Origin of the sequence: Klebsiella ornithinolytica, assembly GCF_030505655.1 — a bacterium.
Lineage (GTDB): Bacteria > Pseudomonadota > Gammaproteobacteria > Enterobacterales > Enterobacteriaceae > Klebsiella > Klebsiella ornithinolytica.
Map to the genome: position 1 here is coordinate 3244356 of NZ_CP130153.1, position 56920 is coordinate 3301275.

At 56.9% G+C, this 56920-nt stretch carries 53 protein-coding genes and 1 riboswitch (2 of these 54 only partly in view); of the genes, 30 read left to right on the plus strand and 23 right to left on the minus strand.

Going from position 1 to position 56920, the window contains the following annotated elements:
* The 5 genes from Q1L34_RS15515 to yciA form a co-directional block, all read left to right on the plus strand.
* Nucleotides 1-322, plus strand: the end of a protein-coding gene (locus Q1L34_RS15515) for a YciC family protein (RefSeq protein WP_004860970.1). 422 nt of this gene lie to the left of the window's left edge; the window shows 322 of its 744 coding nt (coding positions 423-744); its start codon lies beyond the left edge, outside the window; the stop codon is at nt 320-322.
* Nucleotides 323-374: 52 nt separating this feature from the next.
* A complete protein-coding gene (locus Q1L34_RS15520) occupies nt 375-914 on the plus strand; it encodes a septation protein A (protein ID WP_004860967.1) in 540 nt (179 codons plus the stop codon).
* A 184-nt stretch (nt 915-1098) separates the two neighbouring features.
* Nucleotides 1099-1160, plus strand: a riboswitch (Fluoride riboswitch).
* A gap of 79 nt (nt 1161-1239) precedes the next feature.
* Nucleotides 1240-2562, plus strand: coding sequence for a voltage-gated chloride channel family protein (locus Q1L34_RS15525; protein WP_327204143.1), 1323 nt, complete (start codon nt 1240-1242; stop codon nt 2560-2562).
* 214 nt (nt 2563-2776) lie between these two features.
* Nucleotides 2777-4960, plus strand: coding sequence for a TonB-dependent siderophore receptor (locus Q1L34_RS15530; RefSeq protein ID WP_004860958.1), 2184 nt, complete (start codon nt 2777-2779; stop codon nt 4958-4960).
* 99 nt (nt 4961-5059) lie between these two features.
* Nucleotides 5060-5458 carry an acyl-CoA thioester hydrolase YciA gene (gene yciA, locus Q1L34_RS15535; protein WP_004860955.1) on the plus strand — a complete coding sequence of 133 codons (399 nt, stop codon included), beginning with the start codon at nt 5060-5062 and terminating at the stop codon, nt 5456-5458.
* Nucleotides 5459-5486: 28 nt separating this feature from the next.
* On the opposite strand, the gene Q1L34_RS15540 is transcribed toward yciA, so the two are convergent.
* Entirely contained in the window at nt 5487-6023 is a 537-nt protein-coding gene (locus Q1L34_RS15540) for a YniB family protein (protein ID WP_004860952.1), read from the minus strand.
* 133 nt (nt 6024-6156) lie between these two features.
* Between Q1L34_RS15540 and hxpB the strand changes: the two genes are divergently transcribed.
* The 4 genes from hxpB (at nt 6157) to Q1L34_RS15560 (ending at nt 9937) form a co-directional block, all read left to right on the plus strand.
* The gene (hxpB, locus tag Q1L34_RS15545) at nt 6157-6843 is read left to right on the plus strand and encodes a hexitol phosphatase HxpB (protein WP_004860949.1); all 687 of its coding nucleotides are present in this window, start codon (nt 6157-6159) and stop codon (nt 6841-6843) included.
* 127 nt (nt 6844-6970) lie between these two features.
* Nucleotides 6971-7732 (plus strand): 2-dehydro-3-deoxy-D-gluconate 5-dehydrogenase KduD, encoded by a 762-nt coding sequence (kduD, locus tag Q1L34_RS15550; RefSeq protein ID WP_044350896.1) that lies wholly within the window; start codon nt 6971-6973, stop codon nt 7730-7732.
* Between the two features lie 91 nt (nt 7733-7823).
* Nucleotides 7824-8414 (plus strand): metal-dependent hydrolase, encoded by a 591-nt coding sequence (locus Q1L34_RS15555; protein WP_004860944.1) that lies wholly within the window; start codon nt 7824-7826, stop codon nt 8412-8414.
* Nucleotides 8415-8545: 131 nt separating this feature from the next.
* The gene (locus Q1L34_RS15560; protein WP_004860941.1) at nt 8546-9937 is read left to right on the plus strand and encodes an L-cystine transporter; all 1392 of its coding nucleotides are present in this window, start codon (nt 8546-8548) and stop codon (nt 9935-9937) included.
* 63 nt (nt 9938-10000) lie between these two features.
* Here the strand turns inward: Q1L34_RS15560 and cedA are convergent, their stop codons facing one another.
* Nucleotides 10001-10240: a cell division activator CedA gene (gene cedA / locus Q1L34_RS15565; RefSeq protein WP_004860939.1), complete on the minus strand. Its 240-nt coding sequence runs from the start codon at nt 10238-10240 to the stop codon at nt 10001-10003.
* 206 nt (nt 10241-10446) lie between these two features.
* Between cedA and katE the strand changes: the two genes are divergently transcribed.
* The gene (gene katE / locus Q1L34_RS15570; RefSeq protein ID WP_048024432.1) at nt 10447-12702 is read left to right on the plus strand and encodes a catalase HPII; all 2256 of its coding nucleotides are present in this window, start codon (nt 10447-10449) and stop codon (nt 12700-12702) included.
* An 88-nt stretch (nt 12703-12790) separates the two neighbouring features.
* Here the strand turns inward: katE and chbG are convergent, their stop codons facing one another.
* The 7 genes from chbG to osmE all read right to left on the minus strand — a co-directional run bounded on the left by chbG (nt 12791) and on the right by osmE (nt 18730).
* The gene (chbG, locus tag Q1L34_RS15575; protein ID WP_004860933.1) at nt 12791-13549 is read right to left on the minus strand and encodes a chitin disaccharide deacetylase; all 759 of its coding nucleotides are present in this window, start codon (nt 13547-13549) and stop codon (nt 12791-12793) included.
* Between the two features lie 11 nt (nt 13550-13560).
* Complete coding sequence (locus Q1L34_RS15580; protein ID WP_004860928.1) at nt 13561-14907, minus strand: 6-phospho-beta-glucosidase; 1347 nt, start codon at nt 14905-14907, stop codon at nt 13561-13563.
* 102 nt (nt 14908-15009) lie between these two features.
* Nucleotides 15010-15834, minus strand: a complete 825-nt coding sequence (chbR, locus tag Q1L34_RS15585; RefSeq protein ID WP_004860924.1) for a transcriptional regulator ChbR — start codon at nt 15832-15834, stop codon at nt 15010-15012.
* Between the two features lie 27 nt (nt 15835-15861).
* A complete protein-coding gene (gene chbA / locus Q1L34_RS15590) occupies nt 15862-16209 on the minus strand; it encodes a PTS N,N'-diacetylchitobiose transporter subunit IIA (protein ID WP_004860922.1) in 348 nt (115 codons plus the stop codon).
* Nucleotides 16210-16261: 52 nt separating this feature from the next.
* Entirely contained in the window at nt 16262-17620 is a 1359-nt protein-coding gene (gene chbC / locus Q1L34_RS15595) for a PTS N,N'-diacetylchitobiose transporter subunit IIC (RefSeq protein ID WP_004860919.1), read from the minus strand.
* Between the two features lie 169 nt (nt 17621-17789).
* On the minus strand, nt 17790-18110 hold the full coding sequence (chbB, locus tag Q1L34_RS15600) for a PTS N,N'-diacetylchitobiose transporter subunit IIB (RefSeq protein WP_004860916.1): 321 nt from the start codon (nt 18108-18110) through the stop codon (nt 17790-17792).
* Nucleotides 18111-18391: 281 nt separating this feature from the next.
* Nucleotides 18392-18730, minus strand: a complete 339-nt coding sequence (osmE, locus tag Q1L34_RS15605; RefSeq protein ID WP_004860914.1) for an osmotically-inducible lipoprotein OsmE — start codon at nt 18728-18730, stop codon at nt 18392-18394.
* 229 nt (nt 18731-18959) lie between these two features.
* Between osmE and nadE the strand changes: the two genes are divergently transcribed.
* Both nadE and cho read left to right on the plus strand, forming a co-directional pair.
* Nucleotides 18960-19787, plus strand: a complete 828-nt coding sequence (gene nadE / locus Q1L34_RS15610) for an NAD(+) synthase (RefSeq protein WP_004860911.1) — start codon at nt 18960-18962, stop codon at nt 19785-19787.
* 112 nt (nt 19788-19899) lie between these two features.
* Entirely contained in the window at nt 19900-20769 is an 870-nt protein-coding gene (cho, locus tag Q1L34_RS15615) for an excinuclease Cho (protein WP_004860907.1), read from the plus strand.
* Nucleotides 20770-20849: 80 nt separating this feature from the next.
* Here the strand turns inward: cho and spy are convergent, their stop codons facing one another.
* The 6 genes from spy to astC all read right to left on the minus strand — a co-directional run bounded on the left by spy (nt 20850) and on the right by astC (nt 27746).
* Nucleotides 20850-21332, minus strand: a complete 483-nt coding sequence (spy, locus tag Q1L34_RS15620; RefSeq protein ID WP_004860902.1) for an ATP-independent periplasmic protein-refolding chaperone Spy — start codon at nt 21330-21332, stop codon at nt 20850-20852.
* A gap of 361 nt (nt 21333-21693) precedes the next feature.
* On the minus strand, nt 21694-22662 hold the full coding sequence (gene astE, locus Q1L34_RS15625) for a succinylglutamate desuccinylase (protein ID WP_064359528.1): 969 nt from the start codon (nt 22660-22662) through the stop codon (nt 21694-21696).
* 26 nt (nt 22663-22688) lie between these two features.
* The gene (gene astB / locus Q1L34_RS15630; RefSeq protein ID WP_088911614.1) at nt 22689-24023 is read right to left on the minus strand and encodes an N-succinylarginine dihydrolase; all 1335 of its coding nucleotides are present in this window, start codon (nt 24021-24023) and stop codon (nt 22689-22691) included.
* On the minus strand, nt 24020-25498 hold the full coding sequence (gene astD, locus Q1L34_RS15635; RefSeq protein ID WP_327204144.1) for a succinylglutamate-semialdehyde dehydrogenase: 1479 nt from the start codon (nt 25496-25498) through the stop codon (nt 24020-24022). Before astD ends, astB begins: the two co-directional genes overlap by 4 nt.
* A complete protein-coding gene (gene astA, locus Q1L34_RS15640) occupies nt 25495-26529 on the minus strand; it encodes an arginine N-succinyltransferase (protein ID WP_064359531.1) in 1035 nt (344 codons plus the stop codon). Before astA ends, astD begins: the two co-directional genes overlap by 4 nt.
* Nucleotides 26526-27746, minus strand: coding sequence for a succinylornithine/acetylornithine transaminase (astC, locus tag Q1L34_RS15645; protein WP_004860887.1), 1221 nt, complete (start codon nt 27744-27746; stop codon nt 26526-26528). The genes astA and astC overlap by 4 nt, the downstream gene beginning before the upstream one ends.
* A 446-nt stretch (nt 27747-28192) precedes the next feature.
* Here astC and xthA point away from each other — a divergent pair, with 446 nt between their 5' ends.
* The 8 genes from xthA to Q1L34_RS15685 all read left to right on the plus strand — a co-directional run bounded on the left by xthA (nt 28193) and on the right by Q1L34_RS15685 (nt 35881).
* Nucleotides 28193-28999: an exodeoxyribonuclease III gene (gene xthA, locus Q1L34_RS15650; RefSeq protein WP_015584590.1), complete on the plus strand. Its 807-nt coding sequence runs from the start codon at nt 28193-28195 to the stop codon at nt 28997-28999.
* Nucleotides 29000-29249: 250 nt separating this feature from the next.
* On the plus strand, nt 29250-29888 hold the full coding sequence (locus Q1L34_RS15655) for a TVP38/TMEM64 family protein (protein ID WP_088884035.1): 639 nt from the start codon (nt 29250-29252) through the stop codon (nt 29886-29888).
* Nucleotides 29875-30582: a TVP38/TMEM64 family protein gene (locus Q1L34_RS15660; RefSeq protein WP_327204145.1), complete on the plus strand. Its 708-nt coding sequence runs from the start codon at nt 29875-29877 to the stop codon at nt 30580-30582. The genes Q1L34_RS15655 and Q1L34_RS15660 overlap by 14 nt, the downstream gene beginning before the upstream one ends.
* Nucleotides 30582-31148: a carboxymuconolactone decarboxylase family protein gene (locus Q1L34_RS15665; protein WP_004860876.1), complete on the plus strand. Its 567-nt coding sequence runs from the start codon at nt 30582-30584 to the stop codon at nt 31146-31148. Before Q1L34_RS15660 ends, Q1L34_RS15665 begins: the two co-directional genes overlap by 1 nt.
* 10 nt (nt 31149-31158) lie before the next feature.
* Nucleotides 31159-32328, plus strand: a complete 1170-nt coding sequence (locus Q1L34_RS15670; RefSeq protein WP_088884036.1) for an ABC transporter substrate-binding protein — start codon at nt 31159-31161, stop codon at nt 32326-32328.
* On the plus strand, nt 32301-33854 hold the full coding sequence (locus Q1L34_RS15675) for an ABC transporter permease subunit (RefSeq protein ID WP_327204146.1): 1554 nt from the start codon (nt 32301-32303) through the stop codon (nt 33852-33854). The genes Q1L34_RS15670 and Q1L34_RS15675 overlap by 28 nt, the downstream gene beginning before the upstream one ends.
* On the plus strand, nt 33854-34486 hold the full coding sequence (locus tag Q1L34_RS15680) for an ATP-binding cassette domain-containing protein (RefSeq protein WP_004860866.1): 633 nt from the start codon (nt 33854-33856) through the stop codon (nt 34484-34486). Before Q1L34_RS15675 ends, Q1L34_RS15680 begins: the two co-directional genes overlap by 1 nt.
* An 87-nt stretch (nt 34487-34573) precedes the next feature.
* On the plus strand, nt 34574-35881 hold the full coding sequence (locus Q1L34_RS15685; RefSeq protein ID WP_032717261.1) for a sulfurtransferase: 1308 nt from the start codon (nt 34574-34576) through the stop codon (nt 35879-35881).
* 5 nt (nt 35882-35886) lie between these two features.
* On the opposite strand, the gene Q1L34_RS15690 is transcribed toward Q1L34_RS15685, so the two are convergent.
* Nucleotides 35887-36510, minus strand: a complete 624-nt coding sequence (locus tag Q1L34_RS15690) for a CDP-alcohol phosphatidyltransferase family protein (protein ID WP_015584597.1) — start codon at nt 36508-36510, stop codon at nt 35887-35889.
* A gap of 86 nt (nt 36511-36596) precedes the next feature.
* On the opposite strand from Q1L34_RS15690, the gene Q1L34_RS15695 reads away from it, so the two are divergent.
* Complete coding sequence (locus Q1L34_RS15695; RefSeq protein ID WP_004860854.1) at nt 36597-37007, plus strand: pyrimidine (deoxy)nucleoside triphosphate diphosphatase; 411 nt, start codon at nt 36597-36599, stop codon at nt 37005-37007.
* A 269-nt stretch (nt 37008-37276) separates the two neighbouring features.
* Nucleotides 37277-38620, plus strand: coding sequence for an NADP-specific glutamate dehydrogenase (gdhA, locus tag Q1L34_RS15700; protein WP_004860851.1), 1344 nt, complete (start codon nt 37277-37279; stop codon nt 38618-38620).
* 1037 nt (nt 38621-39657) lie between these two features.
* On the opposite strand, the gene Q1L34_RS15705 is transcribed toward gdhA, so the two are convergent.
* The 3 genes from Q1L34_RS15705 to Q1L34_RS15715 form a co-directional block, all read right to left on the minus strand.
* Nucleotides 39658-41610, minus strand: a complete 1953-nt coding sequence (locus Q1L34_RS15705) for a DNA topoisomerase III (RefSeq protein WP_004860845.1) — start codon at nt 41608-41610, stop codon at nt 39658-39660.
* 4 nt (nt 41611-41614) lie between these two features.
* On the minus strand, nt 41615-42658 hold the full coding sequence (gene selD / locus Q1L34_RS15710) for a selenide, water dikinase SelD (protein ID WP_004860839.1): 1044 nt from the start codon (nt 42656-42658) through the stop codon (nt 41615-41617).
* 301 nt (nt 42659-42959) lie between these two features.
* On the minus strand, nt 42960-43709 hold the full coding sequence (locus Q1L34_RS15715) for a GntR family transcriptional regulator (protein WP_004860836.1): 750 nt from the start codon (nt 43707-43709) through the stop codon (nt 42960-42962).
* Nucleotides 43710-44047: 338 nt separating this feature from the next.
* On the opposite strand from Q1L34_RS15715, the gene Q1L34_RS15720 reads away from it, so the two are divergent.
* The gene (locus Q1L34_RS15720; protein ID WP_004860832.1) at nt 44048-44977 is read left to right on the plus strand and encodes a DUF7916 family protein; all 930 of its coding nucleotides are present in this window, start codon (nt 44048-44050) and stop codon (nt 44975-44977) included.
* A gap of 343 nt (nt 44978-45320) precedes the next feature.
* Entirely contained in the window at nt 45321-46067 is a 747-nt protein-coding gene (phoC, locus tag Q1L34_RS15725) for an acid phosphatase PhoC (RefSeq protein WP_004860829.1), read from the plus strand.
* Between the two features lie 55 nt (nt 46068-46122).
* On the opposite strand, the gene Q1L34_RS15730 is transcribed toward phoC, so the two are convergent.
* Nucleotides 46123-46674 (minus strand): NAD(P)H nitroreductase, encoded by a 552-nt coding sequence (locus Q1L34_RS15730; protein ID WP_004860825.1) that lies wholly within the window; start codon nt 46672-46674, stop codon nt 46123-46125.
* 165 nt (nt 46675-46839) lie between these two features.
* On the opposite strand from Q1L34_RS15730, the gene sppA reads away from it, so the two are divergent.
* The 4 genes from sppA to chiD all read left to right on the plus strand — a co-directional run bounded on the left by sppA (nt 46840) and on the right by chiD (nt 52212).
* Nucleotides 46840-48693 carry a signal peptide peptidase SppA gene (sppA, locus tag Q1L34_RS15735; protein WP_004860822.1) on the plus strand — a complete coding sequence of 618 codons (1854 nt, stop codon included), beginning with the start codon at nt 46840-46842 and terminating at the stop codon, nt 48691-48693.
* Nucleotides 48694-49096: 403 nt separating this feature from the next.
* Entirely contained in the window at nt 49097-50113 is a 1017-nt protein-coding gene (gene ansA, locus Q1L34_RS15740; RefSeq protein WP_032724346.1) for an asparaginase, read from the plus strand.
* A 9-nt stretch (nt 50114-50122) separates the two neighbouring features.
* Nucleotides 50123-50764 (plus strand): bifunctional nicotinamidase/pyrazinamidase, encoded by a 642-nt coding sequence (gene pncA, locus Q1L34_RS15745; RefSeq protein ID WP_004860817.1) that lies wholly within the window; start codon nt 50123-50125, stop codon nt 50762-50764.
* Between the two features lie 194 nt (nt 50765-50958).
* Nucleotides 50959-52212: a chitinase ChiD gene (gene chiD, locus Q1L34_RS15750; protein ID WP_032717256.1), complete on the plus strand. Its 1254-nt coding sequence runs from the start codon at nt 50959-50961 to the stop codon at nt 52210-52212.
* A gap of 264 nt (nt 52213-52476) precedes the next feature.
* Here the strand turns inward: chiD and Q1L34_RS15755 are convergent, their stop codons facing one another.
* Nucleotides 52477-52755 (minus strand): YeaC family protein, encoded by a 279-nt coding sequence (locus tag Q1L34_RS15755; protein WP_004860812.1) that lies wholly within the window; start codon nt 52753-52755, stop codon nt 52477-52479.
* A gap of 44 nt (nt 52756-52799) precedes the next feature.
* On the minus strand, nt 52800-53213 hold the full coding sequence (gene msrB / locus Q1L34_RS15760) for a peptide-methionine (R)-S-oxide reductase MsrB (protein ID WP_004860809.1): 414 nt from the start codon (nt 53211-53213) through the stop codon (nt 52800-52802).
* Nucleotides 53214-53552: 339 nt separating this feature from the next.
* On the opposite strand from msrB, the gene gapA reads away from it, so the two are divergent.
* Together gapA and Q1L34_RS15770 are read left to right on the plus strand one after the other, a co-directional pair.
* Nucleotides 53553-54548 (plus strand): glyceraldehyde-3-phosphate dehydrogenase, encoded by a 996-nt coding sequence (gene gapA, locus Q1L34_RS15765; protein ID WP_004860805.1) that lies wholly within the window; start codon nt 53553-53555, stop codon nt 54546-54548.
* Nucleotides 54549-54635: 87 nt separating this feature from the next.
* Entirely contained in the window at nt 54636-55523 is an 888-nt protein-coding gene (locus Q1L34_RS15770) for a D-hexose-6-phosphate mutarotase (protein WP_004860802.1), read from the plus strand.
* Nucleotides 55524-55610: 87 nt separating this feature from the next.
* Here Q1L34_RS15770 and Q1L34_RS15775 read toward each other — a convergent pair whose 3' ends face one another.
* Nucleotides 55611-56920, minus strand: the 3' portion of a protein-coding gene (locus Q1L34_RS15775) for a DASS family sodium-coupled anion symporter (RefSeq protein ID WP_032717255.1). The gene runs 148 nt beyond the window's last position; 1310 of the gene's 1458 nt are visible here — the last part of the coding sequence; its start codon lies off the right edge, out of view; the stop codon is at nt 55611-55613.

Sequence of the window (56920 nt, forward strand, 5' to 3'; positions counted from 1 at the left end):
GATGGGGATGATGCTGGTGCTGGTACCGGGCGTGCTGCTCGCTATCGTACTGGCTTTTGCCCCTGTCATGCTGGTGCAGGATAAGCTGGGAATTTTTAACGCCATGCGCAGCAGTATGCGTCTGGTGTGGGCCAATATGCGTCTGGTCGCCCCGGCGGTGATTGGCTGGCTGCTGGCGAAAACACTCCTGCTGCTGTTTGCATCCAGCTTTGCGGTACTGACGCCGAACGTCGGCGCGGTGGTAATCAATACGATCAGCAATCTGATATCTGCGCTGTTGCTGATCTATTTGTTCCGCCTGTATATGCTTATCCGCAACTAAATTAACCTGGGCCGGGACTCTTCCGGCCCTATCTGAACGACGGGTCCGATGTATGAAGCAGTTTCTGGATTTTTTACCGCTGGTAGTCTTCTTCGCCTTCTACAAGCTTTACGATATCTACGCCGCAACCACCGCGCTGATTATCGCCACCGCTATCGTGCTGATCTATACCTGGGTACGCTATCGTAAAGTCGAAAAGATGGCGCTGATTACCTTTGTGCTGGTTGCCGTATTTGGCGGCCTGACCATTTTCTTCCATAACGATGAGTTTATAAAATGGAAGGTCACGGTCATCTACGCTCTGTTTGCCGGCGCTTTGCTGTTCAGCCAATGGGTGATGAAAAAACCATTGATTCAACGCATGCTCGGGAAAGAGCTGACCCTGCCACAGCAGGTCTGGTCGCGTCTGAATCTCGCCTGGGCGCTGTTTTTTATTCTCTGCGGTCTGGCCAATATCTACATCGCCTTCTGGTTGCCGCAGAATATCTGGGTCAACTTCAAGGTCTTCGGCCTGACGGCGCTGACGCTGGTCTTCACGCTGTTGAGCGGCGTATACATCTATCGCCATATGCCGCAGGACGATAACCACTAATTAAGAAGCGGGGGTAGCGCTTCTGCCCCCGCCCTTCTTTGCGCGGCATGTTCCCCTCTCATCGTCTTGTTCTCGTTTTCAGCATGGGCAACCATCTCTCTTAAGCATCGCCTGACTTGCCGTTTCCCTGTCCCGACTTTTGTGCAGAAAACGCTTCAGCTGACGCGTTTCACCTTGTAAAATGAGCCTCACAGGGGATGGCATTCCCCCTTGAACCGCCATGTGGCTAATGATGCCTGCTTTTTATTCCCGGACCGGGAATGAGCAGGCATATCTATCATGCAGGCAACGCGTCCGGGATGGTCAACCCTCTAAGGATTCGTTCATGCGATCGCTTCATACTTCACCTCTCACCACGCTCTTGTTCCTCGGACAGTGGCTTTTTATCGCCTTTATCGTTGCCGTTCTTGCGGGGAGCGCATCCGCCGCCTTCCTCTTTTCCCTTGAGTGGGCAACGGCCAGCCGCGAAAGCCATCGCTGGATGATTTGGCTGTTACCCGTTGCCGGCTTCAGCGTCGGATGGGTTTATCTCCGCTATGGTAGCCGCGTCGAGGCCGGTAATAATCTCATTCTGGAAGAGATCCATCACCCCGCTCAGGTCATTCCTCTGCGGATGGCGCCGCTGGTCTTTATCAGCACGGTCATCTCTCATCTCTTTGGCGCATCGGTTGGCCGGGAAGGTACCGCAGTACAAATGGGGGCCTCGATAGCCGATCAATTCACCGCGCTTCTGCGCCTTAACAATAACGGCCGGCGTATCGTGTTGATGACCGGGATCAGCGCGGGCTTCTCCTCGGTGTTCGGTATACCGCTCGCCGCGGCATTATTCGCGCTGGAGGTGCTGGCGATCGGTCGGATGGACTACCGGGCGATCCTGCCCTGCCTGTTTGCCGCGATCGTCGCAGACCAGGTGGGATTGATGTGGGGCGTACAGCATACCCACTATCTGGTCACCTCCATTCCTGCGCTTTCAGCCTGGACACTGCTTGCCGTGATCCTTGCCGGATGCTGCTTTGGCCTGGCCGCCCGCCTCTTCGCCGATACAACGCATCTGCTGAGTAGCCTGATGAAAAAACAGCTACCCTACGCGCCTCTCAGACCGTTTATTGGCGGACTGGTGATTGCGACGGCCGTCTCTCTCCTGCATGGCGAACGCTATATCGGGCTGGGGATCCCGGAGATCAGCGATGCGTTTTTGCATCCGCTGGCAGCGTGGGATTTTTGTGGCAAGCTGATCTTTACCGTTATCTCGCTGGGAAGCGGTTTTAAAGGCGGGGAAGTGACGCCGCTGTTCTACATCGGCGCGACGCTCGGCAATACGTTAGCACCGCTGATGCACCTGCCTGTCGGGTTCCTCGCAGGTCTCGGCTTCGTGGCCCTGTTTGCCGGCGCGGCCAATACGCCCGTCGCTTCTACGCTGATGGCCATTGAACTGTTTGGCGCAGAGATCGGCGTGTATGCCGCGCTGGCCTGCGTGGTGGCCTACCTGGTCTCTGGCTATACGGGGATCTACCGGGCGCAGCGGATTGCCGGCCCAAAACACCGTGTCGTACCGACCGGTATCCGTCTGGCGGAGCTTCCGGCCTGGCATCAGCGGCAAACGCCCGCCGCGTCTGAGACGAAAGAAGACAAACATCCTTCCCGGTAAGCCGCCCGCTCTGCGCCGCATTCCCGCGGCGCGGACCCCCATCCCCTGCTGCCGCCGTCAACCCCGCCTGTTTATTCACCTTTCTGCTATAACCCGGCAAAGTTGCGCCAATTGTGAGGATTTAATGAAGATTCATTTGCATGCATTGAAATGATAATAATTATCATTGATATTCGCAGTCTCAATTTTTAACGCTTTGATATGGATATTTACAATGAGACCGCAAAACTATTATGCCATTACGCCACTCGCGCTGGTATTTGCTGGCTTTCTGACGCCCGACGCCTTTGCTGAGGAAGCGGAACGCGATACCGAAACAATGGTGGTACACAGCACGGCTGAGGAAGCACTCAAGCAGCAGCCGGGGGTATCTGTTATTACCGCTGAAGATATTGCCCGCGATCCACCGGTTAACGATCTGTCGGAAATCATTCGTAAAATGCCCGGCGTCAATTTAACCGGCAACAGCGCCAGCGGCAGCCGGGGTAACAACCGGCAGATCGATATTCGCGGAATGGGGCCGGAGAACACCCTTATCCTGATCGATGGCGTTCCGGTGACATCCCGTAACTCGGTACGCTACAGCTGGCGCGGCGAACGTGATACCCGCGGGGATAGCAACTGGGTGCCACCGGAGATGGTCGAACGCATTGAAGTTCTGCGCGGCCCGGCAGCAGCCCGCTACGGATCCGGTGCCGCCGGCGGCGTGGTCAATATCATTACTAAACGCCCCACTAACGACTGGCATGGCTCGCTATCGTTTTATACCAACCAGCCGGAAAACAACAAAGAGGGGGCGACGAATCGCGCCAACTTTAGCCTCAACGGACCGTTGGCCGGCGATGCGCTGACCATGCGTCTGTACGGTAACATCAATAAAACCGATGCTGACGCCTGGGACATTAACCATGCCCAAAATGGTTCGTACGCCGCCGGTCGCGAAGGGGTGCGCAACAAGGACATCAACGCCCTGCTGTCATGGAAACTGACGCCACAGCAGATTGTCGATTTTAACTACGCCTATAGCCGCCAGGGCAATATTTACGCCGGCGATACCCAATACAGCAACGGTAACCTCAGCCCCGATGGCCTGGTCAGCGAGCTGTATGGCCACGAAACCAACCGTCTGTATCGCCAGTCCTGGGGGCTGACCTATAACGGAATCTGGGACTGGGGCCAGTCCAAAGCCGGAGTCTATTACGAGAAAACCAATAACACGCGTCTGCAGGAAGGTTCTACCGGCCGCGTGGAGGGGATGATCAACAGCAATGAGTACGCCACCAGCCGCCTCGAATCCTGGCGTTCAACCGGCGAGCTGAATCTCCCCTTCCACTGGCTGGCCGACCAGACCCTGACCCTCGGGATGGAGTGGAACCGCGATGAACTCAACGACCCGGCCTCCATGCAGGCAACCAACGTTACTGGCGAGACCATCCCTGGCACCTCTGGCGAGGCCTCCCAGCGCAGCACCACCAACAGCGCTACCCTCACGGGTCTCTACCTGGAAGATAATATTGAGGCAACGCCGGGCACCAATATCATCCCCGGACTGCGTTTCGACTACCACAATGAATTTGGCAGTAACTGGAGCCCAAGCCTGAACCTGGCGCAGGAGCTTGGTGAGATGTTCAAAGTCAAAGCCGGCATTGCGCGTGTCTTCAAGGCGCCAAACCTGTACCAGTCCAGCGAAGGCTATCTGCTGTCGACCCGCGGCAACGGCTGCCCGAACACCATCAGCAACGGCAGCTGCTACCTGCTCGGTAACCCGGACCTCGATCCGGAAATCAGCATCAATAAAGAGCTCGGCCTTGAATTTAACCTCAACGGCTATAACGCAGGCGTAACGTGGTTCCGTAACGATTATAAAAACAAAATCGTCTCCGGTACCGATGTGCTGGGCTATACCTCGAGCGGCAACAATATCCTGCAATGGCAAAACGGCGGCAAAGCGATCGTCGAAGGGCTGGAAGGTACCCTACTCATCCCGATTGTGGCCGATACGCTGGACTGGCGAACCAATGCGACCTATATGATCAAATCGGAGAACAAAGATACCGGTAATCCGCTGTCGGTGATCCCGAAATATACGATTAACACCATGCTGGACTGGCAGGTCAACAGCAAGCTTTCGGCGAACGTCAACTGGACGATGTACGGCCGGCAGAAACCGCGTCAGTATGCGGAGATCCGCAACGAGACCGGCACGCTCGCCACGAATGAAATCGGTGCCTATTCCGTTGTCGGTATCGGTGCGAACTACCAGCTGCTGAAAGATCTTCGCCTGAATGCCGGCATCAGCAACCTGTTCGATAAGCAAATTTATCGCGAAAACGCGGGCGCTTCGACCTATAACGAACCCGGACGCGCCTATTACGCTGGCGTCACCCTCTCATTCTGAATGCCCACGCCCGCAGCCGCGGGCGTATTCCCCTGTTTTCTCCCTGCCATTTTCATAGTAGCATCGCGCTGATCTTCTTTGACCAGCACAGAGTACAGAATGACAACAACAGATCTCACCCCGAAGGGCGAAATGGTTTTACGCACCCTGGCAATGCCAGCAGACACGAACGCCAATGGCGATATTTTTGGCGGCTGGTTGATGTCGCAGATGGATATCGGCGGCGCGATCATGGCCAAAGAGATTGCGCAGGGTCGCGTAGTGACCGTGCGCGTTGACGGAATGACCTTTTTACGGCCGGTGGCCGTGGGCGACGTGGTGTGCTGCTACGCACGCTGCGTGAAACGCGGCAACACCTCGATCACCATCAACATCGAAGTCTGGGTGAAGAAAGTGTCGTCTGAGCCGATTGGCCAACGTTATAAAGCCACGGAAGCCCTGTTTATCTATGTGGCGGTCGACAATCAGGGCAAGCCACGCGCGATACCTGGCGAATAAAAAAAGTGCCCGGCGTGCCGGGCCATTTTTACAAGAATCCGAGCAGCGAGAAGAACACATAGCCGAGAACAATCATGATCACCGGCAGGATATACAGCGGGAAGTACTGCACCAGAATCGTATGCCGGGGTACCACAATACGCTCCGCAATTTGCTCACGCGTGAGCCCTTCCGGCCCCTTAGCCTGTTCAAGAATCAGCTGATCTTCCACCCCTTCACGCAGGAACTTCGCCTGGCGGCTCATGCGCGCGCCTGACGCCTGCAGCGCCATGCCAACAAACACCAGAATATAGATAATCCAGAAGCCAATATTCAGGCTGTGTTTAAAATCCGGCAGCGGCGAGTTGTACCAGAAAAAGTTAAGGAACGGGGTATTAAAACGCATCATTTCAATCATGACGTGCGCAAAATCCATCAGCACCGCATCAATGCCCGGTTTTTTTTCGCTGTGTTCATACATAAACTTCAGTACCGAAATCAGCGTTGAAATCACCGCGGGTATAAAAATAACCCACCCTAAAATACGTTTAAGCACTGCAATGCGTCCAGCTTGTTGATACGTCATGGATTCCCCTTGTTTAAGACGCCTTCATCACCGTCTAAGTCTACCCTCACCGGCGAATTTCGCCCAATAATGCGCGGTATGATATACCATGAGGACAAATTCGTTATCTACTTGCGCTACAGGAGAAGGACTTATGTCAGCCAGGCGACAAATTCATGCCGCTATTTTCGATATGGATGGATTACTGATTGATTCCGAACCGCTATGGGATCAGGCGGAGCTGGAGGTTATTGAAAGCCTCGGCGTCGATATCAGCCGCCGCGATGAGCTGCCCGATATGCTGGGGTTGCGCATCGATTTAGTGGTGGATCTGTGGTTTGCCCAGCAGCCATGGAAAGGCGCGGACCGTGCTGAAGTCACCGCGCGGATTATCAGCCGCGCGATTGAGCTGGTTGAGGCCTCCCGCCCTCTGTTACCCGGCGTACGAGAAGCCGTCGCCTTATGTAAGGCACAAGGGTTAAAGGTTGGCCTCGCATCGGCCTCGCCGCTGCGGATGCTGGAAAAGGTCCTCACCATGTTCGAGCTGCGCGAGCAGTTTGACGCCCTCTCCTCTGCCGAATCGCTGCCGTACAGCAAGCCCCATCCTCAGGTCTATCTCAACTGTGCCGCCAGCCTGGGCGTGGACCCAATGGCCTGCGTCGCGCTGGAAGATTCGGTCAACGGAATGATCGCCAGTAAGGCAGCCCGCATGCGCTCTATCGTCGTTCCGGCCGAGGAAAATCGTCACGATCCGCGTTTTGTGCTGGCAGACGTTAAGCTCACGACGCTGGAGTCACTCACCGCCACCGATCTCTGCGGCCTGCTTTCCGGCCAGCGGTAGGCGCCCAGCGGTTGAACAATCACAAAAATAAAACGATGTTTCATTTTTAATTGTTTTTCCGCTCAGCACCCTCTATGCTTGAAAAAACGGCGTGGTTAAACGCATAAATCAGCATACAGAGGTGCATATGGTACTTAACGCCTTCGACCTGACGGGTAAGGTCGCTATCGTGACGGGATGTGACACCGGGCTGGGCCAGGGAATGACGCTGGCCCTTGCCCAGGCCGGCTGCGATATCGTCGGCGTCAATCGTAAGATCCCACAGCAAACGGCCGAACAGGTGCTGGCGCTGGGACGTCGATTTACCGCCATTCAGGCTGACCTCAGCCGCCAGGATGCCATCGCCGACATCGTCGCGAAAGCCGTCTCCGCCATGGGCCGGGTGGACATTCTGGTTAATAACGCCGGTACGATACGCCGCGCCGATGCGCTCACCTTTAGCGAAAAAGAGTGGGACGACGTCCTCAATCTCAACCTCAAGTCGGTATTCTTTTTATCGCAGGCGGTCGCCAGGCAGTTTATTCGCCAGGGCAGCGGCGGAAAGATCATTAACATCGCGTCCATGCTCTCGTTCCAGGGCGGGATTCGCGTCCCCTCGTATACTGCCTCAAAAAGCGGCGTGCTCGGTTTAACCCGCCTGATGGCCAACGAATGGGCCGGACAGAATATCAACGTCAATGCCATCGCCCCCGGGTACATGGCCACCGATAATACCCGGCAGTTACGCGATGATGCCGATCGCAGTAAAGAGATCCTCGACCGTATCCCGGCCGGGCGCTGGGGCGTCCCGGATGATTTACAGGGCCCGGTCGTGTTCCTGGCGTCGCAGGCAGCGGATTACATCAATGGATATACGCTGGCGGTTGATGGCGGCTGGCTGGCGCGTTAATAATTTTGTGACAAAGAGTTACACCGTCACCTCTTTCACACACTGTATAAAAACCCTATACTGTATGAATTGACAGTTTAGGGTTTTTATCATGACGGCGGAAGGCCATCTCTTCTTTTCTATCGCCTGTGCGGTATTTGCGAAAAATGCGGAATTAACCCCCGTTCTGGCACAGGGTGACTGGTGGCATATTGTTCCCTCAGCGGTACTGACCTGCCTGCTGCCGGATATCGATCATCCGAAGTCATTTCTCGGGCAGCGGCTAAGCTGGATATCGAAGCCCGTCGCCCGCGCCTTTGGCCACCGCGGGTTCACCCATAGCCTGCTGGCGGTTTTTGGCGCAATCACGCTGTTTTATCTGAAAGTGCCGGAAAGCTGGTTCGTGCCCGCCGATGCCGTGCAGGGACTGGTGCTTGGCTATCTCAGCCATATTCTTGCCGATATGCTCACCCCGGCGGGCGTACCGCTACTGTGGCCCTGCCGCTGGCGCTTCCGCCTGCCGATCCTCGCGCCGCGAAAAGGCAACCAGCTGGAGCGGGCGCTGTGCATGGCGCTGTTCGTTTATGCCGTATGGATGCCGCAAACTTTCGCTGAGAACAGCGCCGTGCGCTGGTCTTCGGGGATGATTAATTCACTGCAGATCACCTTTAATCGTTTTATTAGTCACCAGACCGGACGATAAACAGGCAAAACAGTCAAAATAGTTATAACCCATTCCATTTGAATATAAGTAATGAATTCCTCTTCTGCTAACCTTGCGCCATTAGAGCTGGTAACAGACCAGCCAGATAAAAACCTATCAGGAGAACGGGGATGAATTTTCCATTAATAGCGAACGTTATCGTGTTCGCGGTTTTGCTGTTTGCGCTGGGGCAAACCCGCCACAAACAGTGGAGCCTCGCCAAAAAAGTACTGCTCGGCCTCGTCATTGGCGTGGTGTTCGGCCTGGCGCTGCAGTTGATTTATGGTTCCGACAGCCAGGTGCTGAAAGACTCCATTCAATGGTTCAATATCGTCGGCAATGGCTATGTCCAGCTGCTGCAGATGATCGTCATGCCGCTGGTTTTCGCTTCTATTCTCAGCGCCGTTGCTCGCCTGCATAATGCCTCGCAGCTGGGGAAAATCAGCTTCCTGAGTATCGGTACCCTGCTGTTCACCACGCTGATTGCGGCGCTGGTCGGCGTGCTGGTGACCAACCTGTTCGGCCTGAGCGCCGAAGGTCTGGTGCAGGGCAGCGCGGAAACCGCGCGTCTGAATGCGATTCAGAGCAACTATGTCGGTAAAGTCGCTGACCTGAGCGTACCGCAGCTGATCCTCTCTTTTGTACCGAAGAACCCGTTTGCCGATCTGACCGGTGCGAACCCGACCTCGATCATTAGCATCGTTATCTTCTCCGCCTTCCTCGGCGTCGCCGCGCTGAAGCTGTTGAAAGATGACGTTGAAAAGGGCCAGCGCGTCCTGACCGCGATCGACACCCTGCAGAGCTGGGTGATGAAGCTGGTACGTCTGGTGATGCAGTTAACGCCGTACGGCGTGCTGGCGCTGATGACCAAAGTGGTGGCCGGTTCCAATCTGCAGGACATCATCAAGCTCGGTAGCTTCGTGATTGCCTCCTATATTGGCCTCGGCATTATGTTTGTGGTTCACGGTCTGCTGCTGGCGATTAACGGCGTGAGCCCGCTGAAATATTTCCGCAAGGTGTGGCCGGTCCTGACGTTCGCCTTCACCAGCCGCTCCAGCGCCGCGTCGATTCCGCTGAATGTCGAAGCGCAAACCCGTCGCCTGGGCGTACCGGAATCCATTGCCAGCTTCTCAGCCTCCTTTGGCGCAACCATCGGTCAGAACGGTTGTGCGGGTCTCTACCCGGCGATGCTGGCCGTCATGGTGGCCCCGACTGTCGGTATCAACCCGTTTGATCCGCTGTGGATCGCCACGCTGGTCGGCATCGTCACCGTGAGCTCCGCAGGGGTTGCAGGAGTCGGCGGCGGCGCAACGTTCGCGGCGCTGATCGTCCTGCCGGCCATGGGCCTGCCGGTGACTCTGGTGGCGCTGCTTATTTCCGTCGAACCGCTGATCGACATGGGCCGTACGGCATTGAACGTGAACGGCTCAATGACGGCCGGTACCCTGACCAGCCAATGGCTGCGCCAGACCGACAAAACGATTCTCGACAGCGAAGAAGACGCCGAACTGGCGCATCGCTAAGCCAACAGGCACAAAAAAACCGCAGATAGCCATCTGCGGTTTTTTTTATTTCTCGCTACCCTCTCATGAGGTGATTTCGCCTTCCTGGCGCATCTGCATGGCCCAGCGCTGCGCCGCTTCCGGAACGCTAAACGCTGGCGAGCGGCGGAAATGTTCGCCCATCAGCACAAAGGCGACATACTTGCCGCGCAACAGCCACACATCGCGAAAACCGTCCATTTTGACGGCGTGTTCCGGAGGGGCGGGCTCCACCCGAGGCACGTAGCTAATGACAGGGCGGTTTTGTTGGCGAAGTGTTTTCATAACCAATAGATTCACTAAACAAAGCGGGAAACAGAAACAGCTATCATAGCCGATTGCCCTGCCTTTCGTCGCCCCTTACGTGTGTTCTGCCCGCCGGGCAATAGTTTTCACGCCTCCTGCCGGCTCATCTGGTGAGATGCTCTATAGTTAGAAGGGTTTTGGTACCGCAACGACCATTTTTCAGTAATGAAAACAGGAGACGAGCAATGTCTGATCAGAACCATAAACCACAAAACCACAAAGCGCCTCATGACGGCAGCGAATCACAACCCGGACTGGACGCTCTGGCTCCGGACGATCAATCATGGCGCCCGACGCCGCATCCCACGGCTCCCGGAGAAGAACCCAGCGCGCCGGGAAGCCTCAAAGCGCCCGATATCCACAGCAGCAAACTTGACGCGCTGGCTCACCAGCGCAAAGGCAGCGAAAACGTCCCCCTGACCACCAATCAAGGGGTACGGATTGCCGACGATCAGAATTCGCTCCGCGCGGGGAACCGGGGCCCCACGCTGCTGGAAGACTTTATTCTGCGTGAAAAAATAACCCACTTTGACCATGAGCGGATCCCGGAGCGAATCGTCCATGCGCGCGGGTCGGCGGCGCACGGCTATTTTCAGTCCTATCGCAGCCTGCGCGACGTGACGAAAGCGGATTTTCTCTGCGATCCCGCGAGGAAAACCCCGGTATTCGTCCGTTTCTCTACCGTCCAGGGCGGCGCCGGCTCGGCCGATACGGTGCGCGATATTCGCGGCTTCGCCACTAAATTTTATACCGATGAAGGCATTTTTGACCTCGTCGGGAACAACACGCCGATCTTCTTCATCCAGGATGCGCTGAAATTCCCCGATTTCGTTCATGCGGTGAAGCCGGAACCACACTGGGCTATCCCGCAGGGACAAAGCGCTCACGACACCTTCTGGGATTACGTCTCTCTACAGCCGGAAACGTTACATAACGTGATGTGGGCAATGTCCGATCGCGGCATACCGCGCAGCTATCGCACCATGGAAGGATTTGGTATTCACACCTTCCGCCTGATCAATGCCGAAGGTAAGGCTACCTTTGTTCGTTTTCACTGGAAACCGGTGGCCGGTAAAGCCTCTTTGCTCTGGGATGAGTCGCAAAAGCTGACCGGTCGGGATCCGGATTTCCATCGCCGCGATCTGTGGGAAGCGATAGAAGCCGGCGATTATCCGGAGTATGAGCTGGGTCTGCAGCTGATCCCGGAAGAGGATGAACAGGCGTTTGACTTCGATCTGCTGGATCCCACTAAGCTGATCCCCGAAGCGCTGGTCCCGGTACAGAGGGTCGGGAAAATGGTGCTTAACCGCAACCCGGATAACTTCTTTGCCGAAAACGAACAGGCGGCGTTCCATCCAGGCCATATCGTACCGGGGATAGATTTCAGCAACGACCCGTTACTGCAGGGGCGGCTATTTTCGTATACCGATACCCAGATCAGCCGGCTGGGTGGGCCTAATTTCCATGAAATCCCGATTAATAAACCCACCTGCCCGTATCACAACTTCCAGCGCGATGGCATGCACCGGATGGATATTGATACCAACCCCGCCAACTACGAGCCAAACTCGATCAACGATAACTGGCCGCGCGAAACGCCACCGGCCCCTAAGCGCGGCGGTTTTGAGTCGTACGCTGAACGCGTCGACGGTGAGAAAATTCGCCAGCGTAGCCCCTCGTTCGCCGAGTATTACGCCCACCCGCTGCTGTTCTGGCGCAGCCAAACCCCGGTTGAGCAGCAGCATATTATTGATGCCTTTAGCTTCGAGTTAAGCAAAGTTGTCCGGGTATGGATCCGCGAACGGGTGGTCGATCAGCTGGCGCACATCGATATCCCGCTGGCGCAGGCCGTCGGCAAAAATTCAGGCATCGCGCTGAGCGACGAACAGTGCAAGATTACCCCGCCGCCGGACGTGAACGGGGTGAAAAAGGATCCCAGCCTGAGCCTGTATGCCATCCCCGGCGGGGAGATCAAGGGCCGCGTCGTCGCCGTGCTGCTCAACGAGCGCCCGGCAGCGCAGGATGTGCTGACCCTGCTGCAATCCCTGAAGGCGAAAGGGGTTCATCCCCGATTGCTTTATTCACGGATGGGGGAAGTGATTGCCGATGACGGCACGCGGCTGCCCATCTCCGGGACCTTTAGCGGCTCGCCATCGCTGACGGTCGATGCGGTCATCGTCCCGGGTGGCGACATGTCCCTTCTCAGCAACAGCGGGGAGCTACATTACTACCTGCTGGAGGCCTATAAGCATTTAAAACCGATCGTGCTGGCGGGCGACGGGCGCCAGTTTAAGGCTCTGCTGCAGGTCGCCACTCAGGGGGAGGAAGGACTTGTCGAGGCGGACGCCATTGACGCTCCGGCGATGGATACGCTGTTCACGCTGATGGCCGCGCATCGGGTGTGGTCGCGCGCCGGCAAAACGGCGGCGATTCCGGCCTGACAGAAAAGGACGGCGCGGGATCCCCCTCGCCGGATCTCCGACGCACGGGTGCAATCAGGGGAAGCCGTGTGCTTCCCCTCCGCCCGCGTTAAACGTCGCGGTAAGTCCCTAAACGGTACCCGCGCTCGGCAACCGCGTACTTGAGTGATGCCGAGGTCAGCACCTCCAGCTCTGCCAGCCGCGGGTAACAATAGGCGCTGCCCATAATGGTGTTATCCACAAACGCCGGATGGCACATCACTTCCAGAGACGATTCGCCCCGCTGGATAGAGGCATCCAGGGTTTGTAAAAACAGCGCCTCCGAGATGGCCTCGCCGTAAAACTCGCTGGTAAAACCGTCGCTGCTGCGCGCGGCATCCTGCGCCAGGTCATCACGCTCAGCGACCTGACGGTCAATACGCAGCGCCACCCCCTTCTCGCGGGCAAATGCCGCAACAATGGGATAAATCCGGGCGATCATATGCACGTGGTGATGGCTGTCGATATGCGTCGGCTCGCAGCCAAACAGCGCGATAAACCGGCGATACTGGCACTCCAGCTCATGCGCAATTTCATCCAGCGGCAGGCTATCCTCTTCCGCCATTTGCCAGATCCATTTCCCCAGACGCCCCTCGCGGGTCAGACCCGGCATCGCCGATAAAGGCTCGCCCAGAGTCAGGACAAAATGCATCCCGACCCCCAGCTCCGGCACGCAGCGGCTCAGCTGAGCCGCATGGCTAATCGCCGCCCCGTTAACCAGCGCCGTTGTCGAGGTGACCAGGCCATTTTTACAGGCTTCAATAATGCCGTAGTTCTGACCTTTACTCAGGCCAAAATCGTCGGCATTAACGATTAACACGCGTTCCATCAGCTCTCCCGTTACGCTTTCAGTTTCTCGATTGTCGCGGCAAAGTTTGGCAGCCACCTTTCGTGCGCGAGGATCATTTCGCGCGCCAGCTGCTCGGCATCGCGGTCAGAGTGAATCAGCGGACTCAAATTGAGCGCCAGCAGTACGTCGTTCAGTTCGCCGCTGATCGCGGCCTGGCTGGCCGCCACTTCAAAACCTTTGATGGTATAAATCAGCCCCAGCACTTTCTCATCGAAATGGCTGATGCGCGGCGTCGGCGTCGCCCCTGCACTGCCGAGGGTGCAGGTCATTTCCACCGCCCAGTCCGCCGGAATATTATCAATATGGCCATGATGCGGGATATTCACGTAGTGCTCGGTCTGCTTGTCATTGTAGATAGCATTGATCACTTCACAGGCCGCATCGGAGTAATAGGCGCCGCCGCGCTGCTCCAGCTCTTTTGGTTTCACCTTCAGATCCGGGTTTTTATACAGCTCAAACAGCTGTTTTTCGACCTTCTGCACCACCTGGGCGCGGGCGCCGCCTTTGTAATACTCGCCCATTTCGATGGCCAGCATCTCTTTTGGTTTAAAGTAGTAGAGCAGATAGGAGCACGGAATCAGGCGCAGCGAGCGGATCAGCCCTTCGCTGAACGGTAAATCGAAGATGTTTTTCACCGAGTTGGCGCTCAGGGTACCGGAGGCTACGCCATCGAGTAGCTCGTCGAAGCGCGATTTGCCATTCACCAGCACATCGCGAACGAACACCAGGTGATTAAGACCAAACAGGTCGATATTCAGTTCATCTTCCGGCGTCAGCTGCAGCACATCGGTGATAAACATTTTCATGCCGATCGGAATATTACACACGCCGATAAAGCGCTTAAAGTTGGTGTGGCGATAGACCGCCTCGGTCACCATCCCCGCCGGGTTGGTAAAGTTGATGATCCAGGCATCCGGGCAGATCTCCTGTACATCCTTCACGATATCAAAAATCACCGGAATGGTACGCAGACCTTTAAACAGACCGCCGGCGCCGTTAGTCTCCTGACCGAGGTAGCCGTGGCTGAGCGGAATGCGTTCATCTTTTTCACGCGCCTTCAGCTGGCCAACCCGCAGCTGTGTGGTGACGAAATGAGCCCCTTCCAGCGCGGCGCGGCGATCCAGCGTTTTGTAGACCTTCATCGGAACGCCCGCTTTTTCCACCATACGCTGGCACAGCGCATGGATAATATCGAGTTTCTCCTGCCCTTCTTCTACATCAACCAGCCACAATTCCGTTACCGGCAGTTCGTGATAACGTTTGATAAACCCTTCCAGTAATTCCGGGGTATAGCTGCTGCCGCCGCCGATAGTGACAATTTTTAATTTCTGGCTCATTATATTCTCCCTTGGGGCACTACGAATTGTACGTAGCCCACCCTCCGCCTGGAGGCGGAAAGTTAAATTGAATATGTCCTGGCGCGGAACAATCCGCTCCGGTTAATTAATGCTGGTCAGTTGTTTTCGGTAATTGCTTGGCGTAAATGAGGTCAGCTTCTTGAATGTTTTAATAAACAAACTTGGGCTGCTGTATCCCGATTCGTAAGCAATATCAGTGACCGAGTAGTTGGTGATTTCCAGCTGCTTCTTGGCGAAATTGATGCGAATATCATTGATAATCTGCATCGGCGTTTTACCATAATAGCGTTGGGTTGCCCGGGTTAAATATTCCTGGGTTTTCCCGGAGAGCGCGACCATATTCTCCAGCGCGCCTTCACCAAACTTCAGTTTATCGTGCATATCCTCGACGGTATTTTTCAGCCATTGCGGAATGACATCCTGCACCGGCTCCTCGCGATAATGCCGTAAACGGTTAATGGTATAAAACGAGACCAGCTCAATAAATTCGTCAAACTCAGTTTCGCGAAAGTTCAGCGAAGCGATAACCGACTCGATGTAGCTGAGAAAGGTGCTTTTTACCGCGTAGACCTGCGAAGCAACCAGACCAAACGGCAGCAGCGGCAGATAGTGTTTCTCAAAGAAACTTTTGCTGATGCCAACGTTAAGAATGCGAGTCGCGCCAAAAGCATAAAAACTCTGGTGGTGCGACCCCATCGGGATAAAGACAAAATCCCCGCGCTCCAGCAATACCCGTTTGCCATTGATTTCCTGATAATAGCGCCCGGTTAAAACGATGGTGTACTCGTAATAATCATGCTGGTGAAGCCCGCTTACGCTTTCCGTTTTGTTATAGATAACCACATGAAAATTTTTCCCGTTGAAAAGCTGTTGTTCCCGTGCGGTACTGATCTCGGTGGTTATCATCTTTGGCTGCCTCATCGTGTTGATGGCCTATTGTACCTTCTCGTGCAGCTCAATCAATTCGGCAACCAGCTCGCGCGCCAGCATTGAGGTCATCAGATGATCCTGCGCATGAACCAGTACCAGACTGACCTTCATTTTGCCTTCGCCTTCATCGCTTTCAATGAGCTGCGTCTGAACGCGATGCGCTTCGCTCAGCGCCATTCGCGACTGCTCCATCATGTTTTTAGCAGCGGCAAAATCGCCCTGCTTGGCCTGCTTAAGTGCAGCATATGCCAGGCTACGGGCCTGTCCGGAGTTGATAATCAGCCCCATCACCACCTCTTCGAGGTCATTTTCAGGTGCGTCAACCGCTTCGATATTATCCAGATCAAACATAGTATTTCCTCATTTCTCAGGCGGTACGGGAAATCTCCCGTACCGCTCGACATCAGAATTTCAGCGCGTTAGCGATATCTTCTTCGCTTTCCTGCTCTTCAATAACCGCCTGTGCCTTGTTGGAGACCGCGACGAACGGCAGGTAAACCAGCACCGACACACACAGGTTGAACAGCGCCACGCAAAGTGCAGCGATACTCCCGTTACTGTTGAAGAATGCCCCGAGGCCGGTAGGCATGGTCCACGGCGCCAGGTTGGTCACCGGCGGGATAATTCCCATCGAGTAAGCAGCCAGCGTAATCGCGGCCAGAATCGGCTGAATCAGGACGAACGGGATAAACATCACCGGGTTCATAATAATCGGCAGACCAAACAGAATCGGCTCGTTAATCTGGAAGATGCCTGACGGCAGCGCCAGTTTAGCCACCTGACGATGATCTGCGCGGCGTGAGCCGATGAAGATGGCGATAATCAGACCGAGCGTGGCCCCGGAACCACCCAACAGGATGTAGGAGTCCAGCATCGGCTTGGCCCAGAAGTGGAACTCTTTGCCCGCAGCGATAGCGGCTTCAACGGAACCGTACTGGTTGTACAGCGCGATGTTTTCCAGCGCCCACGGAGTCATGATGCCGTTGTCCAACGCGGTCAGCGCCAGAGACCCGTGTACGCCGAAGAACCACAGCAGGGAGTTAAAGATAACGTAGGCCCAGCCCACCACGCTGCCCATCGACGCCAGCGGTCTGGAGATGGAGTCCATGATGATCTGGTGGAAGTTGCTGCCATGGTTGGCCAACAGCCAGGAGATAATGCCGAATACGGAGAGGATCAGGAAGCCCGGAATCAGCGCAGAGAATGAGCGCGATACCGAGGCCGGTACGCTGTCCGGCAGGGTAATAACCCAGTTGCGACGGATAACAAAGGTGAACATTTCCGCCACCAGCAGGCCAATAATCATGCCCGAGATGATGTTTGCCCCACCCAGCCAGTTTGCGCCGACCGCATAGGCCTCGCCTACGCTGTAAGGTGTAACGGTCATAAAGGCAGCGACCGATAACAGCCCCGCGGCCAGCGGATCGACTTTGCGCTCTTCAGCCAGCGCCATGCCGATAAAGAACGGCGCCATCAGCGACATTATCCCTAACGTCCCGTTATAAACGTTGCCGCCGATAGCCTTAAAGCCATTTAACGTTTCAATGGTCGAGCCATCCAGGCGAATACCCATTGAATAGAAGAAAGAACCTTCACCAAAGCTCAGAAAAACGTTGTTGATTAATACGAACATGGCCCCCGCGAGGGTCAGCGGCATTAATTTAATAAAGCCGTTTTTAATCGCATTAATGTGCGGTTGCTTTCCTATTTTAACTGCAAAAGGAAGGAGTACCTTTTCAAGCGAGTCAATCACTTTGCTCATAGCAAATACCCTTAAAAGCCGTAATCGAATCATTACGGCATAGATGTATGAAATTACTCTTTGACGGGAAAATAAACTCTCACCTTTCGCTATTCAGGAAAATCAGATAATGCTTTAACGCACTGTTGATTCAGCGAAAAACAAAAAGATATTGAGTTTTAAAATTAAATTATTGTGCAGCAGCTTTCTTAATGGCCGCAACGGCCGCTTTCAGTACACCTAACCCATCGACTTTGCCATAAAGCACAGAGTCGATAACTTCCACCGGCTTATTCGGTAACAGCCGCTGAATTTCTGGAAGCATATACGCAATTTGTGGACCTAATAATACGACATCGGCTTCAGGGCCTTTTTCTCCAGCAAGTGTCTCAGGATAGGCCTCAATGATGACCGGCACTTCATATTTTTCGGCCTGTGCACGCATTTTAGAGACCAGCAGTGAAGTAGACATTCCAGCCGAGCAAAACAAATAGATGTGTTTCTTTTCCATGAGCGCTTCCTCAATTTGTAAGACCTGGCGGCTTCAGTATCATCTGATGTCTGACAGCCGGTTAAGACAGGTAATCATTCAATTAGTATTGTTTATGCATTGAGTATACGGCATCGTGCGGGGCCTGGATAATTCCTGGTTAATCAAAATTGTCTCTCATTGACCTCGTGTTTTGACTACCTTCACATTTCCCCCAAATAATTCGCGCAATTAAATAAGCATTAGCGGTCATAAAAAAACCCGACCAGTGGTCGGGCTTTCGTAGATCTCAGCATGTTGCATTACTTGCTGTTGCGCGGGTCGGTATCGTACTCCGCACAGGTCTGGTAGCCGGAGTTCATGACGCGACCGGTATCGTCGAGGGCAACAAAGTAGGTTTCAAGTTTACCATCTCGTTGACCCAGGATATAGGTCTGGCAGGTTCCACGTGCGTGGATCATGGTGACCTCAGAAGACGGTTTACCTGCAATCTGTAAAACCTGTGACCGGGTCATACCTTTTTTGACATCTTTGACGACCGGTTGAGTGAACTGGTCGGCGGTACGATCGTAAGCCGTACACCCTGCCAGCATGGTCAAAACTGCTGCTGCGCCCAGAAATCCTGCTAAATTCTTGTTCATATTGCGTCCTCTTTTCTTCTGCGTGTTAATAAGCCTGGAATAAATACCGTTATTTTTCAAGCCGAAGGTACAAAAGGAGCAAATTTAAGCTTTTTCTAATAAAAAAATCCTATGTCATTGATTGCTCTCTTTTGCGCCACTCAATTCTGTGATCCTTGTCGTTTTCCCGGCAAAGAGGTAGCTTTAACCCCTACTGGCAGCCAAACAGATTCACTTTCCGGAGGGCGCGATGACGCTACAACAAGAAATTATTCAGGCGCTGGGCGCGAAGCCCCAGATCGATGCTGAGGGTGAAATTCGCCGCAGCGTGGACTTTTTGAAGTCGTACTTGCAGACCTACCCTTTTATTAAGTCACTGGTTCTGGGAATCAGCGGCGGCCAGGATTCAACCCTGACAGGCAAACTTTGTCAGCAGGCCATTAATGAACTGCGTGCCGAAACCGGCGATGAAAAGCTGCAGTTTATTGCCGTACGCCTGCCTTACGGTGTCCAGGCGGATGAGCAAGATTGCCAGGATGCGATCGCCTTCATCCAGCCGGATCGGGTGCTGACGGTGAATATTAAAGGTGCGGTACTGGCCAGCGAGCAGGCATTGCGGGAAGCCGGGATTGAGCTCAGCGACTTTGTTCGCGGCAATGAGAAAGCCCGTGAACGCATGAAAGCACAATACAGTATTGCCGGGATGACCCACGGCGTGGTGGTAGGCACTGACCATGCGGCGGAGGCGATTACCGGCTTCTTTACCAAGTACGGAGACGGCGGCACGGATATCAACCCCATCTTCCGTCTCAATAAGCGCCAGGGCAAGCAGCTGCTGGCGCTGCTGGGCTGCCCGGAGCATCTGTATAAGAAGCTGCCGACCGCCGATCTGGAAGACGATCGCCCGTCGCTGCCGGACGAAGCTGCGCTGGGCGTAACCTACGACAATATTGATGACTATCTGGAAGGTAAAACGCTGGATGCGAGCATCGCCCGAATTATTGAAGGCTGGTATCTGAAAACCGAGCATAAGCGCCGGACGCCGATCACCGTTTTCGATGACTTCTGGAAAAAATAACGCGCTCCCCCCGCATTTCTCTGACCCCGGCCATCGCCGGGGTTATTTTTTGCACTTTTCGCTGCCTGCACGCCCTGTTATACTGGATATATAACCAGCATCAGGAGCCCGTGTGGTGAGAAGGCAATCTGCCCCGCGTCTGGAATTCGACGCCGCGGCTATCTATGAATATCCCGAACATCTGCGTCCGTGGGTCGAGGCACTGCCTAATCTGCCGGGCGTGTATCTGTTTCACGGCGAGAGCGATACGCTCCCGCTGTATATCGGTAAGAGCGTGAATCTCCGCAGTCGGGTGCTGTCGCACCTGCGTACTCCCGAAGAGGCGGCCATGCTGCGTCAGGCGCGAAGCATCAGCTGGCAACGTACCGCGGGAGAGCTGGGCGCGCTGCTGCTGGAGGCGCAGCTGATTAAAGAACGTCAGCCGCTGTTTAATAAACGCCTGCGGCGTAATAAGCAGCTCTGCTCGTTGCTGTTGGAAGACATCCGCCCGCAGGTGGTGTACGCCCGCGAGGTTGATTTTTCCCACCACAATCATCTGTATGGCCTGTTTGCAAACCGGCGGGCAGCGCTGCAGGCGCTGAAAACCCTCGCTGACGAACATCATCTTTGCTACGGGCTGCTGGGACTGGAGACGCTTACTCCGGGCCGCGCCTGTTTCCGACACGCGCTGGGGCGTTGCGCCGGCGCCTGCTGCGGTCGGGAAAGTCTTGCCGCACATCATGAAAGACTCCGCGCCCGGATGGCGCAGATGCAGCTGGTGTGCTGGCCGTGGCCTGGGGCCGTCGCGCTGGAGGAGAAAGGCCCGGACCTCACCCACTATCACGTCATTCATAACTGGCTGTGGCTGGGATCGGTCGAGACGCTGGAGCAGGCCGAGAGCTTAACGCGCCAGCCGGCCGGTTTTGATCATGACGGCTACAAAATTCTCTGCAAACCGCTGCTGAGCGGCCGCTTTACGCTGCATCCGCTCTCCCCTCGTTAGCACAAAAAAAACCGCCGGTCCTGCCCAATGCCTGACGGCGATGTTGGGCAAGACCGGCGGTCTTCATTCAAAGCGCTGAGTTATTCAGCTGGTGCAGGCATTTTACCTTCTGGCGCTTTGCGATCTGTCAGATGCTTCTCAAAATTCGCATTGAACTGTTTTTTCTGTTCCGGCGTCAGAATGTTGTAAATCTTGTTCTGGGTTTCCATACGGGAAAGCGCCATCGCTTTATGCTGCGCTTCCATTTTATCGATCTGCGCTTCCGCTTTCGCTTTATCGAAGGTATCGCTGGCGATCAGCTCATGCATCGCGCGGCGTTCGTCCAGGGACGGACGTTTCATGTTTTCGCGCTGGCCCTTCATGATGTCGCGGATCTGCTGTTTTTGCGCATCGGTCAGATTGAGCCCCTTGAACATCATTTCGTGCTGGCCGCCATGCATACCTTTATGGTGCATCATCGGTTTGCTTTCGGGCTGAGCCGCGGTGGTATCAGCAGCGTGAGCCAGGTTAGCGGCACCCAGAGCCAGTGTAGAGGCAACAAACAGAGCAGTAATCTTCTTCATATCCAGTCCTTACTTTAAGTTATTCTTACGGCGTGTTGCCGTGTTGACGAGATAAACTTTACGACGTTTATCGTCAATTAGTCAGAGCAAGAGTAAAACAATGAAAGTGTAAAAAACATTTTCTCACCAATTGTGGAGAAAATAAGGAAATTAAGGAGGGAATTGCAACAGAAAATATATAACGCATTGTTTTTTAATGGTTTTGATGGATTATAAAGCAGCAGAGATTAAAAACAAAGCATTTATCCAGGAATAATCTGCAATCAGCCCCCCGCGCACGAAAAAATAAAATTATGCACAGGAGGTGACTATACAAAATTAAACGGCCGCCCGAATGAGCGGCAGAATATTCGGCGAGCGGCTACGATAAACGCTCCAGCATCAACCCGGCCCGCAGCCCCCGCGCCACGGACGGGTTAGGAAACAGAACAAACTCCTGTGCCTTTTCTACCACATAGCGGGTATCACCATCTTCGGCGAGCAAGGTTCCGCCAGGAAAGGCGGTAAAATTGAGCGTCTGATCCGACATACAGAGATGAAAATTATCGCTATGACGGGTAATTTGCTGCACCACCCGATAGCGCAGCGGCGCCGGATCGGCGTCAACGACCGTCAGATCGCCCACCAGCAAACGCATTAGCGCCCGTTGGGTGACGTTAAATTGCGTCAGATTGTTAGCGCCAAACGGTAACGCCTTACCAAGTTCCAGGGTACAGGAGAGCGCAGCAAAGCGTTCGCAGCTGAAGTGGGTGAATGTCCCCGCCGGCTGCTGATGGAAGACCAGCGCCTCCAGCCCGGCACCTCCCAGCCAACTTAAAAACCCGTCATCCCACGGAGTTTCCCGCGCCGGAAGCACGCCAAAGCGCGTATGCAGCGATCCGCGTATCGCGGTATGTAAATCAAGGTGCCAGCGGCTGCCCGTGCCGGCGCCATAAAACCGCGTCAGTACCTGCTCCAGCTGACGCGCTCTGGCCGTCTCGTCGCTGACGGGAAAACGCTGCCAGCGCCCGCCAAACATCCGGTTCATGTCGCTGTCGCGGTAGCGCTTATTTTCCCGCAGCGCGAGCGGGTTGCCAAAGATCACCAGCAGCCGCCAGTGCAGCGGCAGCTCACCGCTAAACAGCTGCTGTAGCAGCAGATGGGTCATCTCCACCGGAGCGGTTTCATTGCCGTGGATACCCGCGGACAGAACCAGCGAACGCTCGCAGCGCGCATGCGGAGTCAATTGCAACACCCCGCAGTCCAGCCAGTGCCAGCGAAAATGCGCCGTTTCGCCATGAAAATGGTGAGGCAAACGCCCCGCCAGAGTTAATGCCAGAAAGTCGTCCACGACGCCTCCTTGAAACGAAAACTGAGTCACAGCGACTGCTGGAACGGATAAACGGAACCCAGCCGCAGGATTTGCGTCAGCCGATCGAGCGCCTCGCGACCTTCGTTCAGCAGTTGTGGATCCGCCAGATCCGCCTGGGTGAGACGATCGCGATAGTAGCGATCGACCCAGTCATTGAGGGTCACAAACAGCGCCTCGTTCATCAACACCGCCGGATTCACCGCCCGCAGCTCCGCCTCCGTCAACACCACTCGCAGGCGTAGACAGGCCGGCCCCCCGCCGTTCGCCATACTTTCGCGCAGATCGTAAACCTGCAGTTCATCAATCGGATTATCTGCGGCCAGAAGCGTATTCAGGTAGCGCCAGACGCCAGGATGTTCCTGTGCCTCCTGAGGGAGAATCAGCCGCATCGTTCCATCGGGCTTACTCAGCAACTGACTGTTAAACAGATAGGTCGCCACCGCCTCTTCTACCGTCACCGCCTGAGTCGGTACGATAACGGGCGTAAACCCGGCAACCTGCCCGGCAAGCTGGCGCATCAGCTGCGGCTGATCGACGAACGCCTGCTCATGGCAAAACAGCACCTGGCGATTACTCACCGCAATCACATCGTTGTGAAATACCCCTTTATCAATCACCGCCGGATTCTGTCGGGCAAAAATCACCTGCCGCGGGTTAACCTGATTCAGGCGCGCAACCGCCTGACTGGCTTCCAGCGTCTGCCGTGCCGGGTAGCGCTGCGGGCTTTCTCCCTCGCCGCCCTGCTGACGACCGTAAATAAAAAGCTGCAGACCCGGCGCGCCATACTCGCCGCCGAGGCGGTTATGGTTCGCCGCCCCTTCATCGCCAAACAGCGCCACCTGCGGTAGAGGAGGATGGATAGCAAAGCGCTGCTCATCGGGGAAGATCGCGCGCAGCAGCGCCTCGGTCGTTGGCGCTTCGCTGGCGCGGTGGAATTTATCGTTAAGATTGGCCACGGTCAGGTGAACCCGGCCATCCAGCGAATCGGCGGAAGGTGAAACCGTCGCCGCGTTGGCCACCCACATTGACGAAGCCGAGCTCACCGCCGACAGCAGATCCGGCGCCTGGCGGGCCGCCTTCTCGATGACCTGCGGATCGCTGCCGCTGAATCCAAGCTGGCGCAGCAGGGGAACATTCGGCCGTTCCTGTGGCGCAATGACGGCCTGGGGATAGCCGGCATCCGCCAGCGCCTTCATCTTTTTCAGCCCCTGCTTCGCCGCCAGCTGCGGGTTCGATACCCGATAGCGATGCCGTGTCGACGCCTCATTGCCAAAAGAGAGTCCGGCGTAGTGATGGGTCAGACCGGGAAGCCCGTCAAAATTTACCTCAAAGGCTTTCATCGTCCGGCTCCTCGCAGGAAGTCGAGACCGGGACTGAGGGTCTCCGGCAGCGTCAGTTCCGGCGTTTCGAGACTTGCCATCGGCCACGCGCAATAATCGGCCGCGTACCACGCTCCCGGACGGTGGTTACCGGAGGCTCCCACGCCGCCAAACGGAGCGGTGCTGGCGGCGCCGGTCAGCGGTTTGTTCCAGTTGACAATTCCGGCCCGCGCCTCCAGCAGCAGACGGTCGAATTTCTCGCGCTCTGCGGAAATCAACCCGCAGGAAAGCCCAAATCGAGTGGCATTCGCGAGAGTAATCGCCTCAGCAAAATCGTCATAGCGCCAGACGCTGAGCAGCGGACCAAAAACTTCCTCGTCGGCGACTTCCGCCACCGTCGTCAGCTCGATGATTCCCGGCGTCAGCAACGAGGTTCCGGCCCGTAGCAGCCGCGGCTCCAGCAGCGTTTTTCCGCCGTTAGCAACGTGCCCGAGCCAGGCCTGATGAACCTTTTGCGCCGCCTGGGGCGAGATCAGCCCGCCAAGGAACGGCTGCGGCGACGCATCCCAGGCGTCGGGCACCAAAGTTTGTGACACCGTCACCAAACGGGCAAGAAACGCATCGCCTTTCTCGCCGCGCTTCACCAACAGGCGACGAGCACAGGTACAGCGCTGTCCGGCGGTAATAAAGGCTGACTGGATGGTCAAATGTACCGCCGCATCGATGTCCTGCGGGTCGTCGACAATCAGCGGATTGTTGCCGCCCATTTCCAACGCGAGAATCTTTTCCGGCTGGCCGGCGAGCTGGCGGTGCAGCTGAAACCCCGTCGCCGAGCTGCCGGTAAACAGCAGCCCGTCAATATCCGGCTGGGCGCTGAGCGCTTCGCCGGTTTCTCGTCCGCCCTGCAGCAAGTTCAGAACCCCCGGCGGCAGTCCCGCCTCGGCCCATAGCTTCACCACCGCCTCGCCGCTGTGTGGCGTCAGTTCGCTGGGCTTAAACACCAGCGTATTCCCCGCCAGCAGCGCCGGCACAATATGCCCATTGGGCAAATGGCCGGGAAAATTGTATGGGCCAAACACCGCCAGCACGCCATGCGGGCGATGACGCAGCGTCGCCGAGCCGTCGCCCATAGCCGTCTGCGACTTACCGGTACGGCTATGGTAGGCTTTCAGGGAAATAGCGATTTTGTTGATCATCGCGCTGATTTCCGTTACCGCTTCCCACTGCGGCTTACCGGTTTCCGCGGCAATGATGGCGGTTAACTCTGTTTTGTTCGCTTCCAGCAGCGCGGCAAACTTTTCTACGATCGCCTGACGGACGCTGAACGGCTGTCTGGCCCACGTCGGGAAGGCTCGTCTCGCGGCACTGACCGCCAGCGCCACCTGTCCGGCATCGGCGTCGTTACCCTGCCAGAGCAGCGCCTGGCTGACCGGGTTGGTTTTTGTCCGCGCCGGACCGTGTCCGCTCTGCCAGTCACCGTTGATCCATAAACTCATGATTTTTTCTCCTCCGGAATCAGACGCACCAGTCTCACCCGGTCGCCGACATGGCATTTCAGGGCATCCAGTTCGCGCGCGCTTAACAGCAGGCGATCGGTATCTGGATCGGCGTGCACCAACAGCGCGCGAAACTGCAGATACTGCTCGTTGGCAACCAGGCATACCGGCCATTCCCCCGGCGCGGGCTGCCCTTCCGCAACGGTCACCAGCCGGCTTTTACGAATCGCCCGTACCCGGTCAATGTCGCACTCCAGCGTCGGCCCACCGTCGAAAATGTCGATATAGTTGCGGTAGCGAAACCCTTCTTTCTCCAGCACCGCACGTGCCGGCGCCGTTTGCGGGTGCACTTCGCCGATCACCGCGCGCGCCTCATCGGATAGAAAGTCGATATACAGCGGATGCTTTGGCATCAGGGCGGCAATAAAGGCTTTTTGCCCGGTCCCGCACAGGTAGTCGGCACGAGAGAACTCCATGGCGAAAAAGCGTTTGCCGAGGCTTTCCCAGAACGGGGAATAGCCCTGTTCATCAATCACGCCGCGCATCTCCGCCACCACTTTTTCATTAAAGTGTTCGCGGAACGCGGCCATAAACATAAAGCGCGATTTCGACAACAGATAGCCGTTGCCCTCTTTACGCCAGGCCGGATCGAGAAACAGCGTGCACAGCTCGCTGCTGCCGGTGTGATCGTTGCTGAGAAACAGCGTCGGCAGCGCATTGTAGACATTCAGCTCTTTCGAGGCATGAACCTGCGTCCCCACGCGGTAGTTGTACCAGGGATCGTTCAACCCAACCGCAACTTCGATAGCGCAAATCCCCACCACCGCGCCGCTGCTGGTCTCTTCAAGCACAAAAACATAGCCCTGTTCGCTTTTTGGCAGCTCCCCTCGCCAGGTTTTCTGTGAACGTTCAATCCGCGCCGCCAGCGTCTTTTCATCGGCAGGCAGCGATGTCAGGCCGCCGCCGGTTTCACCGGCCAGGGTCATCAGACCGGCCAGATCTTCGGCGGCTACAGGACGAATCACCATCATGATGACGCTCCCGCGAGGAAGTGTTGGCAGGCCAGCTCAAAGCGATCCAGCCCGGTTTTGACCTCTTCCTCACTCACAATGAGCGCCGGAGCGAAACGCACCACGTTCGCGCCGGCAATCAGAATCATCAGCCCCTCTTCCGCCGCCTGGGTACTGATGGCTTTCGCCTTTCCGGCCCAGGCATCATTGAGGACGCAGCCGATCAGCAATCCCAGCCCCCGGATCTCCTTAAACAGACCATAACGCGCGTTAATGGCGTTCAGTCTCTCGGTAAACCACTGGTGGCGCTGCTTCACGCCGTTCAGTACCGCCGGCGTATTGACGATCGACAGCACTTCGCCGGCCACCGCGCTGGCCAGCGGATTACCACCGTAGGTGGTACCGTGCGTCCCGACGGTCATGACGCTGGCACAGGCTTCCGTTGCCAGCAGCGCGCCAATCGGGAAACCGCCGCCCAGCGCTTTCGCCGTCGACAGGACATCCGGCGTGACGCCATAGTGCATGTAGGCATACAGTTCACCGGTACGACCCACACCGGTCTGGACTTCATCAAAAATCAACAGCGCATGATGGGCGTCGCACAGCTCGCGCAGGCCGCGCAGGAAAGCCGGATCGGCTGGCACCACGCCCCCTTCGCCCTGCATCGGCTCGACAATGACCGCGCAGGTATTGTCATCGATAAGCGCCCGGGCTGATTCGAGATCGTTATAGACAGCATGCTGGATCTGCGGCGGCAGCGGGGCAAAATCCTGAGAATAGGCCGGCTGGCCGCCCGCGGAGACGGTAAACAAGGTGCGACCGTGGAAGGCATTTTTGAACGCGACGATACCGCTTTTATGGCTGCCGAAACGGTCATGAGCATATTTGCGCGCCAGCTTCAGCGCCGCTTCGTTAGCCTCTGCGCCTGAGTTACAGAAGAAAACGCGATCGGCAAACGTCGCGTCAATCAGCTGTTTCGCCAGGCGCAGGACCGGCTCATTGGTATACCCGTTGCCGGTGTGCCAGAACTTTCCGGCTTGTTCCGTCAACGCGCGAATGAGCTGAGGGTGAGCATGTCCCAGGGCATTCACCGCAATGCCGCCGGCAAAATCGATATACTCTTTTCCCTGCTGATCCCACAGGCGTGAACCTTCACCGCGTACCGGAATAAAAGCCGCTGGCGCGTAGACCGGCATCATCCATTCATCAAAATTGTTACGCGTAATTGACTGAGACATATCGACCTCTTCCGGTAAATAAAAAGTATGAATAATGTTAAAAATTATGGGTTATTACGCTGTAAATGTAGATTGCACGCTTCGTGCCAGCCAGAGGGGAAAATGCATAAATCAGAGTCAAGTAAGGAATATCAATAGGTTACGATTTCGTTTTATGCACAATAAATGCATAAATAGTGAATAAATATCTTATTCGCCGGCCATAACAGTGAATAAATCAAATAGTTTATGCATCGGTAAGATATAATTCTGTATTTGTGATCCTCTACGAAATTTATCGTAGATATCCGCCCTTTTTTAGCGCAGCCTGCGCCAGAATGGTGCGCGCGGGTTACGTCAGCGACGCCAATCGGAACAACAGGCACAATAAAATGCCTTCCGGCAGCCAGCCCGGCGAATTTCTGCTACCATCCCTGCACTATTCACCTTGCACAGTGGCAGCGACTATGAAATTTCTCTCTTTTAATATCAACGGCCTGCGTGCCCGCCCCCACCAGCTGGCCGCCATCGTCGACAAACATCAGCCTGACGTCATTGGCTTACAAGAAACCAAAGTACACGACGACATGTTTCCGCTCGAAGAGGTTGCAAAGCTCGGGTACAACGTGTTCTACCACGGTCAAAAAGGGCACTATGGCGTGGCGCTGCTGACCAAAGAGACGCCGGTCGCCGTACGCCGCGGTTTCCCCAACGATGGCGAAGAGGCCCAGCGCCGCATCATCATGGCGGAAATTCCGTCGGCATTCGGGAATGTCACGGTGATCAACGGCTACTTCCCGCAGGGCGAAAGCCGCGACCACGAAACCAAGTTCCCGGCAAAAGCGGCGTTCTACCAGAACCTGCAAAACTATCTTGATAGCGAACTGAACAAAGATAATCCGCTGCTGATCATGGGCGATATGAACATCAGCCCAACCGACCTTGACATCGGCATTGGCGAAGAGAACCGCAAGCGCTGGCTGCGCACCGGTAAGTGCTCATTCCTGCCGGAAGAGCGCGAGTGGATGGCGCGTTTGCTGGACTGGGGTCTGGTTGACACCTGGCGTCAGGCCAACCCGGACAACCAGGATCGCTTCTCCTGGTTTGACTACCGCTCCAAAGGCTTTGACGATAACCGCGGTCTGCGTATCGACCTGCTGCTGGCAAGCTCTCCGCTGGCGCAGCGCTGCGTAGAAACCGGTATTGATTACGACATTCGCGGTATGGAAAAACCGTCTGACCATGCGCCGGTCTGGGCCACCTTCAAACCGTAACGCGTTTTCTCCGTCGACTCTCCCGGCCTGACGGTCGCGGAGAGTCCGCTTATCCTGAGCAAAATCAATAAATCCGCGGTAAGACATTGTTGTAGCTCGCCATTTATTATACTGTCGCGCACACCCTGGCAAGCGGGGTGGAGGTTCACGGAACGCGGTTAAAACAGGAGATCCCCCATGCAAAAGAAGCCGTCATAAAGCAGAATCCCGGCTGCTGCTGATTTTCGCCCTGCTCTGCGCCACGCTGGCGATGATCTCCTTCTCCGGCTTTGTCGATCTGGTGACCCACTTCCGCCATCTCCAGTCGCTGATTCAACACAGCGGCCCGCTCGGCTGGACGCTCTATGTTGCCTTATTTATCGTCGCGACCCTGTGCCTGATTCCGGGCAGTATCCTGGTGATGGTCGGAGGCGTGGTCTTTGGCCCGGTATGGGGCACCCTGTTATCGCTGTGTGCGGCCACGGTGGCCTCGGCGCTCTCGTTTTTGCTGGCCCGCTGGCTGGGTCGGGATCTGCTGCTGAAATATGCCGGACATACCGCGACCTTTCAGGCGATTGAACGTGGTATTGCCCGCAGCGGTACTGATTTCCTGATTTTTACCCGCCTGGTGCCGCTGTTTCCGTACAACATTCAAAACTATGCCTATGGTCTGACGGCGATTCCGTTCGGCTCATTTATGCTGATCTCGGTCCTGACAACCCTGCCAGGGCTGTTTATCTATACCCTGATGGCGAGCGAACTCGCCAGAGAGGGCATTACGTTGGGGTTTATGCTGAAACTGAGTCTGGCCGGCCTCGCCTTATTTGGCATCATTCAGGGCGCCAAAATCTTTGCCCGGCGGCGGCAGATCGATCCCGACAAACTGCAGGTTAGCCATGAAGAAAAATAACGCCCGTCTCATCTGGTACGCTCGCACGGCGCTGATCCTCATTGTCGTGGCCGCGCTCGTCGCCTGGTGGCGTATCCCCGCCGTGAATGCGTTTATTCAGCACAGTCTGACGGCTTTTTCCGCCTTAGATCAGCACGCCATTGAGCGCTTTATTCACGCCTACGGTCCGCAGGCGGCCCTGGTTTCTTTCGCCTTAATGATCCTGCAGGCTGTCGTGGCGCCGCTCCCCGCCTTTCTGATCACCTTCGCAAACGCGTCGCTGTTTGGCGCCTTCTGGGGCGGTGCCCTTTCCTGGGTCAGCGCCATGGCCGGCGCCGCGCTGTGTTTTTTTATCGCCAGGGTGCTGGGCCGTGAAGCGGTTGAAAAGCTGACCGGAAAAACGGTGCTGCGCAGTATGGACGCCTTCTTCGACCGCTACGGCCACCAGACGGTGTTGATCTGCCGGCTGCTGCCGTTTGTCCCCTTTGATCCCATCAGCTATGCGGCGGGTCTGACGTCGATTCGCTTTCGCCAGTTTATGTTTGCCACCGGCATCGGCCAGTTGCCCGCCACGATAGTGTACTCGTGGGTGGGCAGCCAGTTAACCGGCGGGACATTCTGGTTTATGACCGCCTTATCCGTTCTGTTTGCGCTGACGCTGATTATCTTTATTGCTAAAGCCTGCTATCTCGAACGTCATAAGAGGAAATCCTGATGAGGTTGCCGCCGCTGCGTACCATCCCCCTGATCCTGCGCCCGCAGGCCTGGCTGCATCGTCGCCACTACGGCGAGGTGCTTAGCCCTATTCGCTGGTGGGGGCGTATTCCGCTGGTCTTTTATCTGGTGTCGATGTTTGTCGGCTATCTTGAACGCAAGCGTTCGCCCCTTGATCCGGTGCTACGCGCGCTGGTCAGCGCCCGCATCGCTCAGATGTGTCTGTGCGAATTTTGCGTGGATATCACCAGCATGAAGCTGGCTGAACGCACCGGCAGCGCCGAGAAGCTCTTCGCCGTCGTCCGCTGGCGCCAGAGCCCGCTGTTCAGCGAAGACGAACGTCTGGCGCTGGAGTATGCCGAAGCCGCCAGCCTTACGCCGCCAACCGTCGACGATGCGCTGCGCGGCAAACTCATGGCGCGATTTGATGCCCAGGCCCTGACCGAACTCACGGCGCTGATCGGCTTACAAAATTTGTCGGCACGGTTTAATTCCGCCATGGCGATCCCGGCTCAGGGCCTGTGCCAGATCCCTCAGCCAACCTCTTCAGAAGACACCAAATCATAAGGAGCGGATCATGCGCTACTGTTTACTCTGGCTCGCGGCGCTGCTGTGGGCCCCGCTTGCCGCTCACGCCGACGATAGCTGGCAACAGATCGCCCGCCAGGCCCGCGGACAGACGGTGTGGTTTAATGCCTGGGGCGGCGACCCGGCGGTAAATCGCTATCTCGACTGGGTCAGCGCGGAGGTGAAACGCGACTATGCTATCGACCTGCGCATTGTGCATATCGCCGATGCCGCAGATACGGTAAAGCGCCTGCAAACGGAAGCCCGCGCCGGGCGCAAGCATCATGGCTCCGTCGATCTGCTGTGGGTCAACGGCGAGAACTTCCGTACCCTGAAAACCGCCAACCTGCTGCAAACCGGATGGGCGGAGACGCTGCCAAACTGGCGCTATGTTGATACCCGCCAGCCGGTGCGTGAAGATTTCTCCCTGCCGACCGAAGGCGCAGAGTCCCCGTGGGGCAGCGCGCAGCTCACCTTTATCGCCCGACGTACGCAGACGCCGACGCCGCCAGACAGCCCGGAGGCGCTGCTGACCTTTGCCGCCGCGCATCGCGGCGAGGTCACCTATCCGCGTCCGCCGGACTTTACCGGTACCGCCTTCCTCGAACAGTTGTTGATGACTCTGACGGAACGCCCGGAAGCGCTGCGTCGCCCCCCGGAGCCGCAGACGTTTGCCGCCGTCACCGCACCGCTGTGGCGCTATCTCGACCGGCTTCATCCCCTGCTGTGGCGGGAGGGGCGCGACTTCCCGGCCTCGCCGGCCCGCATGGATGCCATGCTGGCAACCGGTACGCTTCGGCTGTCGCTGACGTTTAACCCGCTGCATGCCCGACAAAAAGCGGTCAGCGGCGAGCTGCCGAAGGACAGCTATGGCTTTGGTTTTGAGCGCGGGATGCTCGGCAATGTGCACTTCGTGACCATTCCAGCCAATGCGCGCGCCCCGGCGGGCGCCAGAGTGGTGGCCAACTTCCTGCTCTCCCCGGCGGCGCAGCTGCGTAAAGCCGATCCGGCGGTGTGGGGCGACCCCAGCGTGTTGAACCCGCAGAGCTTACCCGACGACCAGCGCCAGGCCCTGCAGGCGCTGGCTCCGCAGAACCCGCCGCCGGTACTGGCGGAACCCCACGCGGCCTGGGTTGATGCCCTGGAGCAGGAATGGCTGCGCCGTTACGGTACCCACTGATTCTGCTGGCCTGGGGAATCATGGCGCTGATTTACCTGCCCGTCTTCCCGGCCATTGCGCTCATGCTCGCGCCGGCGTTCCGCCTCGCCTGCTGGCAGGCGCTGTTCGCCGATCCTCAGATTTGGCAGGCGCTGGCGGCGACCCTGATCTCCACGCTCCTCGCGGTCGGCGGCGCGCTGCTGATAAGTCTGACTCTCGTCGCCGCGCTCTGGCCCTCCCGCGGCTGGCGGCAGCTGGCGGGACGCCTGCCGCTCCTGTTAGCCGTGCCTCACGTCGCCTTTGCCACCGGCGCGCTGCTCCTTTTCGCCGAAGGCGGCTGGCTGTATCGCGTCTGTTCCGTTTGCTCCCCGCCGGCCGATCGCTACGGCATTGGTCTGGGGCTGACGATGGCCATCAAAGAGAGCGGATTTTTGCTGTGGGCGATCTACGGTCTTCTGAGCGAAAAACGCCTGGCCGAGCAGGCTACGGTCCTGAAAAGCCAGGGATACGGCCGCTGGCAGTGTCTCAACTGGCTGATACTGCCGACGCTGTTGCCTTCACTTGCTATCGTTCTGGTGGCCACCACCGCATGGAGCCTGTCGACGGTGGATGTCGCGCTGGTGATCGGCCCGGGCAACCCGCCTACGCTTGCGGTACTCGCCTGGCAATGGTTAAACCAGGGTGATGATATGCAGCAGGCGAAAGGTGCCCTCGCCAGCCTGCTGTTGCTGCTCATCCTGGGAGGGGTGCTTGTTTGCGCCTGGGGTGGATGGCGTCTCTGGCAGCGACAGATCCCTGACCTGCGAGGCATTCGTCGTCCGCAGCCGCGCGCGCTCGCCGGACGGCTGCTGGCAATCGGCCTGCCGTTGAGCGGCCTGCTTTGCGCGCTGCTGCTGGCGGCGCTGGCGCAGAGCGCCTCTCCGCTAAACGATAGCCTGGCGAACAGCCTGGGGCTGGCGAACAGCCTGGGGCTGGCGCTTCTCGCCTCTCTGGCAGGGGCGCTTGTCTGCCTGCTGTGGCTGGAGTGCGGTCCTTCCCGCGGCGATAGCTGGGTCTGGCTACCGCTGGTTCTGCCCGCGCTGCCGCTGGCCGACGGTCAGTATCAACTGGCGCTGTATACCTGGCAGGATGGGCAATTTGCCACCGTCTTGTGGGGCCATCTGCTGTGGGTGGTTCCGTGGATGCTGTTTGTTCTGCGTCCGGCGTGGCGTCACCGCGATCCGCGTCTGGAACTGGTCGCGCGAACCCTTGGCTGGGGACGCTGGCAACGCGTCTGGCGGGTAAAACTTCCGATGCTGGTGCGCCCGCTGCTGATGGCGCTGGCGGTCGGCTTCTCGGTAAGCATTGCCCAGTATCTGCCCACCCTGTGGCTGGGGGCCGGCCGGACGCCGACATTAACCAGCGAAGCCGTAGCGCTCAGCAGCGGCGGCGATACGCAAACGCTCGCCGCGCAGGCATTATGGCAACTGCTGCTACCGGCGATGGTCTTTTCCCTGACCGCCCTGCTGGCATGGCTGGCTGGCCGCTATCGACAAGGATTACGCTAGTGCTCACTGTAAACAATCTGACCCTGACGTTGCATCACCGTCCCCTGCTGCGGGAAATCGCCTTTTCCGTTTCTCCGGGGGAAGTACTGACGCTGATGGGGCCATCCGGCAGCGGCAAATCTACGCTGTTCGCCTGGATGATTGGCGCGCTGGAGGCCCCTTTTCACGCCAGCGGCGAACTGTGGCTCTACAACGAACGCTGCGATGAACGCCCCACCGAGCGGCGGCGGATTGGGATTTTATTTCAGGATGCGCTGCTGTTCGACCACTTCAGCGTCGGGCAAAACCTGCTGCTGGCGCTGCCGGCCGACATCCGCGGCGCGGCGCGCAAAATTCAGGTGCAGCAGGCGCTGGAACGGGCCGGGCTGGCCGGGTTCTATTCCCGCGATCCGGCGACACTCTCCGGCGGCCAGCGCGCCCGCGTCAGCCTGCTCCGCGCCCTGCTGGCGCGCCCGCTGGCACTGCTGCTGGATGAGCCGTTTAACCGCCTGGATGCCGAACTACGCGCCGGTTTTCGCCGTTGGGTATTTGATGAGCTGGCGCGCCTCGCCATTCCGGCGGTGCTGGTGACCCACGACAGTGGCGATATTCCCGACCGCGGCCGCTGTCTGAATATCCGCGACTGGCAATGAAAACCCTGCTAACCTGCGTTATCGCAAAGAATTCCCCACGGAGGCAGCGGAAAATGTGCGCTCAATTTTCTCTTGTCGGGCATTTCGATGAAACGTGTTTCTCAATTGACCGCACTCGCCCTGCTGATCGGGCTTGCTGCTTCCCCCTCCTTCGCCGCTGAAACCATGCCAACGCTGACGCTCTCCGCGCTCCAACAGCAGCACGGTATCGCGATTGATACACGCCTCAGCGCGTTCTACAACGGCTGGCCCCAACAGGCTAACGGCCCGCAGGGTCACGAACCGCAGGCGCTGAATCTCTCCGCCAGTTGGCTCAGCGCCATGAACGATGAACAGCTTAGCGCGTGGGCCCAACAGCATCAGTTGCGGGCCGATACCCCCGTTGCGCTGTACGGCAGCGATACAGACAACGCGAAAGTCGCCGCGCGCCTGCAGGCCGCCGGGTTTACCCATCTCAGTACCCTTAGCGATGCGCTGAGTCACCCCGAACGTCTGCAAAAGCTGCCGCACTTTGAGCAGCTGGTTTACCCGCAGTGGCTGCACGATCTCCAGCAGGGTAAAGCGGTGACCGCCGCTCCGGCCGGACAGTGGAAAGTGATTGAAGCCGCCTGGGGCGCGCCCAAATTCTATCTGCTGAATCATATTCCCGGCGCCGGATATATCGACACCAACGAGGTCGAAAGCGAACCGCTGTGGAATAAGGTCTCCGATGCCCAGCTGAAAGCACTGCTGGCGAAACAGGGCATTCGTCATGACACCACGGTGATTCTCTACGGTCGCGACGTCTACGCCGCCGCCCGCGTGGCGCAGATTCTGCTGTACGCCGGGGTGAAAGACGTGCGTCTGCTCGACGGCGGCTGGAAAAGCTGGTCCGATGCCGGTCTGCCGGTCGAACGCGGCATGCCGCCGGAACAAAAACCGGCGCCTGACTTCGGCGCGCCGATTCCCGGCCAGCCGCAGCTGATGCTGAATATGGAGCAGGCGCGCGCGCTGCTGCATCGTCAGGATGCATCGCTGGTCAGTATCCGTTCCTGGCCGGAGTTTATCGGCACCACCAGCGGCTACAGCTATATCAAGCCAAAAGGCGAGATTGCCGGCGCCCGCTGGGGGCACGCCGGGAGCGACTCCACCCACATGGAAGACTTCCACAACCCGGACGGTACCATGCGCAGCGCGGAGGATATCACCGCCATGTGGCGACAGTGGAATATTCGTCCCGACCAGCAGGTCTCTTTCTACTGCGGCACCGGCTGGCGCGCCTCAGAGACCTTTATGTACGCCCGCGCCATGGGCTGGAAAAATATCTCGGTGTACGATGGCGGCTGGTACGAGTGGAGCAGCGACCCGAAAAACCCGGTGCAGACCGGCGTGCGCGGCCCGGATAACAGCCAGTAACCGCGTTATGCCTGGCGCTGAAGCTGCTTCAGCGTCAGGTAGCCACTGTAAATACGGGTGGCGGTGGTCAGCCAGCAGAGCGCGCCGAACAACCACGCCAGCCAGGCGAAATATGCGGGAAACAGGCAGCACAGCACGAACAGCAGGATGGTTTCACTCCCCTCCGTCAATCCTCCCAGGTAGTAAAACGACTTATGCGCATAGCCCGGGTTGGCTATCTGATGTTTTGCCGCCAGCGCGGCAAAGGCGAGAAAACTGCTGCCGGTTCCGATAAAAGAAAAAAGCAGCCAGCCCCCGGCCACGGCGTTTTGCGCCGGATCGGCGATAATAAACCCAAACGGTACCAGGGCATAAAACAGAAAGTCGAGGGAGATATCGAGAAATCCCCCCGCGTCGGTCAACCCGCGGCGACGCGCCAGCGCGCCATCTACGCCATCGAGAAGCCGGTTCACGACAATCGCCGCCAACGCCGCCCCGTACCAACGAAGCCCCAGAAACGGCAGCGCCAGAACACCAATGGCGAAGCCCGTCAGGGTCACGCCGTCGGCAGAGACGCCGAGGCGCTCCAGCCGCGCGGCGCAAACATTGAGCAAGGGTTTCAGGCGAGGATGCAGATGACTATCGAGCACAGCATATCTCCGATGGGCTAAAGGTTGTCTGGCAAAGATAAAGGCGGTGATAATAGGCCATTATCCTGCCCGGAACGATGATTCAGATGCAAAAAACGCTTGATGTTGTAGCCGCCATTATTGAACAGGACGGCAAAATTCTGCTGGCGCAACGCCCGCCCCATGCCGATCAGCCCGGCCTATGGGAATTTGCCGGCGGCAAAGTGGAGCCCGGCGAGAGCCAGCCGCAGGCGCTTATCCGCGAGCTGCAGGAGGAGCTCGGCATCACGGCGGAGGTTGAGCGCTATATCGCCAGCCATCAACGAGAGGTCTCCGGCCGCCTGATTCACCTGCACGCCTGGTGGGTGGCGCGCTTTAGCGGCCTTCCTGCCGCCCACTATCACCGTCAGCTGCGCTGGTGCACGCCGCAAGAGGCGCTCACCTTCGACCTTGCTCCGGCAGATATTCCGCTACTGAACGCGTTTATTGCCCAACGCGCCGCCGATCTTCCCCGCTAATTCCCTGCCACTGGCGTCATCGTTTTTAGTTATGACTGACGCCAGATTATAAATTTTGCTGTCTGGATAATTTTTCCTTGCTTGCCTAACGATTCCCGGTGTTATAGTCGGAAAATCGGTCTTTTCAAGGGCCGAATAATAAAAAAAGAGATACAAAATCATTCAGATTGCATCGGGCGGCCGCAGAAGCGCTCCCGAAGCGGGCAGCGAAGCAATCTGCAACGTGACGCGTATACATGCAACCACAACCATAAGGGGAAATTATATCTATGGATCAGATGTGCACTCTGGAAAGTTTTCTCACCCGCGTTCAACAGCGCGACCCGCATCAAACCGAGTTTGCTCAGGCCGTCCGCGAAGTTATGACCACGCTGTGGCCTTTCCTTGAGGAAAACCCGCGCTATCGCCAGCTCTCTTTGCTGGAACGTCTGGTTGAACCAGAGCGTGCTATTCAGTTCCGCGTCGTCTGGGTCGACGACCGCAATCAGGTTCAGGTTAACCGCGCGTGGCGCGTGCAGTTCAACTCGGCAATTGGCCCGTACAAAGGCGGCATGCGTTTCCACCCGTCGGTTAACCTGTCGATTCTCAAGTTCCTCGGCTTTGAACAGACCTTTAAAAACGCCCTCACTACGTTGCCAATGGGCGGCGGAAAAGGCGGCAGCGACTTCGATCCGAAAGGTAAGAGCGACGGTGAAGTGATGCGCTTCTGTCAGGCGCTGATGACCGAACTGTATCGCCATTTGGGCCCGGACACCGACGTTCCGGCAGGCGATATTGGCGTGGGCGGTCGTGAAGTCGGCTTTATGGCCGGGATGATGCGTAAACTCTCCAACAACAGCGCCTGCGTGTTCACCGGCAAAGGGCTCTCCTTCGGCGGCAGTCTGATTCGTCCGGAAGCGACCGGCTACGGTCTGGTGTACTTCACCGACGCGATGCTCAAGCGTCACGGCCTGGGCTTCGAAGGGATGCGAGTCGCGGTTTCCGGTTCCGGTAACGTGGCGCAGTATGCTATCGAAAAAGCGATGGCCCTCGGCGCCCGCGTGATCACCGCCTCCGACTCCAGCGGCACCGTTGTCGATGAAGCTGGCTTTACCCCGGAAAAACTGGCCCGTCTGTGCGAAATCAAAGCCAGCCGCGACGGCCGGGTTGCCGACTACGCCCGCGAGTTTGGTCTGACCTACCTTGAAGGCAAACAGCCGTGGTCCGTTCCCGTGGATATCGCGCTGCCTTGCGCCACGCAAAACGAACTGGACGCCGATGCGGCGCGTCTGTTGATCGCTAACGGCGTGAAGGCCGTTGCCGAAGGCGCTAACATGCCGACCACCATCGCCGCCACCGATCTGTTCCTCGATGCCGGTGTGCTGTTCGCCCCTGGCAAGGCCGCGAACGCCGGCGGCGTCGCCACTTCTGGCCTCGAAATGGCGCAGAACGCAGCCCGTATGAGCTGGAAGGCGGAGAAAGTCGACGCCCGCCTGCATCACATCATGCTGGATATTCACCACGCCTGTGTTGAATACGGCGGCGAAGCGCAGCAGACCAACTACGTCCGCGGCGCCAATATCGCCGGTTTCGTCAAAGTGGCCGATGCCATGCTGGCGCAGGGCGTCATTTAAGACGTCGTGGTTCCCTGCCGTCGTCCCCTGACGTCCGGGGATGAGCGGCAACCCCGGAAGCCCGTCATGCGGGTCACTGAAAGGTGACCCGCTTTTTTTGGTTTATCGCCGACCAGGGCGAGCCGGTAAACGGTGGCTGGCGTGAAAGGGGCTTCGCACTCTGGCGCATGTTTCTGTGGGATATTCCGTTCACCATAAGTCCCGCGTATTTCTGTTTCCTGCGCTGCAGGTGAACGACCCAGGGCCGGTTTCGCCCGGCCCTGGGAACCCGGCATTGCGGTAGGAAAAATCGTCGCGACACGATACCTTCGTCTCCGCCGTCTGGCTGTTCGGGGACGCCCTGTAAGGCTTGCCTCCGCCAGCCGCCTGCGCCTCAGCGATTTTCAGCCGCGCCAGCCCCCTGCGGCATGTCCTGTTATTCCATGCTGACCATTCCGCCGCTGAAAAACCTTCAGCAAGGATATCGCAACGTGACGGCCACGGGAGGACAGCGCGGGGGTTAAGGCGCGTCAGGAACACGGGCGAAAACGCAGGGGCGCATCGAGGACTGGCCGCAGGACAAAAACGCCGGGAGCGTTTTTGAACGACGCCAGCGTTGGCCCCGGCGGGGTGAGTCCCATGGCTGGGACGAATAAAGCGGCCAAAGGGCAGGTCGAGACAGGGAGGTTGAGTCCCGCCCGGTCCGCCAGATGAAGCCGGAGTGGAGCATACCGCGCAGCGGCCGTTTTCAGCGCAATGCCGGGGGGCATCGGAGGCGGGTGAACGCCCCCCATGCCGTTAACCCGCAGCGGGTATGAGAAAAGTGTCGAATTTATCGTGAACGGAACATGCCACAAAAGTGAACGGAATACTCCCCAGAACACATACTCCAGAGTATGCTCCCCCCTTTCGCGCAAACCAGCGTAAAACGACATCCCTGGCTTAATAGCGAACGACGGGACAGAAACTCCTGCAGATATATTGAAAACCTGACAGCGCCGCATAAGAATCGGTCTGCCGACCCTTAAACGATCGGCATTACGGAAGACCGGTTTTTTTTATGGATTTTCCGCGGCGGAGTCCGCAGCGGGCTTCTTGTCTTTCGTTTTAGCTTTGGTTTTACCTTTGCTGAAACTCTTTTTAGCGCCTCCCGGCGCGACAATGCCGCGGAACTGACGCACCGGCGTACTCCTGGCCTGCTCAATCAGCTGATAAAGCGTGCCGACCAGCGGCTGCATAAAGTCCTGATAACGGCACTGCTTCTCGCTAATTTGCGTCAGTACCGACTCCCAGTGAGCGGTCATATCCGGCCGGGCAGCCATCTCCGGCAGGGAGTGAATCAGCGCACGTCCGGCATCGGTGGAGTGAATATAGCGCCCCTTTTTAACTAAAAAGCCCCGCTTAAACAGCAGTTCAATGATCCCGGCGCGGGTCGCCTCCGTACCCAGACCGTCGGTCGCACGCAGAATTTTTTTCAGTTCTTTATCCTGCACAAAACGAGCAATCCCGGTCATCGCCGACAGCAGCGTTGCATCGGTAAAATAGCGCGGCGGCTGAGTTTGCCGCTCCACCACTTCGCCCTTTTCACACAACAGCTCGTCGTCTTTGGCCACCACCGGCAGCGGGGTACCGTCGTTCTCTTCATCCCGCTCTTTGTTACCCAGCAGCGCGCGCCAGCCGGCTTCGGCGAGGAAACGCGCTTTGGCGACAAATTTGCCATTGGCAATATCAAGATCGATCTGACACTTGCGGAAGACCGCATCCGGGCAGAACTGCATCAGATACTGGCGGGCAATCAGGCCATACACCTTCTCTTCGTTATCGGACAGTTTCACCTGGCTGCTGCGGGCGGTCGGGATGATCGCATGGTGCGCATCCACTTTTTTATCGTCCCAGCAGCGGTTGCGGATTTCCGGATCAACCGCCGGCTGCGGCAGCAGATCCGCCGCATGAACCGCGATGGCATTAAGAACCGCATGCCGACCGGCAAAATGCTCCTCCGGCAGATAGCGGCTGTCCGAACGCGGATAGGTAATCAGTTTGTGGGTTTCATACAGTTTCTGGCAGATATCCAGCACGTTTTGCGCGCTAAAGCCAAAGCGCTTCGCCGCCTCAATCTGCAGCGTCGAAAGCGAAAACGGCAGCGGCGCCGGCTCAGAATCCCGCTTATCGTTGTAGGCGGTCACCCGCGCCGGCTGGCCCTCAATGCGCGCCACCACGTGTTCGGCCAGCGGACGATGCAGCAGACGCCCCTCTTCATCCTGATACGGTTCGCAGGCATCGCTCGGTACCCAGGTGGCAACGAAACGCTCATCCTTCGGCGTCACGATATGCGCCTTGACGTCAAAGAAATCTTTGGCGACGAAATTCTCAATCTCTTCATCACGCCGCACGACCAGCCCCAGCACCGGCGTCTGCACCCGCCCGACCGACAGCACCCCCTGGTAGCCGGCATTGCGGCCGAGCAGCGTATAGGCGCGGGTCATGTTAATCCCGTACAGCCAGTCGGCGCGGGCGCGGGCCAGGGCCGAAACGCACAGCGGAATAAACTCGCTGTTGGCGCGCAGACGAGCAATCGCCCGCTCCACCGCCTGCGGGTTGAGATCGTTAATCAGGCAGCGCTGAACCTGCTGGCGCTTTTCTGGCGCCAGCTGCAGATAGTCGAGAACTTCGTCTACCAGCAGCTGCCCCTCTCTGTCCGGGTCACCGGCGTGAATCACCTCCTGCGCATCGCCCAGCAGACGCTTGATGACGTTGAGCTGTTTGGTGACCGACGGTTTGGGCTGCAGCTGCCACTTCTCCGGCACAATAGGCAGGTCGAGCAGATTCCAGCGCGCATAGCGCCCGTCATAGACGTCCGGCTGAGCCTGCTCGAGCAGATGGCCGATACACCAGGTGACCACCTGCCCGTTACCGCACTCAATGTAGCCATCACCTTTGCGATGCGGTTTGGGGAGCACGTCGGCGATTGCGCGACCGAGACTGGGTTTTTCCGCAATAAACAACCGCATGTAATCAACGGATCTCGATCATGGGACGTCCGCCGCGTGCGGTCACCAGCTCGCCGATGGCGGCAAGCTTAATGCCGAACTCTTCGGCTGCGGCGCGCACTTCGGCTTCCGCTTCCGGCGTCACCGCCAGCAGCAGACCGCCGGAGGTTTGCGGGTCACACAGCAGATCGCGCCACGCCGCCGGCATGTCGCCCATCAGATGGCCGTAGCTGGCAAAGTTGCGCCCGGTGCCACCGGGAACGGCGCCCGCGGCAATGTACTCTTCAACGCCCGGCAGTTTCGGGATATCCGCGTAATTGAGTAGCGCCTGAACACCCGCCCCGCGACACACTTCGCTCAGATGGCCCAGCAGGCCGAAGCCGGTGACGTCGGTCATCGCTTTTACGCCGCCGATGGTGGCAAAGGCCGCGCCGGCGAGGTTCATCTGGCACATGGTTTCCGTCGCCAGCCCCTGGTGCTCCGGTTTGAGCAGCGATTTTTTCTCTGCGGTGGTCAGCACGCCAATGCCTAACGGCTTGGTGAGATAGAGTTTGCAGCCCGCCTCGGCGGTGCTGTTTTTCTTGATCCGCTCGGTCGGCACCACGCCGGTGACCGCCAGACCGAAAATCGGCTCCGGCGCGTCAATCGAGTGGCCACCGGCTAGGGAGATGCCCGCCTGCTGGCAGGCAAAACGCCCGCCTTCCACAACTTCGCGGGCAATTTCCGGCGCCAGGGTATTAATCGGCCAGCCAAGAATGGCAATCGCCATAATCGGTTTTCCGCCCATCGCGAAAATGTCGCTGATGGCGTTGGTGGCGGCGATACGGCCAAAGTCGAACGGGCTGTCGACTATCGGCATAAAAAAGTCGGTGGTGCTGATGATGGACGTCCCGTTGCCAAGGTCGTAAACCGCCGCATCATCACTGGTCTCATTCCCCACCAGCAGGTTCGGGTCGATAAACTTCGCCCGATCGCTCTTCAGAATGGTTTCCAGTACTTTAGGGGAAATTTTACAACCACAACCGGCTCCGTGGCTGTATTGCGTTAAACGAATAGTTTGCTCGCTCATGGACATCTCCTGTCATTGCAATCCCGCTATGGTAGCGCTCAAACGCCAAGGTGGTAAGTATGACAGTCCGAAATCGCGAATGGTTGCTCATTAAGCAGACAAATAGACGATTTTGCGATGGACAAGCCGCATTACCTCGCCATCTTCACTTTTGCTGAAAGTCCGGCATGGCTAAAAATAGACAAAATGCGGAGCGGCGGGTCGATAAAATCAGCGCCGGCCACCGTCAGATTCTTCGCCCGGGATCCTGCCCCGCTCTCACACTCAACGGGCCCGCCTGCCAGCAAGCGGCAGCGCGCCGCTATGGCGCTTTTCGACGTAGCTCAAGCGTAAAATCATAGTAATCATTCAGGCACCAGGTCCGAGTGTATTCCACGGGCCTGTCATCGGAGGTGAAGCCGATCCGGGTCACCAGCAGAAGCGGCTCATCTTGTTTGATGTTCAGATAGTAAGCCAGCTGACTGTCCGTTGATACGGCCCGGAAATGCTGAGTTGCCCGCAGCACCGGTGAGCCTTTTGTCTCCAGGTGCAGATATAACGATTCATCCATTTCGCTGATTTTATCCAGCAGATGCGCAGGCAAAACCGCCGTCTGCAGGGAAACGGCGATACCGTTAATTTTCCTCAGCCGGGTCAGCTCGACAATTTCACTTTGACCGTCTGTCAGTTGCAGAGCGCGGCGCTCCTCCTGGGTCGCTAACCGCCGCAGATATCCCACCAGCTCGCTTTGCGCTGTGCCTCCGCTCGCTGCCGCCATTTCACTAAAACTTTCCAGCGACGGCAGGGACTGGCGCACCTGCGGAGCCACGAAGGTACCGGACCCCTGATTCCGAATCAGAACCCCTTCCTCCAGCAACTGCTGTAATGCTTTTCGGGCTGTGCCTCGCGCAATTTTCAGCATCTCTACCAGCGCCCGTTCTGACGGCAGAACATCGCCTGGACGCAGCCGGCCTTCAGCAACGGCCGACTTAATGGCGTTAACCAGCTGCATATACAGCGGCAACGCGCTGGATTCATCGAGATAAAACCCGGGATGCGAAGTTGTGTTCATCGTCTCTCTGCGCAAGTGGTGACTGGTCCAGCTCCTGTGAACCAATTCTTAACCAATAATCGATCGTTGTCATCCCCAAATCAGACGCAGAGAAAAGCCTCTCAGATCACAAAATGGCCATTTTGTCGTAGTCAGGATCTCTTTTTATTCAGTATGGTTCACTAATGGTACACAAGTGGTTTAGTTTTAATTAAACCAAAGATGGCCGATGACGACTGAGGTAAATTTATGCAGGGAATTTTTTTCGCCAGCATCCAGCGACGGGTCGAGGCGCGGATAGTGCCTGCCCAGGCCGCAGGTAAAATCAGAGTACGAATTCAGCAACGAGGCATATCCCGATGAAAACTAAACGCTTGCTGGACTGCTGTGCCTCCGATTTTGTATCGATGAATAAAGAGCAGCTGCTGTATGCCATTCGCGCCAGCGAAGGTCGGGTAATGGTCAGCGAATCTATCGCCATCACTCAGCCATTGCTGAACAATGTCACCAATGCCGAGCTTGCCGCATCGCAGGGTGCGGATATCTTGCTAATTAATATGTTTGACAGTGAAAACCCGCATATTGAGGGGTTGCCTGCCGATATCGCGCCGGACAAAACGTTGCATGAACTGCAGCGCCTGACCGGGCGTATTATTGGTGTCAATCTGGAGGCGGTAGACCCGGAATTTGCGGTTGCCCATGACGATATCTGGAAAATGAGACCGGGGCGCTCGGCAACGGCTGACAATGCCCGTAAGCTGGTCGCGATGGGAGCGAAAATTCTGGTGTTAACGGGCAACCCGGCTAACGGGGTCAGCAACCGGGCGCTGGGGATAGCGGCCGAAGAGATTCGCCAGGCGGTGGGCGACAGCGCGGTGATTATCACCGGGAAAATGCACGGTGCAGGAGTGGTGCGCGAAAGCGGCAGCAGCATTATCAGCGAGCAGGATGTTATCTGGTTCGCCGCCCAGGGGGCGGATATTGTGTTGCTCCCGGCCCCAGGCACGATACCGGGAATGAGTCAGCAACGTGTGGCATCGCTTATCGATACTGCGCATGCGCATGGCGTGCTGGCGATGACGGCGATTGGGACCTCCCAGGAAGGCGCTGATGTCGGCACCCTTCGTCAGATAGCGTTGATGAGTAAAATGGCGGGCGCCGACCTGCACCATATTGGCGATACGGGTTATATGGGGATGGCATTACCGGAGAATATTCTGGCCTACAGTATTGCTATTCGCGGGGTCAGGCATACCTACACCCGCATCGCGCGTTCGGTTTATCGGTAAACAGGTATCATCGGTACCTGAGTCGTCTCTCATCCGGCACAGAAAAACGCGCCGAATGAGAGAGTGTAGAGCCTGTCCCGGCAGGCGTTATAGCACAGGCAGTTTGCACAGGGACCGCGGTGAAACCACGGCGTACAGGTCGTTCGTGAGTCTTCGCTGCGCTCCCCCTTCGGGCGGCCCTGAAAGGCGTTCAAAGATACATCGTTGTGAGCACGCCCCGGGTCAAAATGACCAGCAAAATCGTCCTGTTGAGACAGGCTCTTGATTTCAGCAAAACAATGGTTCGTTAACTTTGCGTCAGTTTCGCGCCATTGTTCCTCTCCACCACAATAAGGATATCCTGATGAAAAAGCGTGTACTCGCCCTTTGCTTTGCCAGTCTCTTTTCGGTTAGCGCCTTTGCGCTGGTTCCCGCCGGGAATGATGCCACCACTAAGCCCGATCTCTACTATCTGAAAAATGCCCAGGCCATTGACAGCCTGGCGCTGCTCCCGCCGCCGCCGGAAGTGGGCAGCATTGCGTTTTTAAACGATCAGGCGATGTATGAGAAAGGCCGTCTGCTGCGCGCCACCGCCCGCGGCAAGCTGGCAGCAGAGGATGCCAACCTGAGCGCGGGTGGCGTGGCCAACGCCTTCTCCGCGGCATTCGGCTCCCCGATCACCGAAAAAGACGCCCCGGCGCTCCACAAGCTGCTCACCAATATGATTGAAGACGCGGGCGATCTGGCGACCCGGGGCGCGAAAGAGAAGTATATGCGTATTCGTCCATTTGCCTTCTACGGCGTGTCCACCTGCAATACCACCGAACAGGATAAGCTGTCGAAAAACGGCTCCTACCCTTCCGGACACACCTCTATCGGCTGGGCTACCGCCCTGGTGCTGGCTGAAATCAACCCGCAGCGCCAGAATGAGATTCTCAAACGCGGCTATGAGCTCGGTGAAAGTCGGGTGATCTGCGGTTACCACTGGCAGAGCGATGTTGACGCCGCGCGGATTGTCGGCTCAGCGGTGGTTGCCACCCTGCATACCAATCCGGCCTTCCAGCAGCAGCTGCAAAAAGCCAAAGACGAGTTTGCGAAACAGCAGAAATAGTCGACGCGACAGCCCGGCGGTTCACGCCTGCCGGGCTATGCTTACGCGATGTTGCTCAGAAACGGACCACAAACGGCGCGGTGTCCGGCAGAGAAACGGTGGTTGAGGCTTTAAGCTGCGGCGTTCCCAGATAGAGAAAACCGACGATTTTATCCTGCTCGCGGCAGGCAAAACCTTCACGGACGATCGGGCTTTCGGTCAATGCACCGCTGCGCCAGATACCGTTAAAGCCTTGCGCCAGCGCCGCCATCTGCATGGCCATCACCGCGCAGCCGGCCGACATTTCCTGCTCCCATTTCGGCACCTTCGGGTGATCTTCGCAGCGAGCGACGACGGTGATAATCAGCGGGGCGCGGAACGGTGCACTGCGGGCCTTTTCAATGCCTTTGTCATCCTGCCCGGCCTCAATCGCCCCTTTCTCCAGCAGTTGACTGAAGCGTTCACGGCCTTCATCAGAAATAATAAAGAAACGCCAGGGTTGCAGCGTCCCGTGATCCGGGGCGCGCAGTCCGGCACGGAGAATATTTTCCAGTTGTTCACCGGTCGGCGCCGGCTCGGCAAGACGAGAAGCGCTGCGGCGGTTTATCAATAGTTCGAGAGCATCCATCTATGTGACTCCTGTGATGTCATTTTTCATAAAATTAACATGCGCAGGAATTTTGTTACAGCACGACCGGTGATTCCTGCTGACAACCGCCAGCCGTCTCTTTAGGATAACCAGACGCGGCAACTCATGCGGTTAGCCCATTTTTAACAATGTTAGGGAGAATACATGCGAACTCTTTGGCGGCTGCTCGCCGGATTTTTTAAATGGACATGGCGGGTACTCAACTTTATTCGCCAGCTCGCACTGAACCTGGTTTTCCTGTTGCTGGTTCTGGTTTGTGTCGGTATCTGGGCACAGTTCAGCAGCACCACCACGGAACATACCGCTCGCGGCGCGCTGCTGATGGATATAACCGGCGTGGTGGTCGATAAACCGTCCGCCAGCAGCAAACTCGGCGTGATCGGTCGTCAGCTCTTTGGGGCCAGTTCCGATCGTCTCCAGGAAAACTCGCTGTTTGATATCGTACAGACTATTCGCCAGGCGAAAGATGACCGCAATATCACCGGTATCGTGCTGGATCTGAAAAATTTTGCCGGCGGCGATCAGCCTTCGATGCAGTATATCGGTAAGGCGCTGCGCGAATTTCGCGATAGCGGCAAACCGGTGTATGCCGTGGGGAGCAGCTACAGCCAGGGGCAGTATTATCTGGCCAGCTTCGCCAATAAAATCTGGCTTTCGCCGCAGGGTGATGTCGATCTGCACGGTTTTGCCACCAACGGCCTGTATTACAAATCGCTGCTCGACAAGCTGAAAGTCTCCACCCACGTTTTCCGCGTCGGGACCTATAAATCGGCGGTCGAGCCGTTTATTCGCGACGATATGTCGCCTGCCGCCCGGGAAGCCGACAGCCGTTGGATTGGCGAGCTGTGGCAAAACTACCTCAATACCATCGCCGCTAACCGCCAAATCACGGCTCAGCAGCTGTTCCCTGGCGCTCAGGGGCTGATTGATGGTCTGCGTAAAGTGGATGGCGATACGGCGCAGTACGCGCTGAACAACAAGCTGGTTGATGAGCTGGGCACCGCCACCGACGTGGAGAAGGCGCTGACTAAACAGTTCGGCTGGAGCAAAGCGGATAATAACTATCGCGCCATCAGCTATTACGATTACAGCGTGAAAACGCCGTCCGAGCAGGGCGCCACCATTGCGGTGATCTTCGCTAACGGCGCGATCATGGACGGCGAAGAGACGCCGGGTAACGTCGGGGGAGACACCACCGCCGCGCAGATTCGCGATGCCCGCCTCGATCCGAAGGTGAAAGCGATTGTTCTGCGCGTCAACAGCCCGGGCGGCAGCGTCAGCGCCTCGGAAGTGATTCGTGAAGAGCTGGCGGCAGCAAAAGCCGCGGGTAAACCGGTGGTGGTTTCCATGGGCGGCATGGCCGCTTCCGGCGGCTACTGGATCTCCACGCCGGCCAATTATATCGTCGCCAACCCAAGCACCCTCACCGGTTCGATTGGCATCTTCGGCGTCATTAACACCGTCGAAAATACGCTGGATTCGATCGGCGTCCATACCGATGGCGTGGCGACGTCGGCGCTGGCGGACGTATCAACCACCAAATCGCTGCCGCCTGAAGTTCAGCAGCTGATGCAGCTGAGCATCGAAAACGGCTACAAACGTTTTATCACGCTGGTGGCCAACGCGCGTAACAGTACGCCGGAGAAAATCGACCAGATTGCCCAGGGCCATGTCTGGACCGGTGAAGATGCGAAAGCCAACGGGCTGGTCGATAGCCTGGGCGACTTTGATGACGCGGTGGCAAAAGCCGCGGAGCTGGCGAAGCTGAAACAGTGGCACATCAACTACTATCAGGAAGAGCCGACGTTCTTCTCGATGGTGATCGATAACCTGACCGGTTCGGTCCGCGCGTCGCTGCCAGCGGCACTGCAGGCCTGGCTGCCGGCGCCGGTTGCCGCCGCGGCCAATGCCGTCAAGGCTGAGAGCGATAAGCTCGCCGCGTTCAACGATCCGCAGAACCGCTACGCATTCTGCTTAACCTGCGCCAATATCCGCTAATTCCTTCATGCAGCCCAGTTCCCCCGACAACTCAATGTTGTCGGGGGAACACTACGCGGCCAACGCACCTGCAGCCTGATGTATGACGGGTATCCCCTGAATAATTCGAGTGCCCGGCAGGCGGCAAGCGGGCGCATCCCCGGGAGCATAGTCCGCTATGTGACCGGGGTAAACACGCGCGGCCAACGCACCTGCAACCTGATGTATGACGGGTATCCCCTAAATAATTCGAGTTCCAGGCAGGCGGCAAGCGGGTGCATCCCCGGGAGCATAGTCCGCTATGTGACCGGGGTAAACACGCGCGGCCAACGCACCTGCAACGTGAAGTATGACGGGGATTGCGCTGTATTTTTTTAGCGGTCACCTTATACTGCGCCTGTCTACGTACAACCTAAGCGATGATATGCAAAAGAAATCGATTTACGTTGCCTACACCGGTGGGACCATCGGTATGCAGCGCTCAGAACACGGTTATATCCCCGTTTCCGGCCACCTGCAGCGTCAGCTGGCGCTGATGCCTGAGTTCCACCGTCCTGAGATGCCGGACTTTACGATTCATGAATATGAACCGCTGATGGACTCTTCCGATATGACGCCGGAAGACTGGCAGCACATCGCCGACGACATCCGCGCGCATTACGACGAGTACGACGGCTTTGTTATCCTCCACGGCACGGACACCATGGCCTTTACCGCCTCAGCGCTGTCGTTCATGCTGGAGCATCTGGGCAAACCGGTCATTGTGACAGGGTCACAAATCCCGTTGGCCGAACTGCGCTCCGACGGGCAGATCAATTTGCTGAATGCCCTGTACGTTGCCGCTAATTACCCGATTAATGAAGTGGCGCTGTTCTTCAATAATCGTCTCTATCGCGGCAACCGCACGACCAAAGCCCATGCCGATGGTTTCGATGCCTTCGCCTCCCCCAATCTGGCGCCTTTACTGGAAGCCGGGATCCACATTCGTCGCCTCGGTACACCGCCAGCCCCACAGGGTATCGGCGAGCTGATTGTGCATCCCATCACGCCACAACCCATTGGCGTCGTTACGATCTATCCGGGCATTTCTGCCGATGTGGTACGTAATTTCCTGCGTCAGCCGGTGAAAGCGTTGATTCTGCGCTCCTATGGCGTCGGCAACGCCCCGCAAAATGGCGAGTTCATTCAGGTTCTGGCGGAAGCCAGCCAGCGCGGGATCGTGGTCATCAACCTGACCCAGTGCATGTCCGGCAAGGTCAATATGGGCGGGTATGCCACCGGTAACGCCCTCGCCCAGGCGGGCGTCATCAGCGGTTTTGATATGACCGTTGAGGCCACGTTGACCAAGCTACACTACCTGCTGAGTCAGAACCTGAGCGTCGATGAGATCCGCAACCTGATGCAGGAAAACCTGCGTGGCGAACTGACCCCCGATGAGTAAGGAGAACCGATGACGAATCGCGCACTACTGCTGGTCGATTTACAAAATGATTTTTGCGCGGGCGGCGCGCTGGCCGTACCGGAAGGTGATAGCACAATCGATATCGCCAACCGATTGATCGACCATTGTCTTGCCCGCGGCGAAACCGTCGTCGCCAGCCAGGACTGGCACCCGGCAAACCATGGCAGCTTCGCCAGCCAGCACCAGGTCGAACCTTATACCCAGGGACAGCTCGATGGCCTGGTGCAAACGTTCTGGCCCGATCACTGCGTGCAGAACGGCGAAGGTGCGGCGCTGCATCCGCTGTTGCAGCAGCAGGCGATTGCCGCGGTGTTTCATAAAGGGGAAAATCCGGCCATCGATAGCTACAGCGCCTTTTTTGACAATGGACATCGGCAAAAAACCCGGCTTGACGAGTGGCTGCGCCAACGCGAGATCACCGATCTGATCATTCTTGGGCTGGCAACCGATTACTGCGTCAAATTCACCGTGCTGGATGCGCTGAACCTCGGCTATACCGTCAACGTGATTACCGACGGCTGCCGAGGGGTCAACCTCCAGCCGCAGGATAGCGCGCACGCCTTTATGGAGATGGCCGCCGCGGGTGCTACGCTGTACACCCTCGACGACTGGCTGGAAACTCAGGCCTAAGCCTTGTCCCCGAACTTGTGCCCGAAGCCGCCGCCTCGGGCCATTTTCCCGCGTTTCTCTTTGACTATAAATTGAGCTGACTCGCAGATTCAACGCCCTATCGCTGGTAGTGTTAACGCGTTGTTTTTTCGCCACGCCATTTACGTGGCGTGTTTGTTTTTCAATGTCACTTTTTAAGTCAAAGAGGATCTGATATGAAGCTTTTGCCTTTACTGGCAGCATTACCCCTGCTCTGCGCTTCCGTGGTCTCCGCCAGCGCCCTGATGTCCGTCGGCTACTTTAACGGCGGCGGTGACGTCACTGCCGGTCCCGGCGGCGATATCGATAAGCTGGACGTTCGGCAGATAACCCATCTCAACTACTCGTTTGGTCTGGTCTATAACGACGAAAAAGACGAAACCAATGACGCTTTAAAAGATGCCAGCAAGCTGCATCAGATTTGGCTGTCGCCGAAAGTACAGGCTGACCTGCAGAAAATCCCGACATTGCGCCAGCAGAACCCGAACCTGAAAGTCCTGCTTTCCGTCGGCGGCTGGGGAGCTCGCGGATTCTCCGGCGCAGCGGCGACGAAGGAAACCCGGGCGGTGTTTATTCAGTCCGCGCAGGAGATTGTTGAAAAGTATGGTCTGGATGGCATCGATCTCGACTGGGAGTATCCGGTCAATGGCGCCTGGGGACTGGTCGCCAGCCAACCGGCCGATCGCGATAACTTCACGGCCTTACTGAAAGAGCTGCGCGCGGCTTTTGGGAGCAGGAAACTGGTGACCATCGCCGTGGGCGCTAACGCCGAGAGCCCGAAAAGCTGGGTGGATATCAAAGCGATTGCGCCGTCGCTCGACTATATCAACCTGATGACTTACGACATGGCCTACGGAACCCAGTACTTCAACGCCAACCTGTATGATTCAACCCGCTGGCCGACGGTCGCGGCTGCGGATAAGTACAGCGCCGATTTTGTGGTCAATAACTATCTCGCCGCCGGTTTAAAACCGAGCCAGATGAACCTGGGGATTGGCTTCTATGGCCGGGTGCCAAAACGCGCCCTTGAGCCGGGTATCGACTGGACGAAGCCGGATGCGCAAAAAAATCCCGTCACTCAGCCGTGGTTCGGACCACAGCAAATCGCCCTGTTTTCATCGCTGGGTTTTGATCTGACGAAAGACACGTACGTGAAATATAACGACATCGTCGACAAAATGCTTAACGACCCGCAAAAACGCTTTACCGAACATTGGGATGATGAGGCGAAGGTACCGTGGCTGTCGATCCAGTCGGCGGACGGCAAAGCGCTGTTCGCGTTGTCATACGAGAATCCGCGTTCGGTGGCGATAAAGGCTGATTACATTAAGCAAAAAGGTCTGGCGGGGGCTATGTTCTGGGAGTATGGCGCCGATGACCACAATCAGCTGGCGAAGCAGCTCGCGACATCGCTTGGGATTAAACATTAATCGGCGATCGGCCGTCGGGTGAGATAAGCGGCGCCCACCCGAAGGCTACAACTTTGCCCGGTAGCGGCGTTGCCTTACCGGGCCTGTTAAATCCAGCCGCAGGTCCTTGCAAGGATTACCGGGTCTGCTTAATCCAACTACAGGCCCTGCAAGGATTACCGGGCCTGCTTAATCCAACTACAGGCCCTGCAAGGGTTACCGGGCCTGCTTAATCCAACTACAGGCCCTGCAAGGGTTAACCCCTGCGGGCATCAGTCCGTCCCGTCACTGCATCTTCAGCGTGGCAATCGGCTTGGGCGCGATACCAAAATCTTCTTTCAGCTGCTGCTTGCTCTTCATCACCATCTGGCCGTTGGTGTCGATGGTCATGTGCTGCGCGTCGCTGTTATGCCGCGCCTGGTAGAGCATCACCAGCTGCAGGCTGTTCTCTTTCTGCTCGGGCGTTAAGGCCACACCATCCGGCCATTTTCCCAGCTCCACCGCCGTCGCCAGGCGCTGATACACTTCCGGCGTCATACTGTCTATTATTTGCTCGATTTCCATGGTCCGCTCAACTCCGCACTGGAATAATTTGCTGAATCGTTTCTTTAACCTTTAATCTGCTCGCCATTATCGTCGTCATTGAAGCTTAATGAGGCCGAATTGACGCAAAAACGCTCCCCCGTCGGCTGCGGTCCATCGGGAAACACATGTCCCAGATGCGCATCGCAGTTTCCGCAGCGAATTTCAGTGCGCTGCATACCGTGAGAGTAATCGTTCAGATAGCGAATCGCCTCCTCGCTCACCGGCTCGTAAAAGCTCGGCCAGCCGCAGCCTGAATCATACTTCGTTTGCGAGTGAAACAGCGGCGCGTCGCACACCAGGCAGTGGTAGACGCCGTCCCGTTTGTTGTGGAGCAGTCGTCCGGTGAACGGCGGCTCAGTACCGTGATTCTGCGTCACGTAAAACTGCATCTCGCTCAAATTTTTTTTGAGCTCGTCCGAGGAGGGTTTATTCGCCATGTGCTTGCTTCTCACTGTGAAAGGACAACTTTACGCCTCGATTCTAACAAAACATTAACAATGAAGCGTGGACTTTTGTTCTAAACTTATTCGATGCCAAAAGGCAGCCCAGATAATTGTGACTAACATCACATTTTTATCTTTAACGCCCTTTAAAATTCCGGGCGCGGCCCCAATATGGAATTGGGCTCAAAGGGAGAGTGAGGCAAAACATTCGAGCAAAGGTATGCTCAGGATTGATTTGTCGCAATGATTGACACGATTCCGCTTGACGCTGCGTAAGGTTTTTGTAATTTTACAGGCAACCTTTTATTCACTAACAAATAGCTGGTGGAATATATGACTATCAAAGTAGGTATCAACGGTTTTGGCCGTATCGGTCGCATTGTTTTCCGTGCTGCTCAGGAACGTTCTGACATCGAGATCGTTGCAATCAACGACCTGTTAGACGCTGACTACATGGCATACATGCTGAAGTATGACTCCACTCACGGCCGTTTTAACGGTACCGTTGAAGTGAAAGACGGTCATCTGATCGTTAACGGTAAAAAAATCCGTGTTACCGCTGAACGTGATCCGGCTAACCTGAAGTGGAACGAAGCAGGCGTTGACGTTGTTGCTGAAGCAACCGGTCTGTTCCTGACTGACGAAACCGCTCGTAAACACATCACTGCTGGCGCGAAAAAAGTCGTTCTGACTGGCCCGTCCAAAGACAACACTCCGATGTTTGTTAAAGGCGCTAACTTTGACAAATACGAAGGCCAGGACATCGTTTCTAACGCATCCTGCACCACCAACTGCCTGGCTCCGCTGGCTAAAGTTATCAACGACAACTTCGGCATCATCGAAGGCCTGATGACCACAGTTCACGCGACCACCGCGACTCAGAAAACCGTTGACGGCCCGTCTCACAAAGACTGGCGCGGCGGCCGCGGCGCAGCACAGAACATCATCCCGTCCTCTACCGGTGCTGCTAAAGCAGTAGGTAAAGTACTGCCAGAACTGAACGGCAAACTGACCGGTATGGCGTTCCGCGTTCCGACTCCGAACGTATCCGTTGTTGACCTGACCGTTCGTCTGGAAAAAGCAGCGTCTTACGAAGAAATCAAGAAAGCAATCAAAGCGGCTTCTGAAGGCGCAATGAAAGGCGTTCTGGGTTACACCGAAGACGACGTTGTTTCTACCGATTTCAACGGCGAAGTTTGCACTTCCGTGTTCGATGCTAAAGCAGGTATCGCACTGAACGACAACTTCGTGAAACTGGTTTCCTGGTACGACAACGAAACAGGTTACTCCAACAAAGTTCTGGACCTGATCGCTCACATCTCCAAATAAGTTGAGATGAGACATTGATCCAAAAAGGCGACCTCGGTCGCCTTTTTTTATGGCTTCATGTTTACGGCTAACCTTTAGGATTGCACCATGATTAACAAAATTTTTGCTCTCCCGGTAGTTGAACAACTTACCCCTGTCCTCTCCCGCCGCCAGCTTGATGAGCTGGAGCTGATCGTTGTTGACCATCCGCAGGTTAAAGCCTCCGTGGCTTTCCAGGGCGCGCACCTGCTCTCCTGGAAACCGGCTGGCGAAGAAGAAGTGCTGTGGCTCAGCAACAATACGCCGTTCAAAAACGGCGTCGCCCTGCGCGGCGGCGTGCCGGTTTGCTGGCCGTGGTTCGGTCCGGCGGCGCAGCAGGGTTTACCGTCCCATGGCTTCGCCCGTAACCTGCCGTGGGCGCTGAAAGGCCACGATGAAGATGAAAGCGGGGTGATGCTGACCTTTGAACTCAAAAGTAGCGATGCAACCCGCAAATACTGGCCGCACGAATTTACGCTCTATGCGCGTTTCAAACTGGGTAAAACCTGCGAGATCGAGCTGGAAGCGCACGGTGAATTTGAAACCACCTCCGCACTGCATACCTACTTCAACGTCGGCGACATTGCGGCAGTGAAAGTCAGCGGTCTGGGTGACCGTTATATTGATAAAGTGAAGAATGCCGAAGAAGGCGTATTAAGCAACGGTACCGAGACCTTCCCTGACCGTACCGACCGCGTCTATCTGAATGCCGAAGCCTGTAGCGTGATTCACGACGCTGCGCTGAACCGCAACATCGATGTTGTCCACCATCACCACAGCAATGTCGTGGGCTGGAACCCAGGCCCGGCGCTCTCCGTCAGCATGGGCGATATGCCGGATGACGGGTACAAAACCTTTGTTTGCGTCGAAACCTGCTGCGTCACCGAAACGCAGAAAACCAGCGAAGAGAAACCGTCTCGCCTGGCGCAAACTATCCGCGTCGTGAAACGAGGCTAGTCCCTTCCACTCCCGATAGCCGGGAGATGAGGGATTAAAAACAGGGCGATAACGCCCTGTTTTGTTTACTGACACTCGTGTTTTCCGTTACCAGAATCCCACCAGTTTCATCCACGCGCCTCCCAACACTAACCAGATAGCAATCGAGGCCAGCGATACCACAAAACTGACTCCCCACCACTGCCCGGTCGTGTTATATCCCGAGCCAAACAGCGCTGGCCCCGGGCCCCCGGAGTATTGCGTAAGCCCCATCGACAAGTTTGAGGTATACCCCAGCACCAGCGCGGCAAACAGCGGCGGTACGCCGACGGAAACGGCCACGGCAAGAAATGCCAGATACATCGCGGAAATATGCGCCATCGCCGACGCGAAAAAATAGCGGGTGTAGAAATAAACCACGACAAGCAGTAAAAAAACCGTTATCCATTCGAAGTGGCCGACATAGCCGACAATTCGCTCCGATATCCAGCTAATCATGCCGTACTTATTGAGCGCATTGGCCATCATCACCAGTACGGCAAACCAGAACATGGTGTCCCAGGCCGTTTTTTCTTCGATAATATTCTTCCACGACATGATGTTGCTGATCAGCAGCACCATCAGTCCAATAAACGCCGAAAGCGTCGCGGGAATCGAAAAGAAAATATCACCGACGGTCCATAGCAATATCAGCAGGACAAAATCAAACGCCAGAATTTTTTCTGCCAGCGACATCGGTCCCATTTTGCGCAGCTCTTCCCGGGCAATCGAGGGTATCTCCGGCGTTTTCTTCAACTGCGGCGGATAGATCGCGTAAATCACCAGCGGCAGCAGGATCAGTGAGGCAATCCCCGGAGCGATGGCCCCGACAAACCAGGTCGTCCAGGTGATCTCTATTCCCTGGCTTCGCGCCAGTTCGGCGACCAGCGGGTTACCCGCCATCGCCGTTAAAAACATCGTGCAGACGATGGCATCGATCTGTGAAACGCAAATCATTAAAAAGGCGCCGGCTTTTCTCGCCGTCGCCCCTGGTTCTGACTGGTAAGCCGTGGCAATGGACTGCGTAATCGGGTACATAATTCCGCCGCCCCTCGCGGATGCCGAAGGGATCCCCGGTCCGAGGACGACATCTGACAGCGCCAGTCCATAGGCAACGCCCAACATGCTGGAACCGCATTTAGAAATAAACCACAGCGCCACCCGCTTGCCCAACCCGGTCTTGATCACCGCCCGGGAGATGAACATAGCGATACCAATCAACCAGATAGTCCCGTTAGCAAACCCGGATAACGCCGCAACTTTGTCGCTTTTACCCGGCGAGAGAGGCGTCACGCCCAAAAACGCAGAGACGATCAGCGCAATCATCGTCACCGCCCCCATCGGGAGCACCTTTAGAATGATGGCGAAGATAGTGGCGG

What these genes read in the sequence shown, in the direction of transcription:
- Q1L34_RS15525 (WP_327204143.1), top strand. Translation starts at nt 1,240, where the DNA reads ATGCGATCGCTTCATACTTCACCTCTCACCACGCTCTTGTTCCTCGGA.
- Q1L34_RS15695 (WP_004860854.1), top strand. Translation starts at nt 36,597, where the DNA reads ATGCAAAAAACGCTTGATGTTGTAGCCGCCATTATTGAACAGGACGGC.
- Q1L34_RS15580 (WP_004860928.1), bottom strand. Translation starts at nt 14,907, where the DNA reads ATGAGCCAGAAATTAAAAATTGTCACTATCGGCGGCGGCAGCAGCTAT.
- Q1L34_RS15530 (WP_004860958.1), top strand. Translation starts at nt 2,777, where the DNA reads ATGAGACCGCAAAACTATTATGCCATTACGCCACTCGCGCTGGTATTT.
- astB (WP_088911614.1), bottom strand. Translation starts at nt 24,023, where the DNA reads ATGAAAGCCTTTGAGGTAAATTTTGACGGGCTTCCCGGTCTGACCCAT.
- gapA (WP_004860805.1), top strand. Translation starts at nt 53,553, where the DNA reads ATGACTATCAAAGTAGGTATCAACGGTTTTGGCCGTATCGGTCGCATT.
- astD (WP_327204144.1), bottom strand. Translation starts at nt 25,498, where the DNA reads ATGAGTTTATGGATCAACGGTGACTGGCAGAGCGGACACGGTCCGGCG.
- nadE (WP_004860911.1), top strand. Translation starts at nt 18,960, where the DNA reads ATGACGCTACAACAAGAAATTATTCAGGCGCTGGGCGCGAAGCCCCAG.
- cedA (WP_004860939.1), bottom strand. Translation starts at nt 10,240, where the DNA reads ATGAAAACACTTCGCCAACAAAACCGCCCTGTCATTAGCTACGTGCCT.
- chbC (WP_004860919.1), bottom strand. Translation starts at nt 17,620, where the DNA reads ATGAGCAAAGTGATTGACTCGCTTGAAAAGGTACTCCTTCCTTTTGCA.
- Q1L34_RS15555 (WP_004860944.1), top strand. Translation starts at nt 7,824, where the DNA reads ATGACGGCGGAAGGCCATCTCTTCTTTTCTATCGCCTGTGCGGTATTT.
- Q1L34_RS15685 (WP_032717261.1), top strand. Translation starts at nt 34,574, where the DNA reads ATGAAACGTGTTTCTCAATTGACCGCACTCGCCCTGCTGATCGGGCTT.
- kduD (WP_044350896.1), top strand. Translation starts at nt 6,971, where the DNA reads ATGGTACTTAACGCCTTCGACCTGACGGGTAAGGTCGCTATCGTGACG.
- chbB (WP_004860916.1), bottom strand. Translation starts at nt 18,110, where the DNA reads ATGGAAAAGAAACACATCTATTTGTTTTGCTCGGCTGGAATGTCTACT.
- phoC (WP_004860829.1), top strand. Translation starts at nt 45,321, where the DNA reads ATGAAAAAGCGTGTACTCGCCCTTTGCTTTGCCAGTCTCTTTTCGGTT.
- katE (WP_048024432.1), top strand. Translation starts at nt 10,447, where the DNA reads ATGTCTGATCAGAACCATAAACCACAAAACCACAAAGCGCCTCATGAC.
- yciA (WP_004860955.1), top strand. Translation starts at nt 5,060, where the DNA reads ATGACAACAACAGATCTCACCCCGAAGGGCGAAATGGTTTTACGCACC.
- chbA (WP_004860922.1), bottom strand. Translation starts at nt 16,209, where the DNA reads ATGTTTGATCTGGATAATATCGAAGCGGTTGACGCACCTGAAAATGAC.
- Q1L34_RS15670 (WP_088884036.1), top strand. Translation starts at nt 31,159, where the DNA reads ATGCGCTACTGTTTACTCTGGCTCGCGGCGCTGCTGTGGGCCCCGCTT.
- Q1L34_RS15730 (WP_004860825.1), bottom strand. Translation starts at nt 46,674, where the DNA reads ATGGATGCTCTCGAACTATTGATAAACCGCCGCAGCGCTTCTCGTCTT.
- Q1L34_RS15540 (WP_004860952.1), bottom strand. Translation starts at nt 6,023, where the DNA reads ATGACGTATCAACAAGCTGGACGCATTGCAGTGCTTAAACGTATTTTA.
- Q1L34_RS15665 (WP_004860876.1), top strand. Translation starts at nt 30,582, where the DNA reads ATGAGGTTGCCGCCGCTGCGTACCATCCCCCTGATCCTGCGCCCGCAG.
- chiD (WP_032717256.1), top strand. Translation starts at nt 50,959, where the DNA reads ATGAAGCTTTTGCCTTTACTGGCAGCATTACCCCTGCTCTGCGCTTCC.
- Q1L34_RS15675 (WP_327204146.1), top strand. Translation starts at nt 32,301, where the DNA reads ATGGCTGCGCCGTTACGGTACCCACTGATTCTGCTGGCCTGGGGAATC.
- astC (WP_004860887.1), bottom strand. Translation starts at nt 27,746, where the DNA reads ATGTCTCAGTCAATTACGCGTAACAATTTTGATGAATGGATGATGCCG.
- gdhA (WP_004860851.1), top strand. Translation starts at nt 37,277, where the DNA reads ATGGATCAGATGTGCACTCTGGAAAGTTTTCTCACCCGCGTTCAACAG.
- selD (WP_004860839.1), bottom strand. Translation starts at nt 42,658, where the DNA reads ATGAGCGAGCAAACTATTCGTTTAACGCAATACAGCCACGGAGCCGGT.
- astA (WP_064359531.1), bottom strand. Translation starts at nt 26,529, where the DNA reads ATGATGGTGATTCGTCCTGTAGCCGCCGAAGATCTGGCCGGTCTGATG.
- Q1L34_RS15655 (WP_088884035.1), top strand. Translation starts at nt 29,250, where the DNA reads ATGATCTCCTTCTCCGGCTTTGTCGATCTGGTGACCCACTTCCGCCAT.
- chbG (WP_004860933.1), bottom strand. Translation starts at nt 13,549, where the DNA reads ATGGAACGCGTGTTAATCGTTAATGCCGACGATTTTGGCCTGAGTAAA.
- Q1L34_RS15755 (WP_004860812.1), bottom strand. Translation starts at nt 52,755, where the DNA reads ATGGAAATCGAGCAAATAATAGACAGTATGACGCCGGAAGTGTATCAG.
- pncA (WP_004860817.1), top strand. Translation starts at nt 50,123, where the DNA reads ATGACGAATCGCGCACTACTGCTGGTCGATTTACAAAATGATTTTTGC.
- ansA (WP_032724346.1), top strand. Translation starts at nt 49,097, where the DNA reads ATGCAAAAGAAATCGATTTACGTTGCCTACACCGGTGGGACCATCGGT.
- Q1L34_RS15560 (WP_004860941.1), top strand. Translation starts at nt 8,546, where the DNA reads ATGAATTTTCCATTAATAGCGAACGTTATCGTGTTCGCGGTTTTGCTG.
- Q1L34_RS15660 (WP_327204145.1), top strand. Translation starts at nt 29,875, where the DNA reads ATGAAGAAAAATAACGCCCGTCTCATCTGGTACGCTCGCACGGCGCTG.
- Q1L34_RS15520 (WP_004860967.1), top strand. Translation starts at nt 375, where the DNA reads ATGAAGCAGTTTCTGGATTTTTTACCGCTGGTAGTCTTCTTCGCCTTC.
- Q1L34_RS15705 (WP_004860845.1), bottom strand. Translation starts at nt 41,610, where the DNA reads ATGCGGTTGTTTATTGCGGAAAAACCCAGTCTCGGTCGCGCAATCGCC.
- Q1L34_RS15715 (WP_004860836.1), bottom strand. Translation starts at nt 43,709, where the DNA reads ATGAACACAACTTCGCATCCCGGGTTTTATCTCGATGAATCCAGCGCG.
- osmE (WP_004860914.1), bottom strand. Translation starts at nt 18,730, where the DNA reads ATGAACAAGAATTTAGCAGGATTTCTGGGCGCAGCAGCAGTTTTGACC.
- spy (WP_004860902.1), bottom strand. Translation starts at nt 21,332, where the DNA reads ATGAAGAAGATTACTGCTCTGTTTGTTGCCTCTACACTGGCTCTGGGT.
- Q1L34_RS15770 (WP_004860802.1), top strand. Translation starts at nt 54,636, where the DNA reads ATGATTAACAAAATTTTTGCTCTCCCGGTAGTTGAACAACTTACCCCT.
- msrB (WP_004860809.1), bottom strand. Translation starts at nt 53,213, where the DNA reads ATGGCGAATAAACCCTCCTCGGACGAGCTCAAAAAAAATTTGAGCGAG.
- hxpB (WP_004860949.1), top strand. Translation starts at nt 6,157, where the DNA reads ATGTCAGCCAGGCGACAAATTCATGCCGCTATTTTCGATATGGATGGA.
- sppA (WP_004860822.1), top strand. Translation starts at nt 46,840, where the DNA reads ATGCGAACTCTTTGGCGGCTGCTCGCCGGATTTTTTAAATGGACATGG.
- chbR (WP_004860924.1), bottom strand. Translation starts at nt 15,834, where the DNA reads ATGATAACCACCGAGATCAGTACCGCACGGGAACAACAGCTTTTCAAC.
- xthA (WP_015584590.1), top strand. Translation starts at nt 28,193, where the DNA reads ATGAAATTTCTCTCTTTTAATATCAACGGCCTGCGTGCCCGCCCCCAC.
- Q1L34_RS15720 (WP_004860832.1), top strand. Translation starts at nt 44,048, where the DNA reads ATGAAAACTAAACGCTTGCTGGACTGCTGTGCCTCCGATTTTGTATCG.